57 protein-coding genes and 2 tRNA genes (1 of these 59 cut by a window edge) are annotated in these 56,438 nt (G+C 71.0%); 40 read left to right on the forward strand and 19 right to left on the reverse strand.

Annotated elements, in window-relative coordinates; translation table 11 throughout:
- Together FFT09_RS18715 and FFT09_RS18720 are read left to right on the forward strand one after the other, a co-directional pair.
- Positions 1–610: the 3' portion of an SDR family oxidoreductase gene (locus FFT09_RS18715; RefSeq protein ID WP_138383482.1), read on the forward strand. 146 nt of this gene lie to the left of the window's left edge; the window shows 610 of its 756 coding nt (coding positions 147–756); the start codon falls outside the window, past its left edge; its stop codon occupies positions 608–610.
- 12 nt (positions 611–622) lie between these two features.
- Positions 623–1,285, forward strand: coding sequence for a histidine phosphatase family protein (locus tag FFT09_RS18720; RefSeq protein WP_138383483.1), 663 nt, complete (start codon positions 623–625; stop codon positions 1,283–1,285).
- Between the two features lie 12 nt (positions 1,286–1,297).
- Here FFT09_RS18720 and FFT09_RS18725 read toward each other — a convergent pair whose 3' ends face one another.
- Positions 1,298–1,933: a TetR/AcrR family transcriptional regulator gene (locus FFT09_RS18725; protein WP_024875752.1), complete on the reverse strand. Its 636-nt coding sequence runs from the start codon at positions 1,931–1,933 to the stop codon at positions 1,298–1,300.
- 241 nt (positions 1,934–2,174) lie between these two features.
- On the opposite strand from FFT09_RS18725, the gene FFT09_RS18730 reads away from it, so the two are divergent.
- Positions 2,175–2,978, forward strand: coding sequence for a siderophore-interacting protein (locus tag FFT09_RS18730; protein WP_138383484.1), 804 nt, complete (start codon positions 2,175–2,177; stop codon positions 2,976–2,978).
- A gap of 78 nt (positions 2,979–3,056) precedes the next feature.
- Here FFT09_RS18730 and FFT09_RS18735 read toward each other — a convergent pair whose 3' ends face one another.
- Complete coding sequence (locus FFT09_RS18735) at positions 3,057–3,431, reverse strand: SSI family serine proteinase inhibitor (RefSeq protein ID WP_024875750.1); 375 nt, start codon at positions 3,429–3,431, stop codon at positions 3,057–3,059.
- A 245-nt stretch (positions 3,432–3,676) separates the two neighbouring features.
- On the opposite strand from FFT09_RS18735, the gene hrcA reads away from it, so the two are divergent.
- From hrcA to FFT09_RS18815, 16 genes are all read left to right on the forward strand, one after another.
- Positions 3,677–4,702 carry a heat-inducible transcriptional repressor HrcA gene (gene hrcA / locus FFT09_RS18740; protein ID WP_081195460.1) on the forward strand — a complete coding sequence of 342 codons (1,026 nt, stop codon included), beginning with the start codon at positions 3,677–3,679 and terminating at the stop codon, positions 4,700–4,702.
- 34 nt (positions 4,703–4,736) lie between these two features.
- Positions 4,737–5,894: a molecular chaperone DnaJ gene (gene dnaJ, locus FFT09_RS18745; protein ID WP_024875748.1), complete on the forward strand. Its 1,158-nt coding sequence runs from the start codon at positions 4,737–4,739 to the stop codon at positions 5,892–5,894.
- Between the two features lie 9 nt (positions 5,895–5,903).
- Positions 5,904–6,674, forward strand: coding sequence for a 16S rRNA (uracil(1498)-N(3))-methyltransferase (locus tag FFT09_RS18750; protein WP_138383485.1), 771 nt, complete (start codon positions 5,904–5,906; stop codon positions 6,672–6,674).
- A gap of 285 nt (positions 6,675–6,959) precedes the next feature.
- On the forward strand, positions 6,960–7,343 hold the full coding sequence (locus tag FFT09_RS18755; RefSeq protein WP_037334634.1) for an HIT domain-containing protein: 384 nt from the start codon (positions 6,960–6,962) through the stop codon (positions 7,341–7,343).
- 113 nt (positions 7,344–7,456) lie between these two features.
- Positions 7,457–8,506, forward strand: a complete 1,050-nt coding sequence (locus FFT09_RS18760; protein WP_024875746.1) for a PhoH family protein — start codon at positions 7,457–7,459, stop codon at positions 8,504–8,506.
- The gene (gene ybeY, locus FFT09_RS18765; protein WP_024875745.1) at positions 8,503–9,054 is read left to right on the forward strand and encodes an rRNA maturation RNase YbeY; all 552 of its coding nucleotides are present in this window, start codon (positions 8,503–8,505) and stop codon (positions 9,052–9,054) included. Before FFT09_RS18760 ends, ybeY begins: the two co-directional genes overlap by 4 nt.
- Positions 9,051–10,397 (forward strand): hemolysin family protein, encoded by a 1,347-nt coding sequence (locus tag FFT09_RS18770; RefSeq protein ID WP_138383486.1) that lies wholly within the window; start codon positions 9,051–9,053, stop codon positions 10,395–10,397. The genes ybeY and FFT09_RS18770 overlap by 4 nt, the downstream gene beginning before the upstream one ends.
- Positions 10,390–10,725, forward strand: coding sequence for a hypothetical protein (locus FFT09_RS18775; protein ID WP_024875743.1), 336 nt, complete (start codon positions 10,390–10,392; stop codon positions 10,723–10,725). The genes FFT09_RS18770 and FFT09_RS18775 overlap by 8 nt, the downstream gene beginning before the upstream one ends.
- Positions 10,722–11,624 carry a GTPase Era gene (gene era, locus FFT09_RS18780; protein WP_081195167.1) on the forward strand — a complete coding sequence of 301 codons (903 nt, stop codon included), beginning with the start codon at positions 10,722–10,724 and terminating at the stop codon, positions 11,622–11,624. Before FFT09_RS18775 ends, era begins: the two co-directional genes overlap by 4 nt.
- A gap of 74 nt (positions 11,625–11,698) precedes the next feature.
- Positions 11,699–12,550: a DNA repair protein RecO gene (gene recO / locus FFT09_RS18785; RefSeq protein ID WP_024875741.1), complete on the forward strand. Its 852-nt coding sequence runs from the start codon at positions 11,699–11,701 to the stop codon at positions 12,548–12,550.
- A complete protein-coding gene (locus FFT09_RS18790) occupies positions 12,495–13,313 on the forward strand; it encodes an isoprenyl transferase (protein ID WP_024875740.1) in 819 nt (272 codons plus the stop codon). Before recO ends, FFT09_RS18790 begins: the two co-directional genes overlap by 56 nt.
- Positions 13,310–13,720: a YbjN domain-containing protein gene (locus FFT09_RS18795; RefSeq protein ID WP_024875739.1), complete on the forward strand. Its 411-nt coding sequence runs from the start codon at positions 13,310–13,312 to the stop codon at positions 13,718–13,720. Before FFT09_RS18790 ends, FFT09_RS18795 begins: the two co-directional genes overlap by 4 nt.
- On the forward strand, positions 13,717–14,721 hold the full coding sequence (locus FFT09_RS18800; protein WP_138383487.1) for a permease: 1,005 nt from the start codon (positions 13,717–13,719) through the stop codon (positions 14,719–14,721). Before FFT09_RS18795 ends, FFT09_RS18800 begins: the two co-directional genes overlap by 4 nt.
- Positions 14,721–15,497 (forward strand): TIGR03943 family putative permease subunit, encoded by a 777-nt coding sequence (locus FFT09_RS18805; protein WP_138383488.1) that lies wholly within the window; start codon positions 14,721–14,723, stop codon positions 15,495–15,497. Before FFT09_RS18800 ends, FFT09_RS18805 begins: the two co-directional genes overlap by 1 nt.
- Positions 15,498–15,594: 97 nt before the next feature.
- On the forward strand, positions 15,595–16,014 hold the full coding sequence (locus tag FFT09_RS18810) for a hypothetical protein (protein WP_138383489.1): 420 nt from the start codon (positions 15,595–15,597) through the stop codon (positions 16,012–16,014).
- Complete coding sequence (locus tag FFT09_RS18815; RefSeq protein WP_138383490.1) at positions 16,011–16,343, forward strand: DUF5615 family PIN-like protein; 333 nt, start codon at positions 16,011–16,013, stop codon at positions 16,341–16,343. The genes FFT09_RS18810 and FFT09_RS18815 overlap by 4 nt, the downstream gene beginning before the upstream one ends.
- Before the next feature lie 8 nt (positions 16,344–16,351).
- Here FFT09_RS18815 and FFT09_RS18820 read toward each other — a convergent pair whose 3' ends face one another.
- Positions 16,352–16,777, reverse strand: a complete 426-nt coding sequence (locus FFT09_RS18820; RefSeq protein WP_024875735.1) for a Fur family transcriptional regulator — start codon at positions 16,775–16,777, stop codon at positions 16,352–16,354.
- Positions 16,774–17,181 (reverse strand): ArsR/SmtB family transcription factor, encoded by a 408-nt coding sequence (locus FFT09_RS18825; RefSeq protein ID WP_138383491.1) that lies wholly within the window; start codon positions 17,179–17,181, stop codon positions 16,774–16,776. Before FFT09_RS18825 ends, FFT09_RS18820 begins: the two co-directional genes overlap by 4 nt.
- Positions 17,182–17,296: 115 nt before the next feature.
- Between FFT09_RS18825 and FFT09_RS18830 the strand changes: the two genes are divergently transcribed.
- From FFT09_RS18830 to FFT09_RS18870, 9 genes are all read left to right on the forward strand, one after another.
- Positions 17,297–18,433, forward strand: coding sequence for a hypothetical protein (locus FFT09_RS18830; protein ID WP_244231415.1), 1,137 nt, complete (start codon positions 17,297–17,299; stop codon positions 18,431–18,433).
- Complete coding sequence (locus FFT09_RS18835) at positions 18,430–19,128, forward strand: class F sortase (RefSeq protein ID WP_138383492.1); 699 nt, start codon at positions 18,430–18,432, stop codon at positions 19,126–19,128. The genes FFT09_RS18830 and FFT09_RS18835 overlap by 4 nt, the downstream gene beginning before the upstream one ends.
- Before the next feature lie 96 nt (positions 19,129–19,224).
- Entirely contained in the window at positions 19,225–20,613 is a 1,389-nt protein-coding gene (locus FFT09_RS18840; protein WP_081195179.1) for a glycine--tRNA ligase, read from the forward strand.
- Positions 20,614–20,626: 13 nt separating this feature from the next.
- Positions 20,627–21,247 (forward strand): YdcF family protein, encoded by a 621-nt coding sequence (locus FFT09_RS18845; RefSeq protein ID WP_081195464.1) that lies wholly within the window; start codon positions 20,627–20,629, stop codon positions 21,245–21,247.
- Positions 21,248–21,394: 147 nt separating this feature from the next.
- Positions 21,395–22,693: a bifunctional o-acetylhomoserine/o-acetylserine sulfhydrylase gene (locus FFT09_RS18850; protein WP_081195181.1), complete on the forward strand. Its 1,299-nt coding sequence runs from the start codon at positions 21,395–21,397 to the stop codon at positions 22,691–22,693.
- On the forward strand, positions 22,690–23,829 hold the full coding sequence (gene metX / locus FFT09_RS18855; protein ID WP_138383493.1) for a homoserine O-acetyltransferase MetX: 1,140 nt from the start codon (positions 22,690–22,692) through the stop codon (positions 23,827–23,829). The genes FFT09_RS18850 and metX overlap by 4 nt, the downstream gene beginning before the upstream one ends.
- 169 nt (positions 23,830–23,998) lie before the next feature.
- Positions 23,999–25,270, forward strand: coding sequence for a deoxyguanosinetriphosphate triphosphohydrolase (locus FFT09_RS18860; protein WP_138383494.1), 1,272 nt, complete (start codon positions 23,999–24,001; stop codon positions 25,268–25,270).
- A gap of 25 nt (positions 25,271–25,295) precedes the next feature.
- Positions 25,296–26,414 (forward strand): serpin family protein, encoded by a 1,119-nt coding sequence (locus FFT09_RS18865; RefSeq protein WP_138383495.1) that lies wholly within the window; start codon positions 25,296–25,298, stop codon positions 26,412–26,414.
- On the forward strand, positions 26,411–28,213 hold the full coding sequence (locus FFT09_RS18870) for a glycosyl transferase (RefSeq protein WP_138383496.1): 1,803 nt from the start codon (positions 26,411–26,413) through the stop codon (positions 28,211–28,213). The genes FFT09_RS18865 and FFT09_RS18870 overlap by 4 nt, the downstream gene beginning before the upstream one ends.
- 2 nt (positions 28,214–28,215) lie before the next feature.
- Here FFT09_RS18870 and sigJ read toward each other — a convergent pair whose 3' ends face one another.
- Entirely contained in the window at positions 28,216–29,220 is a 1,005-nt protein-coding gene (sigJ, locus tag FFT09_RS18875; RefSeq protein ID WP_138383497.1) for an RNA polymerase sigma factor SigJ, read from the reverse strand.
- A 102-nt stretch (positions 29,221–29,322) separates the two neighbouring features.
- Here sigJ and dnaG point away from each other — a divergent pair, with 102 nt between their 5' ends.
- The 4 genes from dnaG (at position 29,323) to FFT09_RS18895 (ending at position 33,203) form a co-directional block, all read left to right on the forward strand.
- Entirely contained in the window at positions 29,323–31,224 is a 1,902-nt protein-coding gene (gene dnaG, locus FFT09_RS18880; RefSeq protein ID WP_244231416.1) for a DNA primase, read from the forward strand.
- 5 nt (positions 31,225–31,229) lie between these two features.
- Positions 31,230–31,760 carry a hypothetical protein gene (locus tag FFT09_RS18885; RefSeq protein WP_138383584.1) on the forward strand — a complete coding sequence of 177 codons (531 nt, stop codon included), beginning with the start codon at positions 31,230–31,232 and terminating at the stop codon, positions 31,758–31,760.
- A 127-nt stretch (positions 31,761–31,887) separates the two neighbouring features.
- Entirely contained in the window at positions 31,888–32,370 is a 483-nt protein-coding gene (locus FFT09_RS18890; RefSeq protein WP_138383585.1) for a hypothetical protein, read from the forward strand.
- 65 nt (positions 32,371–32,435) lie between these two features.
- On the forward strand, positions 32,436–33,203 hold the full coding sequence (locus tag FFT09_RS18895; RefSeq protein ID WP_138383499.1) for a trans-aconitate 2-methyltransferase: 768 nt from the start codon (positions 32,436–32,438) through the stop codon (positions 33,201–33,203).
- Positions 33,204–33,207: 4 nt separating this feature from the next.
- Here the strand turns inward: FFT09_RS18895 and FFT09_RS18900 are convergent, their stop codons facing one another.
- A complete protein-coding gene (locus FFT09_RS18900) occupies positions 33,208–33,465 on the reverse strand; it encodes a hypothetical protein (protein WP_081195197.1) in 258 nt (85 codons plus the stop codon).
- 164 nt (positions 33,466–33,629) lie between these two features.
- On the opposite strand from FFT09_RS18900, the gene FFT09_RS18905 reads away from it, so the two are divergent.
- Together FFT09_RS18905 and FFT09_RS18910 are read left to right on the forward strand one after the other, a co-directional pair.
- Positions 33,630–33,702: transfer RNA gene (locus FFT09_RS18905), tRNA-Asn, on the forward strand.
- A 164-nt stretch (positions 33,703–33,866) separates the two neighbouring features.
- Positions 33,867–34,442: a dihydrofolate reductase family protein gene (locus FFT09_RS18910; protein ID WP_138383500.1), complete on the forward strand. Its 576-nt coding sequence runs from the start codon at positions 33,867–33,869 to the stop codon at positions 34,440–34,442.
- Positions 34,443–34,551: 109 nt separating this feature from the next.
- On the opposite strand, the gene FFT09_RS18915 is transcribed toward FFT09_RS18910, so the two are convergent.
- Complete coding sequence (locus FFT09_RS18915) at positions 34,552–34,899, reverse strand: VOC family protein (protein WP_138383501.1); 348 nt, start codon at positions 34,897–34,899, stop codon at positions 34,552–34,554.
- A gap of 90 nt (positions 34,900–34,989) precedes the next feature.
- Between FFT09_RS18915 and FFT09_RS18920 the strand changes: the two genes are divergently transcribed.
- On the forward strand, positions 34,990–35,274 hold the full coding sequence (locus FFT09_RS18920; RefSeq protein WP_138383502.1) for a hypothetical protein: 285 nt from the start codon (positions 34,990–34,992) through the stop codon (positions 35,272–35,274).
- Between the two features lie 9 nt (positions 35,275–35,283).
- Here the strand turns inward: FFT09_RS18920 and FFT09_RS18925 are convergent, their stop codons facing one another.
- Positions 35,284–36,660 (reverse strand): FAD-binding oxidoreductase, encoded by a 1,377-nt coding sequence (locus FFT09_RS18925; protein WP_138383503.1) that lies wholly within the window; start codon positions 36,658–36,660, stop codon positions 35,284–35,286.
- Between the two features lie 62 nt (positions 36,661–36,722).
- Here FFT09_RS18925 and FFT09_RS18930 point away from each other — a divergent pair, with 62 nt between their 5' ends.
- Entirely contained in the window at positions 36,723–37,703 is a 981-nt protein-coding gene (locus tag FFT09_RS18930) for a helix-turn-helix transcriptional regulator (protein WP_244231417.1), read from the forward strand.
- 319 nt (positions 37,704–38,022) lie between these two features.
- Positions 38,023–39,735: a BCCT family transporter gene (locus tag FFT09_RS18935; RefSeq protein WP_081195211.1), complete on the forward strand. Its 1,713-nt coding sequence runs from the start codon at positions 38,023–38,025 to the stop codon at positions 39,733–39,735.
- A gap of 62 nt (positions 39,736–39,797) precedes the next feature.
- On the opposite strand, the gene FFT09_RS18940 is transcribed toward FFT09_RS18935, so the two are convergent.
- Both FFT09_RS18940 and FFT09_RS18945 read right to left on the reverse strand, forming a co-directional pair.
- Positions 39,798–40,640: a phosphatase PAP2 family protein gene (locus tag FFT09_RS18940; protein WP_138383504.1), complete on the reverse strand. Its 843-nt coding sequence runs from the start codon at positions 40,638–40,640 to the stop codon at positions 39,798–39,800.
- A gap of 141 nt (positions 40,641–40,781) precedes the next feature.
- Positions 40,782–41,408, reverse strand: a complete 627-nt coding sequence (locus tag FFT09_RS18945) for a DUF2267 domain-containing protein (RefSeq protein WP_081195215.1) — start codon at positions 41,406–41,408, stop codon at positions 40,782–40,784.
- 164 nt (positions 41,409–41,572) lie between these two features.
- On the opposite strand from FFT09_RS18945, the gene FFT09_RS18950 reads away from it, so the two are divergent.
- Positions 41,573–42,679, forward strand: a complete 1,107-nt coding sequence (locus FFT09_RS18950) for a CapA family protein (protein ID WP_081195216.1) — start codon at positions 41,573–41,575, stop codon at positions 42,677–42,679.
- Between the two features lie 40 nt (positions 42,680–42,719).
- Here FFT09_RS18950 and FFT09_RS18955 read toward each other — a convergent pair whose 3' ends face one another.
- The 6 genes from FFT09_RS18955 to FFT09_RS18980 are packed head-to-tail and all read right to left on the reverse strand — an operon-like array spanning position 42,720 to position 48,934.
- The gene (locus FFT09_RS18955; RefSeq protein ID WP_138383505.1) at positions 42,720–44,279 is read right to left on the reverse strand and encodes a serine/threonine-protein kinase; all 1,560 of its coding nucleotides are present in this window, start codon (positions 44,277–44,279) and stop codon (positions 42,720–42,722) included.
- A 30-nt stretch (positions 44,280–44,309) separates the two neighbouring features.
- Positions 44,310–45,167, reverse strand: coding sequence for a dihydrodipicolinate synthase family protein (locus FFT09_RS18960; RefSeq protein WP_138383506.1), 858 nt, complete (start codon positions 45,165–45,167; stop codon positions 44,310–44,312).
- A gap of 18 nt (positions 45,168–45,185) precedes the next feature.
- A complete protein-coding gene (locus tag FFT09_RS18965; RefSeq protein ID WP_081195222.1) occupies positions 45,186–46,706 on the reverse strand; it encodes a tripartite tricarboxylate transporter permease in 1,521 nt (506 codons plus the stop codon).
- Positions 46,703–47,239 carry a tripartite tricarboxylate transporter TctB family protein gene (locus FFT09_RS18970; protein WP_081195224.1) on the reverse strand — a complete coding sequence of 179 codons (537 nt, stop codon included), beginning with the start codon at positions 47,237–47,239 and terminating at the stop codon, positions 46,703–46,705. The genes FFT09_RS18965 and FFT09_RS18970 overlap by 4 nt, the downstream gene beginning before the upstream one ends.
- A complete protein-coding gene (locus tag FFT09_RS18975) occupies positions 47,239–48,201 on the reverse strand; it encodes a tripartite tricarboxylate transporter substrate binding protein (RefSeq protein ID WP_138383507.1) in 963 nt (320 codons plus the stop codon). Before FFT09_RS18975 ends, FFT09_RS18970 begins: the two co-directional genes overlap by 1 nt.
- Positions 48,202–48,235: 34 nt before the next feature.
- The gene (locus FFT09_RS18980) at positions 48,236–48,934 is read right to left on the reverse strand and encodes a GntR family transcriptional regulator (protein WP_024875704.1); all 699 of its coding nucleotides are present in this window, start codon (positions 48,932–48,934) and stop codon (positions 48,236–48,238) included.
- A 256-nt stretch (positions 48,935–49,190) separates the two neighbouring features.
- Here FFT09_RS18980 and FFT09_RS18985 point away from each other — a divergent pair, with 256 nt between their 5' ends.
- Both FFT09_RS18985 and FFT09_RS18990 read left to right on the forward strand, forming a co-directional pair.
- A complete protein-coding gene (locus FFT09_RS18985; protein ID WP_208544454.1) occupies positions 49,191–53,360 on the forward strand; it encodes an FG-GAP-like repeat-containing protein in 4,170 nt (1,389 codons plus the stop codon).
- A gap of 130 nt (positions 53,361–53,490) precedes the next feature.
- A tRNA-Ile gene (locus FFT09_RS18990) sits at positions 53,491–53,564 on the forward strand.
- Between the two features lie 25 nt (positions 53,565–53,589).
- Here FFT09_RS18990 and FFT09_RS23530 read toward each other — a convergent pair.
- From FFT09_RS23530 to FFT09_RS19010, 3 genes are all read right to left on the reverse strand, one after another.
- Positions 53,590–54,078, reverse strand: coding sequence for a transposase (locus FFT09_RS23530; RefSeq protein ID WP_425273066.1), 489 nt, complete (start codon positions 54,076–54,078; stop codon positions 53,590–53,592).
- A gap of 225 nt (positions 54,079–54,303) precedes the next feature.
- Complete coding sequence (locus tag FFT09_RS23535; RefSeq protein ID WP_425273069.1) at positions 54,304–54,825, reverse strand: DUF3558 domain-containing protein; 522 nt, start codon at positions 54,823–54,825, stop codon at positions 54,304–54,306.
- Positions 54,826–54,880: 55 nt separating this feature from the next.
- Positions 54,881–55,336, reverse strand: a complete 456-nt coding sequence (locus tag FFT09_RS19010) for a hypothetical protein (RefSeq protein WP_081195477.1) — start codon at positions 55,334–55,336, stop codon at positions 54,881–54,883.
- Positions 55,337–56,438 lie beyond the last annotated feature (1,102 nt).

Genomic DNA, 56,438 nt, shown 5'->3' on the forward strand with positions numbered 1-56,438 from the left:
CGCGCGCCATCCCGGAATCCGGGTGTCGGTCCGCGAGCTCGACGTCAACGATCACGACCGGGTGTTCACCGTCTTCGAGGAACTGAGCACGGAACTCGGCTCGCTCGATCGCGTCATCGTCAACGCCGGACTGGGCAAGGGACAGCCCGTCGGCACCGGTCACTTCACCGCCAACCTGCAGACCGTGCGGACCAACTTCGTCGCGGGCCTGGCCCAGTGTGAGGCGGCGGTCGCTCACTTCCGCGAGCGCGGCGCGGGGCACCTCGTGGTGGTGTCGTCGTTCAGCGCGCTGCGCGGACTGCCCCGCAACCTCACCTCCTACGCGGCGTCCAAGGCCGGCATCTCCGCGCTCGCCGACGGAATCCGCGCCGACCTGCTGGACACGCCCATCCGCGTCACCACACTGCTGCCCGGCTACATCGAGTCGGAGATGACGGGCCGGGCGTCAGGGCGCAAACCGCTGCTGGCCGGTGCCGACTCCGGGGCCCGCGCCCTGGTGAAGGCCATCGAGCGGGAACCGGCCCGCGCCTACGTCCCGTCCTGGCCGTGGACACCGCTGAGCGTGCTCATGCGCGTCCTGCCCATGCGGCTGTTGCGCCGGTTCAGCTGAGAGGACGACGCGATGGGGGCCATCTACTTCGTGCGCCACGGGCAGGCGTCGTTCGGCGCCGCCGACTACGACGTGCTCTCGGAACTGGGGCGTGCGCAGGCCGGGCACGCGGGACGAGAGCTGCGGCGCCGCGCCGTCGAGGCGACGCACGCGCGGTGCGGCACGCTGTCCCGGCAGCGGGCGACGGCCGAGCTGGCGCTGGCCGAAGCGGCACCCGGCCTGGCGGCGAGCGCCGACGTGCGCTGGAACGAGTACGACCACGTGGACATCGCCGCCCACCACGGCGGAGGCGCCGCGCAGAACAGCGCCGATCCGCGGGCCTACCAGCACGCGCTGGAGAACGCCCTGGCCGCCTGGATCGAGGCGGGTGCGGCGGGCGGGTGCGCGGAGACGTGGCCGGATTTCCTGGCGCGGGTGCGCGCGGCGCTGGCCGAGCTCGTGGCCGAGCTGGGCAAGGGCGAGCAGGCCGTGGTGTTCACCTCCGGCGGCGTGATCGCGACGCTCTGCGGTGACCTGCTCGGAGACGCCGCGGGCGGCCTGCTGTCGCTCAACCGCGTCGCGGTGAACGCCGGGGTGAGCAAGGTGGTGACCGGCCGTTCGGGCACCACGCTGCTGTCGTTCAACGAACACGGGCACTTCGACGGAGCGGCGGCCGGACTGCTGACCTACCGCTGACCTACCGTTGACCTAGCGCTGGCCACCGACCGGCGCGGCGGACAGCGTGGGCAGAAACTCGGTCAGCGACAGCAGGACGTGGCTGAGCAGGCCGTGGACCTGTTCGCGGTTCAGCGACTCGCGGACCAGCCACTCCCGGCCCGTGGCCTTGGCCAGCCCGCCGAACGCCCGGAGCGCGGCGTTCCACTCCTCCCAGCGCGGGTCGTCGGGGGAGAAGCCCATCGCCTCCAGCACGCGGTCGGAGGCGTTGCGGTCGGCGTCGTAGAGGATGCGCTCGACCTCGGGATCGCGGCCGATGCCCTCGGGGGCGATGGCGGCGAGCCACATCTTCTCCTGCTGGGAGATCATGTCGAGGAACCAGTCGACCGCGGCGGTGACACGGTCCTCGATGGGGCCGGGGGGCAGGCGCGCGAGCACGCCGTAGGGCACGTCGAGCGCTCGGCGCACCACCGCGAGGTAGAGCTCGCGTTTGGTGCCGAAGTAGTGGTTGATGAGTCCCCGTGCCACACCGGCCCGCGTGGCGATGTCCGAGGTGGACACGTCCGTGTACGGTCGCTCGCCGAACAGCTCCGCCGCGCAGCCGAAGATCTGCTTGCGGCGTTCGTCCGGCTCCAACCGTCTCCACTTCGGTGTGGATTCCGTCGTCATGCGCCGCAGTCTGGCACGGCGACCCGTGCTCTGCCGCCAAATCAGGCAGGTGACGGGCGCATGGCGGTGCGTTCCGCACGATCGGGTGATACGCGGGGCGGCATGCGGTGATCCCGCCGGTTGCGCTGGTGATCGTTGGCAATCGGGCAAGAACGGGACGACATGGTTCGCCGCGCTCTGGTCCGTTAGGGTGAGTTAGGTCAACCTAAGAACACGTCTCGTGACAGAAGCGGGGACAAGCATGGCGGACCGGAGCCGGAAGAACGCCGCACCCACCATCCGGGCGCGGGTCGCGCGCACCGAGCGCCTGACGCCGCACATGATCAGAGTGGTCTGCGGTGGCCCCGCTGTGTCGGACTTCCGGCACAACGGCTTCACCGACTGCTACGTCAAGGTGCTCTTTCCCGTGCCCGGGGTGCGCTATCCCGAGCCGTTCGACCTCGATGCCGTCAAGGAGTCGCTGCCGCGCGAGCAGTGGCCGCGCCTGCGTAGCTACACCGTCCGGCAGCACGACCCCGCGGCGGGAGAGCTGACACTCGACGTCGTGGTCCACGGTGACGTGGGCCTCGGCGGCCCGTGGGCGGCGGGAGCCCGGCCCGGCGACGAGGTGCTCCTGCGCGGACCCGGCGGGTCGTACGCACCGCGCGCCGACGTCGACCACCACCTGCTGGCCGGTGACGAGTCGGCGCTGCCGGCGATCGCGGCGTCGCTGGAGGCGCTGCCCGCCGGCGCGCGCGCCACCGTGTGCCTGCTCGTCCACGACCGTGCCGAGCACCAGGCGCTGCCCACGAAGGGCTCCGTGGATCTGCGGTGGCTGCACCGCGCGGAGGGCGACGACCTGGTCGCCGACGTGCGCTCCCTCGACCTCGGTGAGGGCACCGTGCAGGCGTTCGTCCACGGTGAGGCCGGTGCGGTGCGCGATCTGCGGGGGCATCTGCTGGCCGAACGCGGGCTCGACCGCGACCTGCTCTCGATTTCCGGCTACTGGCGGCGCGGGCGTACGGACGAGGTCTGGCGGGCGGAGAAGCGCACCTTCATGGAGTGAGCCGCGGCCGGGTGAACCCGCCACTGGGTCCACTGTGTCCGTAGCGGAGTCACCCGGCCGTGCGGCGTGATCCGGCGGTCAGAAGGCGAAAACGCCGCCCGAGTGGGCGTCGGCGACGCAGCGGTTGGAGTACTCCGTGGTGAACTCGACGGGCTCGCCGTGCCAGTGCCCGCGGGCCTGCGCCTCGACCGGCGAGTGGATCATCGTGCAGAGCTGGTTCTTCATCGGAAGGCGGCTGAAGTCCCCGTCGGCGCGCTCCAGTGCGGAGCACGCCGCGTCGACCTGCGGGTGGTTGCCCTGCGCGGGCCCGCACTGCAGGCGGACGGACGAGCTGGCTCCGCGCGTGTCGGTGAGGCTCAGCTCGAACGAGGACTGGGGAGCCGGGGCGGGGCCGCCGGTACACAGCGCCGCGACCGTGCAGGCGGCGAGGGAGGTGGAAGCGAACATGGGCATGTCTGGACTATCGGCCGACGCTCCGGCGGACCTGTTCACTGGATCGGCTGATCATCGTGACGGGCTCTCACTCGGACAGGTGAGTCGCGAGTCGGCGTCCGCTCACGGGTTGTGCTCAAGATCACTTCCGGTGGGGCGCGGGCGCTCCGTGCCTCCCGGCGCGGCCCCGTGTCGCGTGGGCGGTCGGATCACCGGCAGCCCGCACGTAAACTCGTCGTCAAGCAGGGCGACGAGAGGAGGTGCCGGTGGCCAGTGCGGATGAGCGTCGGTTCGAGGTCCTGCGCGCCATCGTGGCCGACTACGTGTCGAACCAGGAGCCGGTGGGGTCGAAGGCCCTCGTCGACCGGCACAACCTCGGGGTATCCAGCGCCACCGTGCGCAACGACATGGCGGCGCTGGAGGAGGACGGCTACATCACCCAGCCGCACACCTCGGCGGGACGGATTCCCACCGACAAGGGATACCGGCTGTTCGTCGACCGGCTCTCCCAGATCAAACCGCTGTCGGCCGCCGAACGGCGGGCGATCGTGCAGTTTCTTGAGGGCGCCGTCGACCTCGACGACGTGCTGCGGCGGTCGGTGCGGCTGCTGGCTCAGCTGACCCAGCAGGTCGCGGTCGTGCAGTACCCCACGCTGACCAACTCGACCGTGCGGCACGTCGAGGTCGTCGCGCTCACCTCGGCGCGGCTGCTCATCGTCCTGATCACCGACACCGGGCGGGTCGACCAGCGCTCGGTGGATCTCGGCGACGTCATCGGCGAGGAGTCGGTGGCGCGGCTGCGGGACGTGCTCAACGGCACGCTGTCCGGCCGCAGGCTGCCCGACGCGGCGGCGAAGGTCTCGGAGCTGCCGGAACAGGCGCCCCCCGAACTGCGCGACGTGTTGCTGCGGGTGTCCACGGCACTGGTGGAGTCGCTGGTGGAGCACCCCGAGGAACGGCTCGTGCTCGGCGGCACCCCCAACCTCACCCGCAACGTCGCGGACTTCCCCGGCTCGCTGCGCCAGGTGCTCGAAGCCCTGGAGGAACAGGTCGTCGTGCTGAAGCTGCTCGCCGCGGCGCGCAACCCCGGTGCCGTCACCGTGCGGATCGGGGAGGAAAATGAGGACGAGCAGATGCGGAGCACGTCGGTCGTGTCGATCGGATACGGCTCGAACGAGGTGCTGCTGGGGGGCATGGGCGTGGTCGGCCCCACCCGGATGGACTACCCCGGGACGATCGCGGCGGTGCGCGCGGTCGCCACGTACGTGGGTCGGATTCTGTCCGGCGACTAGACTCGTGCAGGCTTTCTAGGAGGACGGCAAGACGGTGGCCAAGGACTACTACGGCATCCTCGGCGTGTCGAAGAACGCGACCGACCAGGAGATCAAGCGCGCCTATCGCAAACTCGCGCGTGAACTGCACCCCGACGTCAACCCGTCCGAGGACGCGCAGCTCAAGTTCGGCGAGGTCACGAGCGCCTACGAGGTGCTCTCGGACCCGCAGAAGCGCAAGATCGTCGACCTCGGCGGCGACCCGCTGGACACCGGGGCCGGTGCCGGAGGGCGCGACCCGTTCTCCGGGTTCGGCGGCCTCGGCGACATCATGGACGCCTTCTTCGGCGCCGCCGCCGGTGGCGCACGGGGCAGGGGTCCGCGCAGCCGGGTGCAGCCGGGGTCGGACGCGCTGCTGCGACTCAAGCTGACGCTGGAGGAGTGCGCGACCGGGATCAACAAACAGATCACGGTCGACACCGCGATCCTGTGCGACGTCTGCCGGGGAGCCGGCACGGCGAACGGCGGTAGCGTCGTCACCTGCGACACCTGCGGTGGCCAGGGCGAGGTGCAGTCGGTCCAGCGGTCGTTCCTCGGCCAGGTCGTCACGGCGCGGCCGTGCCCGACGTGCCGCGGCTACGGCGAGGTCATCAGCGACCCGTGCCAGCAGTGCAGCGGCGACGGCCGCGTGCGCGCCCGGCGCGACGTCACGGCGAAGATCCCGCCCGGCGTCGGTGACGGGATGCGCATCCGGTTGTCGGGGCAGGGCGAGGTCGGTCCCGGTGGCGGTCCGGCGGGCGACCTGTACGTCGAGGTGGACGAGGCGCCGCACGAGGACTTCGAGCGGCAGGGCAACGACCTGCACTGCCGCATCCGCGTCCCGGTGACCACGGCCGCGCTCGGCGCGACCATCCCGATGGACACCCTCGTCGACGGCGAGACCGAGGTGGAGATCGAACCGGGAACCCAGCCGAACACCGAACTGGTGATGCCGGGTCTGGGCATGCCCCGGCTGCGGTCCTCGGGCCGGGTGGACGGCCGGGGCGACCTCCACGTCCACATCGACGTGGTGGTGCCCACCAAACTCGACGACGAGCAGACCGAACTGCTGCGCGAGTTCGCCACGCTGCGGGGTGAGGAGGCACCGACACTCGGTGGCAACGGCCACAAGCCGGGCGGTCTCTTCTCCAAGCTGCGCGCCAAGAGCCGCTGACAGCACACCGTGGGCGACACGACACCTCCCGTGTTCCTCGTCCCGTCGCTGCCCGACGTCTCCGACGCCTCAGACGCAGCCACCACGGTGCTCGACGGGGAGGAGGCACACCACGCGGTCACCGTGCGGCGGCTGCGTGCGGGTGAGCGGCTGGCGCTGAGCGACGGCCGGGGCACGCTGGCCGACTGCGTGGTGGCGGCGGTGCGGCCCGGTCGCAGGCCGGCCGTGGACGTGCGGATCGAGGCCGTGCACACCGTGTCGGCCCCACCGCTGCGGGTGACGGTGGCGCAGGCCCTGGCGAAGGGCGATCGCGGCGAGCTGGCGGTGGAACTGGCGACCGAGGCCGGTGCGGACGCGGTCGTGCCGTGGCGCGCCGCCCGCAGCGTGGCCCGCTGGGACGACGGCCCCCGTGGTGAGAAGGCGCTGGCGAAGTGGCGCGCCGCCGCGCGCGCCGCGGCCAAGCAGGCGCGCCGCGCATGGGTTCCCGACGTGCCGGAGCCGGTGACCACCTCGCAGCTCGCCGAGGTGCTGGGCCGGGCCGATCTCGCGCTCGTGCTCGACGGCGGCGCGTCCCGCGCGCTGCCGGAGGTTCCGCTCCCGGCCGAGGGCGAGATCGTGCTCGTCGTCGGCCCCGAGGGCGGGGTGTCGCCCGAGGAACGTGACGCCTTCGCGGAGGCGGGGGCGCGCGGTGTCCGGTTGGGACCGACGGTGTTGCGCACCTCCACGGCGGCGGCGGTCGCGCTGGGGGCGCTGGGTGCGCTGACCGGCCGGTGGCGATAGGCCGAACGGCGGTCGCGACTGGCGCGAGCGGCACAAAGCCCGGATTTTCTGGCGACTTCGGCCCCGTCGCGGCCTCGGCGCGCTCTACCCTGTGGCACAGCCTGCGCGGGTGTGCGACCGACGTGCGGGCGATGACCCGCCGGACGTCTCCCCCCTCGGTCCGGCGGAGCCGCGGTGGCGAGTGGAGCGACCCCCAGGCTGCACCGCCCCGCGGCGCCCCACCGGCCGCGTGGGTGATGATGGACGTCGAGAGACCACAGGCCGGCGTGGGACACAGGAGGTGCCGTGAGCGAGCGCAGCGACCAGGACGACTCCGAGGCGGGCGAGGGCGCCGCGACACTGTTCGAGCGGATCATCGCCAGGGAGCTTCCCGCCGAGATCGTCCACGAGACCGCGACCACGATCGCGTTCCGCGACATCAGTCCGCAGGCCGCGACACACGTGCTGGTGGTGCCCAAGACCCGCTACCGCGACGTGGCCGAGCTGGCCGCCGCCGATCCCGCGTTGCTGGCCGACGTCGTGGCCACGGCGGCGGAGGTCGCGGCGCGGGAGGGGCTGACGGACGGTTACCGCGTGGTGTTCAACACGGGCGCCGACGCAGGACAGACGGTGTTCCACGTCCACGCCCACGTCCTCGGCGGGGAACAGCTCGGCCGGTTCGGACGTTGAACCAAGCCCGCAGGTAAACTCACCTGCCCCGACAGGGCGGATGCCGCTAGCATTGACCTGTCAAGCCCGTCGTCGACCAGCACGGAACGTGCAGAAAGCAGGCCAGAGGCCACGTGGCCGGAACCGAACCGCTGCAACCCGCCAAAGCCACCGTCGCCCAGGAGCGCTCGGCGCAGTCGAAGTTCCCGATCCCTGACGCCGCGGCGCTCGTGTTGCTCGGCTCACGTGACGAGAACCTCCGTGTCGCGGAGGAACTGCTGGACGCCGATGTGCATGTCCGGGGCAACGAAGTCACCCTCTCCGGCGCACCCGGTGACGTGGCGTTCGCCGAGCGGGTCTTCGAGGAACTGGTGACGCTGGCCCAGCGGGGTCAGCAACTCAAGCCGGACACGGTGCGGCGGACGGTGACCATGCTGTCCTCCGGCGGCTCCGAGTCCCCCGCCGACGTGCTGAGCATGAACATCCTGTCGCGGCGCGGCAGGACGATCCGGCCGAAGACGCTGAACCAGAAGCGCTACGTGGACGCGATCGACCAGCACACGGTGGTGTTCGGCATCGGTCCCGCGGGGACGGGCAAGACCTACCTCGCGATGGCCAAGGCCGTGCAGGCGCTGCAGGGCAAGCAGGTCACCCGCATCATCCTGACGCGGCCGGCCGTGGAGGCGGGTGAGCGGCTGGGCTACCTGCCCGGAACGCTCTACGAGAAGATCGATCCGTATCTGCGCCCGCTCTACGACGCGCTGCACGACATGGTGGACCCGGAGTCGATCCCGCGGCTCATGCAGGCGGGCACCATCGAGATCGCCCCGCTCGCGTACATGCGCGGGCGCACGCTCAACGACGCGTTCATCATCCTCGACGAGGCCCAGAACACCACTCCCGAGCAGATGAAGATGTTCCTCACCCGGCTCGGGTTCGGGTCCAAGATCGTGGTGACCGGCGACATCACGCAGGTCGACCTGCCGACCGGCCAGCGCAGCGGGTTGCGCGTCGTGCGCGACATCTTGGAGGGCGTCGGCGACCTCAACTTCACCACGCTGACCAGTCACGACGTGGTGCGCCACCGGCTCGTGGGCGACATCGTGGACGCCTACGAGAAGTGGCAGGCCACGCAGGACAACCCCGGCGAATCCGACAAGGGCAACGGGCGGGGCGGCCGGTGAGCATCGAGATCGCCAACGAGTCCGGTGTCGACGTCGACGAGACCTCCATCGTGGCGGCGGCGCGGTTCGCGCTCGACCGCATGGAGGTCAGCCCGCTGGCGGAGCTGTCCGTGGTGCTGGTGACCCTGGACGTCATGGAGGAGCTGCACGAGCGCTGGATGGACCTTCCGGGGCCCACCGACGTGATGGCGTTTCCCATGGACGAGCTGGAGGCGGGCCGCAGGCCGGACGCGGTGGAGTCGTCTCCCGCGTTGCTGGGCGACATCGTGCTGTGCCCCGGGTTCGCGCGCGAGCAGGCGCGCAAGGCCGGGCATCCGCTGCTGGACGAACTGCACCTGCTGACCGTGCACGGGGTGCTGCACCTGCTCGGCTACGACCACGCGGAGGCCGAGGAGGAGCGGGAGATGTTCGCGTTGCAGAAGAGCATTCTCGCCGAGTTCCGGGACACCCTGGCCGCCGCGCTCCGGCAGGACGTGCAACGGACCAACGACGACCGGCTACTGGGCGCGGCGGGACTCGACAGAAGGCCTGACTCGGAGACATCGTGACTTCTTCGGCCACGCTGCTGGTCGTGGCGGTGCTGCTCGTGTTCCTGGGGGGCGTGTTCGCGGCGGCGGATGCGGCGATCTCCACGGCCTCGCTGGCGCGGGCCGAGGGCCTGGAACGACTGGGCAGGACCGGCTCGCGCCAACTGATCACGGTGATCGGCGAACGCAGCCGGCACATCAACCTGCTGTTGCTGTTGCGCATGGGGTGCGAGCTCACGGCGACGGTGCTGGTGACCGTGGTGGCGCTGCGCTGGATCGACCCCGACTGGCTGGCGGTGCTGATCACCGCGCTCGCCATGGCGGTGGTCAGCTACGTCGTCGTCGGAGTGGGGCCCCGCACGATCGGCAGGCAGCATCCGTACCGGGTGGGACTCGCCGTCGCCGGGCCCGTGCGGGTGCTGGGCACCGTGCTGGGGCCGCTGAGCAAGCTGCTGATCGTGGTCGGCAACGCGATCACGCCCGGCAAGGGGTTCCGCGAGGGGCCGTTCACCAGTGAGACCGAGCTGCGGGAGCTGGTGGACCTCGCGCAGGAGCGCGGCGTGGTGGGCACCGACGAGCGCGAGATGATCCACTCGGTCTTCGAGTTGGGGGACACGGTGGCCCGCGAGGTCATGGTGCCGCGCACGGAGATCGTGTGGATCGAGCGGAACAAGACCGTGCGGCAGGCGCTGGCCCTGTCGATCCGGACGGGCTTCACCCGGATTCCGGTGATCGACGAGTCCGTGGACGACATCGTCGGCGTGGTCAACCTCAAGGATCTCGTCCGCGCCTCCATCGCCGAGGGCGGCACCGGCCGCGAGGTGGCCGACCTGATGACGCCGGCCGACTTCGTGCCCGACTCCAAGCGGCTCGACAGCCTGCTCAAGCACATGCAGGTCTCCCGCCACCACCTCGCGATCGCCGTGGACGAGTACGGTGGCACGGCCGGTCTCGTGACCATCGAGGACGTCCTGGAGGAGATCGTCGGGGAGATTACCGACGAGTCCGACACCGACGAACGACCCCCGGTGGAGCACGTCGACGACCACGTGGTGCGGGTCTCCGCGCGGCTGGGCGTCGGTGACCTGGGCGAACTGTTCGGCGTGGACCTCTCCGAGCACGACGTGGAGACGGTCGGCGGGCTGCTCGCGCAGCGCCTGGGCCGGGTGCCGCTGCCCGGGGCCGAGGCCGAGATCGACGGCCTGCGGCTGCGCGCCGAGGGCGGCAAGGACCGGCGCGGGCGGATGCGGATCACCACCGTCGTGGTGCGGGCCGCGGACGGCCGCCGCATCGGGCCCGGCACCCCGCCCGCCGAGGGCCGGGACGACGAAGACGAGCGCGACAGGAGAGTGGAGCATGCCTGACCTCGACCCCGAGGACGAGAAGATCGTCATCCTCGCGCGTTCGGCGCGCGCGAGGACACAGGCGGCCGAGGGCGCGGCCGTGCGGGACACCGACGGCCGCACGTACGCGGCGACGACGGTGGAGCTGCCCTCGCTGCGGCTGACGGCGTTGCAGGCCGCGGTCGCGGCGGCCGTGTCCAGCGGCGCCGAGGGGCTTGAGGCGGCGGCCGTGGTCACGGACTTCCCGTTGGTGCAGGGCTGCTCGGTGCAGGCGGTCCGCGACCTCACGGAGAGCGCGCCGATCCTGCGGGCCGACCCGGCCGGCACCGTGCAGGAGACGCTGCGGTGAGTGAGAGCGAACATCGCTCGGGTTTCGCGTGCTTCGTCGGACGGCCGAACGCGGGCAAGTCCACCCTGACCAACGCGCTGGTGGGGTCCAAGGTCGCCATCACGTCGAGCAAGCCACAGACCACCCGGCACGCCATCCGCGGCATCGTCCACCGCGACGACGCGCAGCTCATCATCGTGGACACCCCGGGACTGCACCGGCCCCGCACGTTGCTGGGGGAGCGGCTCAACGACGTCGTGCGCGCCACGTGGTCGGAGGTCGACGTCGTCGGCTTCTGCGTGCCCGCGGACGAGAAGGTCGGTCCCGGTGACCGGTTCATCGCGCAGGAGCTGTCGAAGATCGCCCGGCGTACTCCGGTGCTGGGCATCGTGACGAAGACCGACCTCGTCGGCAAGGAGCAGGTCGCCAAGCAGTTGCTCGCGCTGCAGGACGTCATGGACTTCGCCGACCTCGTTCCCGTGTCGGCCGTCGAGTCCTACCAGGTGGACACGCTGGCCGACCTGCTGGTGACGCACCTTCCGGAAGGCCCGGAGCTGTACCCGGACGGCGACCTCACCGACGAACCCGAGCAGACGCTCGTGGCGGAACTGATCCGCGAGGCCGCGCTGGAGGGCGTGCGCGACGAGCTGCCCCACTCCATCGCGGTCACGATCGAGGAGATGTTCCCGCGTGAGGGCAGGGACGACCTCGTCGACATCTACGCGCACCTCTACGTCGAGCGCACCAGTCAGCGCGGGATCGTGCTCGGGCACCGGGGCGGCAGGCTCAAGGACGTGGGGGCGCGGGCGCGGCAGCAGATCGAGGCGCTGCTCGGCAGCAAGGTGTACCTCGACCTGCACGTCAAGGTGGCCAAGGACTGGCAGCGCGACCCGAGGCAACTCCGCAGGCTCGGTTTCTGACACCACCCCGCCACGCGCTGTGAGCGCCCGGCGGTTGCGCGGGCGACGGACCACCGTCGTGGGACGATGGAGTCGTGAGTCTGTATCGGGACACCGGCGTGGTGCTGCGGGTCCACAAGCTCGGTGAGGCCGACCGCATCATCACCCTGCTCACCCGCCGCCACGGCAAGGTTCGCGCCGTGGCCAAGGGGGTGCGGCGGACGACGTCCCGGTTCGGTGCGCGGCTGGAGCCGTTCGGCCATGTCGACGTCCAGCTCTACACGGGCCGCACGCTCGACGTCATCACCCAGGTCGAGACCGTGGACGCGTTCGCGCTCCCGCTCGTCGGCGACTACCAGCGCTACACCGCAGCCAGCGCCATCACCGAGACCGCGGACCGGCTCACGGCGGAGGAGGGCGAGCCGGTGCTGAAGCTGTACCTGCTGGCGGTCGGGGCGTTGCGGGCGCTCGCGGAGGGGCGCCGGGACGCCTCGTTCGTCCTCGACGCCTTCCTGCTGAGGTCCATGGCGTGGGCCGGGTGGGCTCCGGCGATCACCGAGTGCGCCCGGTGCGGGCAGCCGGGCCCGCACGGCGCGTTCAACGTCCAGGCTGGCGGGTCGCTGTGCCCCCGTTGCCGCGTTCCCGGCTCGGTCCACCCCGCACCCGAGGCGCTGGTGCTGCTCGCCGCGCTGCTGCACGGTGACTGGGAGACCGCCGAGCACACCACCCAGGGGGTGCGGCGCGATGTCAGCGGGCTCGTCGCCGCGCACCTGCAGTGGCATCTCGAACGCCAGCTGCGGTCGCTGCCGCTCGTGGAACGCCGTGCCCGTGAGGCGCCGATCGCCGACACGTTAGGGTCGGTGCCGGTGTCCGGCGAGACGGAGGTAACGAGTGCGGCGCAGGGGACGCGAAGCCGCGAAAGCGCACGAGGAGCTACGGGAGCCTGAACCGCACCCGTCCGGTGCGCGGCCGCCTGCCATCCCGCCCGAGCTGGTGCCGAACCACGTGGCGCTGGTGATGGACGGCAACGGCCGCTGGGCCAACCAGCGCGGGCTGCCACGGATCGAGGGACACAAGCGCGGCGAGGCCGTGATGATCGACGTGGCCAGCGGCGCCGTGGAACTCGGCGTCAAGTGGCTGTCGGTGTACGCGTTCTCGACCGAGAACTGGAAGCGCAGTCCCGACGAGGTCCGCTTCCTGATGGGCTTCAACCGCGACACGATCCGCAGGCAGGTGGACTACCTGGGCTCCATCGGGGTGCGCATCCGCTGGGCCGGGCGCACACCCCGGTTGTGGCGCAGTGTCATCAAGGAGTTGCAGGACGCGGAGGAGAAGACCCGCGACAACACGCTGCTGAACATGACGATGTGCGTCAACTACGGTGGGCGCGCCGAACTCGGCGACGCCGCACGGCGAATCGCCAGGCTCGCCGCCGAAGGCAAGATCAACCCGGACAAGGTGGACGATCGGATGCTCGCGAAGTATCTGTACCAGCCCGAGATGCCGGACGTGGACCTGTTCCTGCGCCCGTCGGGTGAGTTGCGCACGTCGAACTTCATGCTGTGGCAGTCCGCCTACGCCGAGTTCGTCTTCCAGGACACGCTCTTTCCCGACTTCGATCGCACGCAGCTGTGGCAGGCGTGCCTGGAGTACGCGAAACGCGATCGCCGGTTCGGGGCCGCGGTGGACGCGGCGGGTGGTCGGCCATGACGTCGGAGGCCGCTGACACCGCGGCACTGCTGACGTCGGCCCGGCACGCGCTGGAGCGCTACCTGGAGGTGCGGGTCGACGACGACGGCACGCTGACGTTCTCCCACGCCGACGTGCCGTGCGTGGTGCAGGCGATGCGGCTGGCCGAGGGGCTGTCCGTGCTGAGCCTGACCTGCGTGATCGCCTGGGATCTGCCCGACCAGCCCGAACTGGCCGCGACGGTGGCGGAGCGTGCGGGTCAGGGATTGTTCGGCACCCTGGGCATCGTCCACACCGAGCGGGGACTCGATCTCACGCTGCGCTACGCGTTCCCGGCGGACGGCCTCGACGAGGCCGCACTGGGCACGCTGCTGATGCTCGTGGTGTCCACGGCGTCCCAGGTTCGCTCCGAGCTGCTGGGGGCATGAGCGACGGCACCGCGGCGCCGGTCGAGCCGCGACGGCGGGGGCCGCTCACCTCGGTCGAGGTGCTGTGCGTGGTGCTGCTCGTGGCCATCGTCGGGCAGTCGTGGCTGGCGTCGGTGCTTGACGTTCCCGCGTTGCGGACCGCAGCCACGGTGTTCGTGGCGGTGTGCGTCCAGGCGCTGCCCTTCCTGGTGCTCGGTGTGCTCATCAGCGGTGCGCTCGCCGCGTTCGTGCCGGCGAAAGCACTGCGAGCGGTGTTGCCGCGCAGGCAGTCCGCCGCCGTCGGCGTGGCCGGTCTCTCGGGGATCGCGCTGCCGGGCTGTGAGTGCGCGTCGGTGCCGGTGGCCCGCCGCCTGATCGGGCAGGGCGTGGCACCCGCGGCGGCGTTGACGTTCCTGCTGGCCGCCCCGGCCGTGAACCCCGTCGTGCTCGTGGCGACGGCGGTGGCCTTCCCCGGTGAGCCCGGCATGGTGGTGGCGCGGTTCGTGGCCTCGCTGGCGACGTCGGTGTTCATGGGACTGCTGTGGTTGCGGTTCGGCAGGCTGGAGTGGATCGCCGAGCGGGTGCTGCGGCGGGTGCCCGAGACGGGCGGGAGCCGGTGGGCCACCTTCGCCGAGACCGCGCGTGCCGATCTCATCGACGCGGGCGGTTTCCTGGTGCTGGGCGCGCTGGTGTCGGCACTGCTCGGGGTACTGGTGCCGCCCTCGTGGTTCGGCGCGCTGTCCGACGACCTCGTGCTCGGTGTCCTGGTGATGGCCGTACTGGCGGTGGTGCTCTCGTTGTGCAGCGAGGCCGACGCGTTCGTGGCGGCCTCGCTGGCGCCCGTGCCGCTGCTGCCGAAGCTCGTGTTCCTCGTGGTGGGGCCCGCCGTGGATCTCAAGTTGTTCGCGTTGCAGGCGGGGACGTTCGGCAGGGCGTTCGCGTTGCGGTTCGCTCCCGCGACGTTCGTCGTCGCGGTGGGGTGCGCACTCGTGGCGGGTTCGCTGCTGCTGGGAGGGGACTGATGCGGCGCGAGACCCAGAACCTGCTGCTGGTGCTGCTCGGCGGGGCGCTGCTGAAGATCGCGCTCACTGGCGACTACCTCCGTTACGTCAAGCCGTCGCACCAGCCGTGGCTGTTCGGTGCGGCGGCGGTGCTGCTCGGGCTCGGGCTGGTGGCGATCGGCCGTGACATCGTGCGCGCCCGCGCGCACGCCCCGGCGTCCGGCGACGGGCCTCATGGCGAGCACCACGAGCACCACGAGCACCACGAGCACCACGAGCACAGTCACGACGCCCGGCCCGCGTGGCTGCTGCTGTTGCCGGTGCTGGCCGTCTTCCTCGTCGCACCGCCCGCACTCGGAGCGGACTCGGTGAGGCGCGACGCCGAGGCCGGAGTGGTGCAGGGCGGTCGCGAGCCGGCGTCGCCGTTCCCGCCGCTGCCGCGCGGGAAGGTGGTCCCGCTGTCGGTGACGGAGTTCGTCACCAGAGCGGGCTGGGACTCCGCGCACAGCCTGGCGGGGCGCACGGTGTCGCTCACGGGTTTCGTCGTCCACGGCGAGGGAGGCACGATGCTCGCGCGCCTGGTCATCGGCTGCTGCGCGGCGGACGCCTCGGCGGTCCGGGTGCGGCTGGCGGGACCCGCCGCGGCCGAGCTTCGAGACACTCCCGACGACACGTGGCTCACCGTCACCGGGACCGTGGTTCCCGGGACGGCCACGGCCGACACCGGATACCGTCCCCATCTCACGGTCCGCACGGCGCGGGAAGTCGCCGCACCTGCGGATCCGTACGAGTACTGAACCCGTGAACTGGTCTCGATCACTCGACCGGATGTACATTGACCATGGTGTAGCTCAACCGCGCTACGCTCGCACTACACGTCGGGAAGGGGCTGTCGTGGCATCCAGTACGTCATTCCGGATCAGCACGAAAGCGAAGGAAACGTTGGCGAAGCGAGCGCAACGCGAAGGAATCAGTGCGACCGCACTGCTCGAGCGACTCATCGTCGAAGGAGTGGACCAGCTTGATCATCCGGGGATCGTGTTCCGAGGCCCGGTGCATGACCGCCGAGCTGCCTTGGTCGCCGGGCCGGATGTGTGGGAGGTGATATCGCGGCTACAGGAACTACGGGGAGCTGAGGAAGAACGAATCGCAGTGCTCAGCGAAGAGACCGAGTTGCATCCCCGGGTAATCCGGATCGCCCTCGACTACGCGGTGGAGCACGTCGAGGAGATTCAGGGCCGGATCGAACGTAACCGGGAGTTGGCGGAGCGCAGTCGCCTTGCTTCGGAGCGGCGCGGGGAGCTCATCGCTTGAGCGCGTTCTTGATCGATGAGATGTTCCCGCCTGCCACAGTGCGCTTTCTCCGCGAGAACTTCGAGCGTGACGCGGTGCATGTGTTCGAGCGTGGGCTGCGTTCGGAGGCCGATTTCGTCGTGGCGGCTACGGCCCGGGCGGAAGGGCGTGCCGTGGTCACGGAGAATGTGGCTGACTTCGTGGGGGAACGTGATCTGGTGCTCGTCTTCGTGCTGAAAAGTCAGCTGCCGCAGGGATCCGGACTAGCCAAAGCACTCGCGGACTTGCTCGACAAGTGGGTCCGCGAGAACCCCACGCCGTACCAGGGGCCACACTGGCCCCGCGCCTGAGGTCGGCCCTACCTGGTCGCGGCGCAGGTCGCGCAGGTGCCGACGATCTCCACCGTGTGCCGGATGTCCGAGAACCCGTTGCCCGAGGCGATGCGCTCGGCCCAGCGTTCGACCGTGGGGCCCTCCACCTCGACGGTGTAGCCGCAGTGGCGGCACACCAAGTGGTGGTGATGATGGGCCGAGCACTGCCGGTAGACCGCCTCGCCGGAGTCGGTGCGCAGCACGTCGATCTCCCCGGCCTCGGACAGCGACTGCAGGGTGCGGTAGACGGTGGTCAGCCCGATGCCCTCGCCGCGCTTGCGCAGTTCGTCGTGCAGTTCCTGCGCCGAGCGGAAGTCATCCATCTCGGTGAGCAGATCCACCACGGCGGCACGCTGCCGGGTGGACCTGCGCCCCGGAACGGGGGCCCTGCTGTGGGTGTCGGTTGTGCTCATACCGGCTGCGCTTCCTCCTGCACGTGTGCGACGGCGTCGACCACGATGTGCGCCAGATGGTCGTCCACCAAGTGGTACACCACCTCGCGTCCCCGCCGTTCACCGTGTACCACCCCGGTCGCCTTCAGCACCCGAAGGTGTTGACTGATCAGTGGTTGCGTCACGTCGAGCGCCTCCACCAGTTCGTGGACGCAGCGCGGGGCGTGGTGCAGTTGGAGCACGATCGCGATGCGCACGGGCGCGGCCAGCGCCCGCAGAAGTTCACCCGCATCGGTGAGGGTCGCGGCCGGTGGCGGCGCGGTGACGGCCGGTGGCTGTCGCGTGGGGGAGTGCTCCTGTTGTTCGCCCAGGTCAGCGGGGTCGGGCGAGCCCGAACGCGCCGCTTCGGAACTCGCCGTCGCCATGTCGTTCTCCCGCTCTGATCATCCTGCGGTGTCCGGGGAATGCTCTAGCATTCTAGTGCTCATCCGCCAGCGATGATCCCGTGAGCGGGAAGGAGCCGACCGGCGAGGGGGAAGCGTGAGTGGTGTGGTGTCGACGCTGAGGGCCGCGACGGCGATGACCGTGCTGGCGCCCGTGTTCGTCCCGGCGCCCGCCGTGGCCGATCCGGCCGCAGTCGATCCCGACACGGGGCCGGTGGCGTATGCCAACGCCGCGTCGCTGGCCGTGACCGACGACGGCTACGGCGCGCGCGGTGGTTCCGTCATCAGCGAGACCCAGCGCTCCCCGGTCACGCCCGGGTCGTCCCGGTTGGGGCCCGCCAGGTCCGCGGTGCCCGGATCGGACGGCGAACGCGCCGCCGTGGGCCCGCACTACCGGCTGGCCATCGAAGGCCACGACGTCACGGCCACGCTGCGCGACCGGCGGGTGCCCGCGGCCGAGGCCCGTGCGGACTTCGTGCTGACCGACCGGGCGGCGGAGGCGGAGCCGGTGGTGCTGTCGTTCGAGTCCTCGGTGACGGCGGTCGAATGCTCGTCGGCCGAGGACGTCACAGCCGAAGCCACGGCGGCACGCCTGTCGATGCTCGATGCCGACGGTGACCTCACGCCGGTCGAACCGCCCCGGGCGGGCGACGAGGTGCGCAGGCGCGACCTCCCGTTCGGCCCACCCGGCGAGATCGCCGACGACGAGCGCGCCACGTCGGACATCACCGTCCGCCGGGTCGACGACTACGAGCAGCTGCTGCGGCAGGACCAGTGGCGCGACGGTGACGTCACCGCCGCGTCCGGCTGGCTCGTCGAGATCGACACGCACGTGTGGCGTGCGGACGGCGACGGGAGTGGCCTGCTCGACCTGCCGGGGCTCGGGCACGCCGGGGACACCGAAAACGCCGAGGATGCCGAGTCGGCGCCGGTGCGCACGATCGAGACGACTCTCGTGCTGGGCGGGGTGAGTTGCTCGGTTCCCTCCGGGTTCGTGCGCCACGGGGGCGGTGGAGCCGAACCCGGAGCGCCTGCGCCGTCGGTGCCCGTGACCATCCCGGCCGGTGCGGGCGCGCCCGTCGAGGCACGAAGCGCCGGCACCGACACCGGCACGGGTCCGTCCGGCGCGTCCGGAGCGTGGTGGGGAGCGGCGTTGCTGGGTGCCGGTGCCCTCTTCGGCGGTGCGGCACTGGTGCTGGCCCGGCGGGCGAGCTCGGTGCGCGGCGGGTCATGAGCGCGAACGGGGCCTCGCCGGTGTGGCTGCGGAGGGTGGCCACCCTGCTCGCGGTGTTCGCCGTGCTCGCGACCACGGCGGGTGTGGCGGTGCTGCGCAGTGGTGCGACATCCGAAGCGGGGCCGCCCTCGCCGGTAACCGAGTTTCGTGCGAGCGTTCCCGCCGAAGCGGGCGAACCGGCGGCCGAGCCCGACCCCGCTCCGACCTCGCGGCCCACGGGGCCCGCCGAGCCGCCCCCGGACACGCCTCAGCCTCCGGGCACCGTGCGGCTGGCCGACGGCGACACGGCGGGGCTCGTGCGCACGCGGCTCACCGGCGACGGCACGCTGCCGATCCCGCCGGGGACCGCGGATGTCGCCTGGTGGGGAGCGGAGGTCGGCGCCGAACGCGGTGTCTCCCTGCTCGCCGGGCATGTCGGCTGGCACGGCGCCGACGGCTCGTTCGCGGCGTTGTGGCGGCACCGGCCCGGCGACGAGGTCACCGTGCGCGACACGGCCGACCGGCCCTGGACCTACCGGGTGGCGGCGGTCCGGACGCTGCACAAGACCGACCTCGGCGCCCACGCCCCCGACCTGTTCCGCCAGGACGGCCCCCACCGGTTGGTGCTCGTCACCTGTGGGGGCGACTACCTCGGCGGCACGGACGGCTACTCCGACAACCTCGTCGTCACCGCCACGCCGGTGAGCACGCCCTGAGCCGGTCCATCCCCACCGGAGCCGCGCGGGGTCTCGCCGGATACGCTGTGGGTTCAGAGCAGAACAGCCCAAATCCGGATGCCTTCGGAGCGTGGAGTGCCCGCCAACAGCATTGAGACCGTCGTCAACCTGTGCAAACGTCGTGGCTTCGTCTTCCCCTCGGGGGAAATCTACGGCGGTACCCGGTCGGCGTGGGACTACGGACCGCTCGGCGTCGAGCTGAAGGACAACATCAAGCGCCAGTGGTGGAAAGCCATGGTGCAGAACCGCGAGGACGTCGTCGGTATCGACTCGTCGGTGATCCTCCCGCGCCAGGTGTGGGTGGCCTCGGGGCACGTGAACGCCTTCAACGACCCGCTCGTGGAGTGCCTGGCGTGCCATCGCCGGTTCCGCTCCGACCAGCTCGCCGAGGACTACGCCGAGCGTACGGGCACCGAGGTCGACGAGAGCGACCTGTCCGACGTGCCGTGCCCGAACTGCGGCAATCGCGGCCAGTACACCGAGCCGCGCGAGTTCAACATGATGCTCAAGACCCACCTCGGTCCGGTGGAGTCCGAGGAGGGGCTGCACTACCTGCGGCCCGAGACGGCGCAGGGCATCTTCGTCAACTTCCTCAACGTGCAGACGACGTCGCGCAAGAAGCCGCCGTTCGGCATCGGCCAGATCGGCAAGTCGTTCCGCAACGAGATCACCCCGGGCAACTTCATCTTCCGCACCCGCGAGTTCGAGCAGATGGAGATGGAGTACTTCGTCGAGCCCGGGGAGGACGAGACCTGGCACCAGTACTGGATCGACACCCGTACCGACTGGTACACCGACCTCGGGGTGCGGCGCGAGAACCTGCGGCACTACGAGCACCCCAAGGAGAAGCTGTCGCACTACGCGAAGCGCACGGTCGACATCGAGTACCGGTTCGGCTTCTCCTCGGGACAGGAGTGGGGTGAGCTGGAGGGCATCGCCAACCGCACCGACTTCGACCTCACCACGCACTCGAACCACTCCGGCGTGGATCTGTCGTACTTCGACCAGGCGTCGGGGCAGCGCTACCGGCCGTTCGTGATCGAACCCGCCGCCGGGGTGGGTCGTCCCATGATGGCGTTCCTGCTCGACGCCTACACCGAGGACGAGGTGCCCAACGCCAAGGGCGGGGTGGACAAGCGCACCGTGCTCAAGCTCGACCCGCGACTCGCGCCGTACAAGGTGGCGGTGCTGCCGTTGTCCCGGAACTCGGATCTGACGCCGAAGGCCCGTGACGTCGCGGCGATGCTGCGCAAACACTGGAACACGGACTTCGACGACGCGCAGTCGATCGGCAAGCGCTACCGCAGGCAGGAGGAGATCGGCACGCCGTTCTGCGTGACCGTCGACTTCGACACGCTGGACGACCACGCGGTGACGGTGCGCGAGCGCGACACGATGGCGCAGGAGCGTGTCGCGATCGACAAGCTCGAGTCCTACCTTGCCGCGCGGTTGGTCGGCTGCTGAGGTGGCCCCGTCGATGCGGAAGTGGCTGCGGCGGACCGTCGTCGGCGTCGTCCTCGTGGGGATGCTGGTGGTCGGCGGCACGGCGTTCCGGGTGTGGCACGTGGCGCGCGCCGACGAGCGCCCCACGGTGGACGCCATCGTGGTGCTCGGCGCCGCGCAGTACAACGGCACGCCCTCGGAGGTCTTCCAGGCCCGGCTCGACCACGCCAGGGAGCTGCACGAGCAGGGCGTCGCCGACGTTATCGTCACGACGGGGGGATCGCGTGAGGGTGATGCCTTCACCGAGGCGGAGGCCGGGGCGAACTGGCTGCGCGAGCGGGGGGTCGGTGACGAGTCGCTCGTGGTCGTGAGCGAGGGAAGCGACACGCTGCGATCGGTGCGGGCGGCGGCCGACCGGGTCCGCGAACGCGGTGGCAGCGAGGTCGTCGTCGTCAGCGATCCGTGGCACTCGCTGCGGTCGGCGATCATGGCGGAGGACGCCGGGTTGTCGGTGTGGACCTCGCCCACGCACTCCGGCCCCATCGTGCAGACCCGCACCACCCAGGCCCGCTACATCATGCGGGAGACCGCCGCGCTGCTCTACTACCGGTTGTCCAAGAACCCGGCCGACCAGATCGGCGGACTCGGTCTCTGACCGACAGTGACGTCACTCGAAGGTGTGACGTCACTGTCCCACCGTCTGGGAGTCGTTGGGACGGGCGCCGACACGTGATTAGCGTCGGTGGGGACGGTGGCCGCCCCGGCCAAGCCGTGTCCGACCGAGTGCGAAGGAGCGTGTGGGATGACCGACGGCTGGTCGTTCGAGACCAAGCAGATTCACGCGGGAGCGGAGCCCGATCCCGCGACCGGGGCCCGCGCCACGCCGATCTACCAGACCACCTCGTACGTCTTCCGCGACAGCCAGCACGGGGCCGACCTGTTCAGCCTCGCCGAGCCCGGCAACATCTACACGCGGATCATGAACCCGACCCAGGACGTCCTGGAGCAGCGCGTCGCCTCGCTGGAAGGCGGCGTGGCGGCGCTGGCGTTCGCGTCCGGCTCGGCCGCCACCACGGCGGCGGTGCTGAACCTGGCCGGCGCGGGTGACCACGTGGTGGCCAGCCCCGCCCTCTACGGCGGCACCTACAACCTGTTCAACTACACGCTGCCGAAGTTCGGGATCGAGGTCACCTTCCTGTCCGATCAGGACGATCTCGACGGCTGGCGTGCCGCAGCGCGGCCGAACACCAAGCTGTTCTTCGCCGAGGCGCTGGCCAATCCCGGCAGCAACGTGCTCGACATCCGTGGCGTGGCCGACGTCGCGCACGACGTCGGCGTGCCGCTGGTGGTGGACAACACCATCCCGACGCCCTACCTCCTGCGGCCCCTCGACCACGGAGCCGACGTGGTCGTCCACTCCGCGACCAAGTACCTGGGCGGGCACGGCACGACCGTGGCCGGGGTGCTCGTGGACGGGGGCACGTTCGACTTCGGTGCGCACCCGGAACGCTTCCCCGGTTTCACCGAGCCCGACCCCAGCTACAACGGGCTCAGGTACTGGGAGGCGCTGGGCCCGGGTGCCTTCGCCGCGAAGGCCCGCGTGCAACTGCTGCGCGACACGGGCGCGGCCATCGCCCCGCTGAACAGCTTCCTCATCCTGCAGGGCATCGAGACCCTGTCGCTGCGCATGGAGCGGCACGTCGCCAACGCGACCGCGCTGGCCGAGTGGCTGGAGCAGCGGGACGAGGTGGAGACCGTCTACTACGCGGGCCTGCCGTCGAGCCCGCACCACGCGGCGGCGCGGAAGTACCTGCCGCGCGGCGCCGGGGCGGTGTTGTCGTTCGACCTGCGTGGTGGGGTGGCCGCTGGCCGGGCGTTCGTCGACGGCACGAGCCTGCACAGCCAGCTCGCGAACATCGGCGACGTGCGCAGCCTGATCGTGCATCCGGCCAGCACGACGCACAGCCAGCTCAACCCGGACGAGCAGCGGGCCAGCGGTGTGACGCCCGGCCTGGTGCGCCTGGCGGTGGGGCTGGAGGGCCTGGAGGACCTCAAGGCCGACCTCGAATCCGGGTTCAGGGCGGCGAAGGCCGCTCAGTGACCTCACCGGGCAGTACCGGTCTCCCGCCCGCCACCGGTGCGTGGCAGGCGGGAGACCCGGTGGGCAGGCGGCAGTGGTTGCGCCCCGACGGCGCGGTGCGGCTGGAGTCGGGCGCGCTGCTGCCCGAGGTCGTGCTCGCCTACGAGACGTGGGGCACGCTGGCCGCCGACGGGTCGAACGCGGTGCTGATCGAGCACGCGCTCACCGGCGACTCCCATGCCGCCGGCGAGGTGGAGCCCGGTCATCCCAGCCCCGGCTGGTGGGACGGGCTGATCGGGCCCGGCCGCGCCCTCGACACCGACGAGTTGTTCGTCGTGGTGTCCAACGTGCTGGGTGGCTGCCAGGGTTCGACGGGACCGGCGTCGCTCGCGCCCGACGGCGGGCACTGGGGGAGCCGGTTCCCCCGGGTGACGATCCGCGACCAGGTGTCGGTGGAGGTGGCGCTCGCCGACGCGCTCGGCATCGAGCGGTGGGCCGCGGTGCTCGGCGGGTCGATGGGGGGCATGCGCGCGCTGGAGTGGGCGGTGATGCGCCCCGAGCGCGTGCGTGCGCTGCTGGTGTTCGCGAGCCCGGCCGCGGCGTCGGCCGACCAGATCGCCTGGGCGTCTCCGCAGCTCCACGCGATCCTCGCCGACGCGAACTGGCGGGGCGGCGACTACCACGCGGCAGGGCCCGGCGAGGGCCCGCACCGGGGGCTGGGGGTGGCGCGCCGCATCGCCCACGCCACCTATCGCAGTGAGCTGGAACTGGACCGGCGATTCGGCCGCAGGCCGCAGGACGGGGAGGACCCCGCCTCGGGCGGCCGGTTCGCCGTCGAGTCCTATCTCGATCACCACGCCGACAAGCTGGTTCGCCGGTTCGACGCCGCCAGCTACGTCTGGCTGACCCGCTCGATGAACGGTCACGACGTCGGCCGCGACCGGGGCGGTGTCGCCGAGGCACTCGCGCGGGTGCGGGCCCGCACGATCGCGGTCGGTGTGGACTCGGACCGGCTCTACCCGCCGGCTCAGGTGCGCGCCCTCGCCGACGGCATCCCGGGAGCCCGCTACGCCGAACTGGCGTCGCCGTACGGGCACGACTCGTTCCTCATCGAGACCGAGCAGGTCGCCGCCCTGGTCAAGGACCTGCTGAAGTGAGTCGTCGAACGTGAGCAGCCGTGTCCGCAGCCTACGTAGCCGTGTTCGCAATCCGCGTAGCCGCGCAGGTCGGCTCTCTTGACAGCGGCGCCGGGCTGGTCACCGTAGTCCGGCTCCTCGCAAGCTGAGCACGCGGTCATCGTCGGAGCGCGCCGTAAGCTTGCACGGCATGGGCTACACCTCGCACGACCTCCAGCGGCGCTTCGCCGAACGGCCCAAGGGGTCCGCGCTGCCCGGCGCGCACGGTGACGGGAGGACGCCGTTCGCGCGCGACCGGGCGCGGGTGCTGCATTCCGCCGCGTTGCGCACCCTCGCCGGGAAGACGCAGGTGGTGGGCCCCGGTGAGGGCGCTGAGGTCAGCGGCGTCCCGCGTACGCGGCTCACGCACTCGTTGGAGGTCGCCCAGATCAGCCGGGGGATCGCCACCGATCTCGGCGCGGACGCCGATCTCTGTGACACCGCGGGACTCGCCCACGACATCGGTCATCCGCCGTTCGGCCACAACGGGGAGGCCGCGCTCGACGAGGCGGCGCGGGCCTGCGGAGGCTTCGAGGGCAACGCGCAGACGTTGCGCATCCTGACGCGGCTGGAGCCGAAGGTGCTGGGGGAGTGCGGCGAGCCGTACGGGCTGAACCTCACGCGTGCCGGGCTCGACGCGGCGATGAAGTACCCGTGGCCCCGGCGCGACGGGCAGCGCAAGTTCGGCGTCTACGCCGACGACCTGGCCGCGTTCACCTGGGTGCGCGAGGGCGCGCCGGAGGGCCGCGTGTGCCTGGAGGCGCAGATCATGGACTGGGCCGACGACGTCGCGTACTCGGTCCACGACGTCGAGGACGGCGTGCTCGCGGGGCGGATCTCGCTGCCGGTACTCACCGAGCGCGCGGAGCGGGAGGCGCTGGCCGCGCTGGCGGCCGAACACTTCTGCACGCTGCCCGTGGCGACGGTCGAGGGCGCCGCCGTCGCGTTGCTCTCGCTGCCCGCGCTGGCCGAGCTGGTGCGCAGGCCCTACGACGGCTCGCCCGGCGCGCAGGCGGCGCTCAAGTCGCTGACGAGTGAACTGGTGGGCCGGTTCGTGTCGGCGGCGGTCACCGGTACCCGCGCCGAGTACGGAGACGGGCCGCTGACCCGCTACGCCGCGAGCCTGGCCGTGCCCGACCAGGTGGCCGCCGAGGTGGCGCTGCTGAAGGCGCTCGCCCTCCGCTACGTGATGAGCGACCGGCGGCGGCGCGCGGTGCAGGAAGGGCAGCGAAGGTTGCTGGCCGAGCTGGTGGAGGTGCTGCCGCTGCGGGCACCCGACGTGCTCGACGCCGGTTTCCGCCCCGCGTGGCTGGCGGCGGCCGATGACGCCGCCCGGCTGCGGGTGGTGGTCGACCAGATCGCCTCGCTCACGGACGCCCAGGCACGGGCCTGGCATTCCTGGCATCGGGGCCGTCCTGCCTGAGGCGATCACACGGTAACGTCGGGGAATGCCCGCTTCCCACGCCGTCCAGGCTCACCTGGGCTTCGCTCTCGCCGTGCACCGGGCCCTCGCCACGCCCGGTCAGAACAACTGCTTCTCGCCGTACTCGCTGGCCAGCGCGTTGGGGCTGGTCACAAGGGCGGCTCGGGGCGACACGGCCGCCGAACCGGCGACGCTGCTGTCCGGTTCTCCGGAGGGCGCGGCCGAGCAGGCCGAGCTGCTTCGTGACTCGGCCGTGCTGGAGCCGCCGGGGCCCGGGGAACAGGCCCCGGAGTTCGCGGTGTCGAACACGTTGTGGGTGTGGCGCGAGCTGGAGGTGAAGCCGGGTTTCGTCGCGGAGTTGCGCGCGTGGCCGTCCGGCGGGATGGCAACGGCGCCGTTCGTGGCGGACCCCGAGGCGGCCCGGAGCGCGATCAACCGGGACGTCGCCGACACGACACGGGAGCTGATCCCGGAGCTGCTGCCACCGGGCGCGGTCGGGGGCGACACCGTGGCCGCGCTGGTCAACGCGCTGTACCTGCGGGCCGGCTGGACGACGGCGTTTCGCGAGTCCGACACCGAGGACGGCGACTTCCACAGCCCGGCGGGCACCGCCCGCGTGCCGATGATGCGGCAGGCCGAACGACTCGGCCACGCGGCCCACGCGGGCTGGCAACTCGTGGATCTGCCCGCCGCCGGTGGCCTCGCCGTCTCGGTGTTGCTGCCCGACCGGCCGCTGGCCGAGGCCGAGCCCGAGCTGACCGCCGAGACGGTGGCCGAGCTGCTGGCCGCGCGACGCGAGGCGATGGTCCGGGTGAGCCTGCCGAGGCTGTCGCTGGACGTGCGGGCCGAGCTCAAGGGTGTGCTGGGCTCGCTGGGCGTACACCGGATGTTCGAGCCCGGAGCCGACTTCGGCGAGCTGAGTGACGATCCGCGCCTGCTGGTCTCCGACGTTATGCACCAGTCGGTGCTGCGCGTCGACGAGAGCGGCCTGGAGGGCGCGGCGGCCACCGCGGTGATGATGCGCCTGGTGTCGGCCCCGGCGGGCGAGCCCGTGACCGTGACGGTCGACCGCCCGTTCCTGCTGCTCGTGCGCCACCGCACCACGGGTGCGGTCTACTTCCTGGCGAGGGTTGTCGAGCCGTGAGTGCGCCGACCCGGCTGCCCGCCCGTCGCGAGGTGGCCGAGCGGCTGGTTACGGCACGGCGGCGGCTGCCGTGGACCCGGTTCGCCGACGCGGCCGTGTACGCGGGCTTCGTGCTGGCCGCGTTCCTGCTCTACCGGCCGCTCTGGGAGAACCTGGGCAGTGGCTACCTGGCGCACAGCGGCCAGGACCAGAACATGTGGGAGTGGTTCTTCGCGGTCACCGCCCACTCGGTGCTGAACTTCGAGAACCCGCTGTTCACCACGCTGCAGAACCATCCGCTGGGCGTGAACCTCATGGCCAACACGGCCATGTTCGGCGTCGGCGTGCCGCTCACCCCGGTCACCGTCCTGTTCGGACCGACGGTCACCTGGGCGATCGCGCTCACCGGCGGGCTCGCGGGCACCGCGGCGGCCTGGTACTGGGTGCTGTCGCGGCACCTGGTGCTCACGCGCGCGGGCGCGGCGGTGGGAGCGGCGTTCGCGGGGTTCGCGCCGCCGATCATCTCCCACGCCAACGCCCACCCGAACTTCGTGGCCCTGTTCGTCCTGCCGTTCGTGGTGCTGTGCCTGCTCAAGCTCGCCCGAGGCGAGCGCGTGGTGCGCACCGGCGTCGTCCTTGGGCTGTTGGTGTCCTACCAGGTCATGCTGGGCGAGGAGGCGCTGCTCATCGCGGCCGTCACGATGGCCGTGTTCGCGCTCGCCTACGCCGTGTCGCGCCCTGTGCAGGCGTGGGCGATGGCGAGGCCACTGGCCCGGGGCATCGGGGTGGGCGCGGCGGTGTCGGTGGCGCTGGTGGCCGTGCCGCTGTGGTGGCAGTTCTTCGGCCCGCAGAGCTATCCCGGTCTCGAACACGGCCTGCGTGGCAACGACGTCGCCGCGTTCACCGCGTTCGCCACCGAGTCGGTGGCGGGCAGCGAGGACAGCGCGGTGGAGCTGTCGATGAACCGCACCGAGGAGAACGCGTTCTTCGGCTGGCCGCTCGTCGTGCTGCTCCTGGTGCTCACGATCGCGCTGTGGCGGGACGTCGTGTCGCGGGCACTGGCGGTGACCATGCTGGTGCTCGCGTGGATCTCGATGGGTGCGCTGCTCATCGTCCACGGCGAGGGCACGTCGATCCCCGGACCGTGGATGCTGCTGTTCGACCTGCCGTTGCTCGACTCGGTGCTGGAGTCCCGGTTCGCGCTGGGCTGTGTCCCGGTGATCGGGATACTGCTGGCGCGGGCCACCGACCGGGTGCTGCACCTGCGGGTGCGTGCCGACTGGCGCTGGACGGCGGGCATCGTGTGGTTCAGCGTTCTCGTGATCGCTCTCCTGCCGATCGCGCCCACGGAGCTGCGGGTCGGGCAGCGGGGAGACACGCCCGCGTACTTCGCCGACGGCGGCTGGCGGCACCTCGTGGACGACGGATCGGTCGTCGTCGCACCGCTGCCGAATCCGGGCGACGCCGACGCGCTGCACTGGCAGGTCGAGGCGGGCCTGGAGTTCCCGCTGGCCGGCGGCTACTTCGTGGGCCCCAACCCGGACGGGGACGGCATGTACGGGCCGGTGCGGCGGCCCACCGCCGCGCTGCTGGACGGGGTGGCCGCCACCGGCGTCGTGCCCGAGGTCACGGAGGCCGACCGGTCGGACGCGCTGGCCGACCTCCGGTTCTGGCGGGCCGACGTCGTGGTGCTGCCCATCGGCGAGACGGCGTATCCGAGGGAACTGCGGGACACGATCGCCACCCTGCTGGGACACCCGGGGCGGGTCACCGCCGACGTGTGGGTGTGGGACGTGCGCGCGCTGACCGGGCCCCGCTGACGTCAGCGCGGCGGCGGTGTCAGCGACGTCGGAGACCCCAGTGACCTCAGCGACCCCAGCGATCTCAGCTTGTCGGGGTTGACGACGTCGTAGACGGCCACCACCAAGCCGTCGCGGACCGCGATCGTCTGCACGTGTTCGTCCACGTCGCGGTAGTCGCCGTCACCCCGGGACGACGGCACGTGCAGCCCGAGGTCGCCGTTGACCAGGACCGGGTGCGCGGCGTCGAACGCCTCCGGCCGGTACCGCCGCAGCAGTCCCACGAGCAGGCGGCTGATTTTGTCGGCTCCGACGACGACCTGGCGGGCGGTCTGAGCCTTGCCGCCGGAGTCGCCGACGAACCGGGCCTCGGGATGCAGCAGTGCCACCACAGCGGGCACGTCTCCGGTGAGGACGGCCGCGAGAAACCGTTCCAGGATGCGCCGTTGCTCGTCCTGGGCGGCGCGCGGCGGCGGTGCCGCGTCGGCGACTGCCCTGCGGGCGCGCGAGGCGTACTGGCGCGCCGCGGCCTGCGAGCACCCCAGGATGTCCGCGATCTCGTCGAATGGCAGCGCGAAGGCGTCGTGCAGCACGAACGCCACCCGCTGCTGCGGGGTGAGGGTGTCGAGCACCACCATCGCCGCCAGCCGCACGGCGTCGTCGCGCACCACGATGTCCAGCGGGTCGTCGGCCCGCGACGGCCCGCCCGGGCCCAGCGGGGTGACGATCGGTTCCGGCAGCCACTGCCCGACGTAGTGCTCGCGGCGTGCCGCCGCCGACCGCAACCGGTCCAGGCACACCCGGCCGACCACCGTCGTACACCAGGCCCGCACGTCGCGCACGGCGGCGCGTTGCCCGTCGCCCAGCCCGGCCCAGCGCAGCCACGTCTCCTGGGCGGCGTCCTCCGCGTCCGCGAGTGACCCGGTGAGGCGGTAGGCGACGGCGATCAGGTGCGGGCGCAGCGCGGTGACGGGGTCGGTGGGGCCGTCCTCGTCACCGCCGCCGCTGTCGGGACTGCCGGAGCTCATGTGTGCAGTATGGTCCCGGCGCGGTGTCCGCCGCAGCCGGTCACGGGAGTGCCACCGCACTGCCCGCGCGGCCGCACCCGCCCGGTGTTCTACCCTGGGCCCGTGGCGGGACGGATCCGGGAGAGCGACATCGCGCAGGTGAGGGAACGGACCCGGATCGACGAGGTCGTCGGCGAGTACGTGGCCCTGCGGCGCGCGGGCGGCGGTGCGCTCAAGGGACTGTGCCCGTTCCACGAGGAGAAGACGCCCTCGTTCAACGTCCGCCCCACGCACGGCACGTTCCACTGCTTCGGCTGCGGTGAGGGCGGCGACGTCATCAAGTTCGTCATGCAGATCGAGCACCTGCCCTTCGTGGAGTCGGTGGAGCGGCTCGCCGACCGGGTGGGCCTGCACCTGACCTATGAGGGTGGCGGTGGCAGCGTGCGCCGCGACCGGGGCACCCGGTTGCGGCTCGTGGAGGCGCACAAGGCCGCGCAGGCGTTCTACGCCGAGCAGCTCGCGACCCCGGAGGCCGAGGCGGCCCGCACGTTCCTCACCGAACGGGGATTCGACCAGGCCGCGGCGGCGAAGTTCGGGTGCGGCTTCGCGCCCTCGGGCTGGGACCGGCTCACGAAGCACCTGCTGCGCGGTGGGTTCGAGCTGGAGGAGCTGTACAAGGCGCAGCTGTCCCGGGAGGGCAGGCACGGCCCGATGGACCGGTTCCACCGCAGGCTCGTGTGGCCGATCAGGGACCGGGGCGGCGACGTGGTGGGCTTCGGGGCGCGGCGGCTGTTCGACGACGATCCGATCCAGGCCAAGTACCTCAACACCAGCGAGAGCCCCGTCTACAAGAAGTCGCAGGTGCTGTTCGGGCTCGACCAGGCCAAGCGGGAGATCGCGCGGCGGCACCAGGTCGTGGTCGTCGAGGGCTACACCGATGTGATGGCCATGCACGAGTCCGGCGTGCCCACGGCGGTGGCGTCGTCGGGCACGGCGTTCGGTGAGGACCACATGCGGGTGCTGCGGCAGCTCATGATGGACGACGACATCTTCCGCGGCGAAGTGATCTTCACGTTCGACGGTGACGAGGCGGGCCAGAAGGCCGCGCTCAAGGCGTTCGAGGGCGAGCAGACGTTCGCCGGACAGACCTACATCGCGGTGGCACCCGACGGCATGGACCCCTGCGAACTCCGGCTGGCGAAGGGCGACACCGCCGTGCGCGACCTGGTGGCGCGCCGGATTCCGTTGTTCGAGTTCGCCATCCGCAGCCTGCTGTCCGAGTACGACCTGGAGTCGGTCGACGGTCAGGTGGCGGCGTTGCAACGCACGGTGCCGCTGGTAGCGCGCATCAAGGACAGGGCCAAACGCGACGGCTACGCCACCAAGCTGGCGTGGTGGGTCGGCTGGCAGGACGAGGCGATGGTCGTGAACCGCGTGCGCGAGGAGTCGGGGGCCCCGGCGAAGCCGTCCGGTACCCGTCGCGCGGCGGCGCGCAACGGCACCGGCTCCGGCGCGGCGAACGGCACGGGCACCGAGCGTCCCGACCCGCGCAATCCCGATCTGCGGGCCCAGCGCGAAGCGTTGAAGGCGGCGTTGCAGGAGCCGTCGCTCGCGGGACCCGAGTACGACGCGCTGCCCGAGGACGCCTTCCTGCACCCCGCCTACGTGGCCGTGCATCGCGCCGTGCTGAAGGCGGGCGGCACGAGCGGCGGCCTCGCCGGGCCGGCGCTCATCGAGACAGCCGCCCGGCACACCGACGACCCCACGGTCACGTCGCTGCTGTCGGAGTTGGCGGTGGAACCGTTGCAGGCCAAGGCGGACGCCGACGTGCGGTACGTGTCGAGCGTGCTCGCCGCCGTGCAGGAGAGCCTGGTCGGCAGGCAGATCGGCGATCTCAAGTCCCGGTTGCAGCGACTGTCCCCCGTGGACGCCGCCGACGACTACCGGGCGCTGTTCGGCGATCTCGTGGCGCTGGAGCAGTACCGCAAGGCGCTGCGGGAGCAGGCCATGGGTGGATGGGACTGATCACGGTGAACCTGGTGCGCAGGATCTTCGGCTCTCCGGTCCCCGAGGTGGTGCGCGACGCGCTGGCCGACGAGGAGCACGTGCTGGCCTTCGCGGCCACCGGCACGGGCGGGAATCTGGCGGTCACCGCGCTCGGGCTGTGGGTGCCGCACGGTGACGGTGTGCGCCGCATCGGCTGGGACGCGGTGAGCAAGGCAGTCTGGCGGGGCGACGCGCTCACGGTGACCGAAGCCGAATCCGCCGAGCACATCGGAGCCGCCGTCGTGCTGCGTGAGCTCGCGCCCGTGCGGTACGTCTTGCCGAAACCCGGACGCATCCCGCATCTCGTGCGGCAGCGGGTCGAGGGCTCCATCCGCTCCCGGTACCGCAAGGAGTTGCCGGGCGGCGCGGCGTGGTTCGTGGTGCGCAAGCTGCCCGGGACGGACGGCGTGGTGTTGCAGGTGCGGCCGGACCCGGGTACCGACCCCGAGGTGGTGCGCGCCATCGCGCAGGAGGCCGCGGCCGCACTCGCCGAGCGCCCCACGGCCGAGGACTGACAGCCCGGAGCGCCGGGTTCGCCTGCCGACGTACTCCGGCGGCACCGCCGTACGTCGGTGAGCGGCCCCGGTACGCGCGCCGAGGCCGACGACGTCACCGTGCCGCGCCCGTAGCGTCACCACGGTGATGAACAGCGAGATTTCCGGACGGTCGGCAACGCGAACGCGGGGGCGTGGCCTGGGCCTGTCGTGGCCGATGCTCTGCGGGCTGGCGGCGCTGGGCGTGCCCAGGGTGGTGGCGCACGATCTCGACCTCGTCGGGCCCGTGGTGAACTCCGTGCTCGTCTTCCTGCCGCCGCTGGTGTGGCTGGTTGTGGTCGTGGCGCGCTCGGTGCCCTCGCCGCTGCGGACCCTTGCGGCCGTCGGGCTGGTGTACGGCGTGCTCCTCGCGGCGACCCACCAGTTGTTGTGGCAGCGGGCGTTCGAGGGCGAGTCGCCCGTGCTCGGCGGCAACCTCGCCGGGGCGCTGCCACCGGAATGGGAGGCGGTGGTCGTGCGCGTGTTCGCCGGTGGCAGCAGCGTGGTGACCGGGGTCGCGGTGGGCGTGGTCACCGGTCTGGTGGCGTGGGGCGTGTCGGCGCTGCTGGGCCGGGCGGACCGCGAGCACTGAGGGATGGCGCCGCGCCCCCTGTCGCAGTACGTTCGTACTGTTTCGTCGGACGAGGGAGGCAGGCCGTGTGGGATCCGCAGGCGTACCTGAACTACGACGAGCTGCGGGCACGGCCGTTCCACGAGCTGCTGGCCAGGGTGCGGGCGAGACAGCCCCGCCGGGTCGTGGACGCCGGATGCGGGCCCGGCACGCTCACCGCCGAACTGCGACGGCGTTGGCCCGACGCGACGGTGGAGGCGTTCGACAGCTCGCCGGACATGGTGGCCGCCGCCCGCGACGCCGGAGTGGCGGCGCGGGTGCTCGACGTCACCGCCTGGGAACCCCGGCCCGACACCGACGTCGTGGTGGCCAACGCCGTACTGCAGTGGGTTCCGGAGCACCGTGAGCTGCTGGGCCGCTGGATCGGCGAGCTACCCCGCAGAGCATGGCTGGCGATGCAGGTCCCGGGCAACATGGCCGCCCCGTCCCACCGGGTGGTGCGTGAACTCGCCGCGAGCGAACGCTGGGCTCCGCTGCTGCGCGACGTACGGATGCGGGGCGCCGAGGCCGTGGGCGAACCGCGCGACTACGCCGACCTGCTCGCTGACGAGGGCTGCGCGGTGGATGCCTGGGAGACCACCTACCTGCACCGGCTCAGCGGGCCCGACCCGGTGCTGACCTGGATCACCGGAACCGCTCTGCGGCCCATCGTGGCCGCACTGGATCCGGCAGCGTGGAAGGACTTCCGCGCGGATCTCGCCCCGCTGTTGCGCGCGGCCTACCCGCCCCGAGCGGACGGCACGACCTGGTTCCCGTTCCGGCGGATCTTCGTGGTGGCGCGCACCGGCGGCTGAGAACTCACGTCCCATCCCGGCGGCCGGACCCCGCCGCGGCGTGCCCGTCGGGGCCGTGCGCGACCGGATGGTGCCGCCGGGTGAACGGCAACCGCTCGCCGAGCTTCTCCCCGACTTTCGCCCGCGCCACCCCGGCGGCCCCCTGCACGGCGGGATGGTCGGCGAGCGTGCGATACGTGCGCACGATCTGCTCGTAGCGGGCCCGGCCCGCCCGCGCCCCGAGCACGTAGCCCGCCGCGGCGCCCAGCAGGAACATCATCATCGAACCTCTCCTCGCCGACGGGTGAAACGAACGCCCGTCCATTGTCCCGCAGCGTGGCCCGCCACGCCGTGTGGTGAGGACCGGGGGGGTGGGTGCGCGGGGTGATCGAGGGTGAGCTAAAGTAGTCACCCGTCGGGCCGGAATGATCCGGTCGGACAGCGCGATCCCTCGTAGCTCAATTGGCAGAGCATTCGGCTGTTAACCGAAGGGTTGCTGGTTCGAGTCCAGCCGGGGGAGCCGTACTTACCCCAGGTCGATGACCTGGGGTTTTTTTGTGTTCATTTGGCCCGGCGCCGCCCCGCAGCCGGACCGGTCGAGTTTTTTCCGGCGCGGGTGTCGAATTCGGTGCTTCCCGGTCGATGCTCTGATGACAGAGCACCTCTACTCGACCAAGGAGCACCATGCGCACCCTGATCGCGACCGCGTTCGTTTCGCTCGACGGCGTCGTCGAGGCGCCCGGGGGAGAGCCGGGCCACCGTAGCTCGGGCTGGACCTTCACGTCCGTGGAGTTCGACGAGGCCGCCTACGAGATCAAGGACCGCGAACAGCAGGAGGCCACGGCCATGTTGCTGGGCCGGGTGAGCTACGAGGCGTTCGGGTCGGTGTGGCCGACCATGACCGAGGAGTTCGCTGGCTACAACGCGATGCCGAAGTACGTGGTGTCGAGGACGTTGAAGGAAGCGGACCTGGTGACGAACTGGGGTGACATCACCATCCTCCGTTCCCTCGACGACGTCGCCGCGCTCAAGGCGACCGAGGGCGGGCCGATCAGCGTTCACGGCAGCGCCGCCCTCAACCGCGACCTGTCCGATGCCGGCCTGATCGACCGCTACCACCTGCTCGTCTTCCCGGTGCTGCTCGGTGCGGGGAAGCGGCTGTTCAGCGACACCGACAAGGACCAGCAGACCCTCGCTCTCGTCGAGAGCGAGTCCTACGGCAACGGTATCCAGAAGTTGGTCTACGACGTCGTCCGTTGACTCGCACCTGCGTGCGGGAACTCGGTCCGGTGGTCACCGGTTTCGGCCGGAGCACCGGGCCTTCGGGTAGCCCCGGTAGCACCGCCGTCCGACTCGAGCGCGGCCCGGCTCAGGACGGCGGGGGCGCCGCGAGCGACAGGCTGTTGCCGTCCGGGTCGAGCACGACGACGTGCCGCACCCCGTTGTCGTAGGTCTCGACCGGCTCGTGGCGGATGTCGTGCTCCGCGAGGCGCGCGAGGATCGCGTCGAGCCCGTCCACCTCCAGGGTGAGCAGGGCGCCGCCCGCTCGGTCGGGCTGCTCGTCGACGAAGATCCATGCGGTGTCGCTGACGCGCCACAGCGCCTCACCGCCGATCACCTCGTCGGCCTCGCGCCCGAAGAGGGCGGCGAACCACGTGGGGGCGGTGTTCCGGTCGGTGACCGGAACACCGCAGTACAAGCGAGTCATCGATCCCATGCGAGGACCGTATCGCCCGGGTCTGTCACATCGGAGGCGTTCGGCGCGACCAGCAGGGTGAACGAAGGAAGGGGGCACACCGTGACGGACATGCCCTATCAGCAGCCGGGCGCGCAGCCCGCAGCGACACCCCACAAGCGGCGCAGGGTCTTCCGCTGGGTCTTCCTGGGAGTGCAGCTGCTCTTCCTGGCCTTGCTCATCATCGGAATCGTCGGGAACTCGGGCAGCTGTGAAGGACTGACCGGCCAGGAACTTGAGGTTTGCCAGGCGGGCACGGGGATCGGTACGACCATCGGAGTCGGCCTCATCATCGGACTGTGGGTGGCCGTGGACCTTATCCTGGCCCTGACCTGGCTGGTGTTCCGCAAGCGCTGACCGGGCTGCTCACCTTCCGAGCGGGAACGCGGGCCGGAGCAGGCGGTGGGGGTCGTGCCGTGCTCGTAGCCGCCGCAGCCGGCCGCGGTCGCCGGGGGAGAACGCGGTGTCGATGTCGTCCTCGGCCAGGTCGTCGAACGTGAAGTTGAGTGCCCTCCCGAGCGCCAGCGGCCGCCAGGAGGCGAGGATGTCGTGGTGTCGGGCCCGCGCTGCGGTCAGTTCGCCTGGACCGACCGGTGACACCGTGCCCACCGTGTAGGCGGCGTCGCGGTGCCCGACAGCGTTGGCCACGTCGGGCTGCCGGGCCAGCGCACCGCCGAGGTGCCGGAACCCGACCACACACGGCGGCCCGCTTCCGGGGGCCGAATCGGCGGTCGCGGCGGTGAGCGCGTCCGCGTCGAGGTCGCGCAGGAGCAGGCTCTCGCCTCGGTAGGCGTGCGGTCGGTCGGGTTCGGCGAACACCGCGCCCGACTCCGCATAGGGAATCTCGCGCACGGTGTCGAGCACGGGGCCGAGCGCGCGCAGCGGTTTCAGTAACGCGGCCCCGGCTGCCTGTGTGCCGAGAAAACTGATCTGGATCTGCCCGACGTGCCGCCCACGCAGCGGTTCCGGCGCTGTGGGCGAGTCCGGGAACGGCAGCAACGCCAGTGCCGATGTCAGCTCGTCCGGGAGAGCCGATGTCCACTCGTGCCACTGCCTCGCCAGCGAGGGAACGCGGTGCAGGTCGAAGAACAAACCGCCACCATAGAGGGTGGTGACAGGAACGAGATCGATCTCCATGCTGGTGACAACGCCGAAGTTGCTGCCGGCACCTCGCAGCGCCCAGAACAGGTCCGGTTCCGAGGTCGCGGTCACCTGGTGGGGTGTGCCGTCGGCGGTCACCAGGTCGAGCCGCCGGACGTGGTCGGCGGCGAAGCCGTAGCGGCGGGCCAGCAATCCGACGCCACCGCCCAGCGTGTAGGACACCGCGCCTACTCCGGGGAGACTTCCCGACAGCGGGGCGAGACCGTGCGGCGCGGCGGCATCGATGACGTGCTGCCAGGTGGCGCCCGCCTCGACCCAGGCGGTCCGGGCCGTGGGGTTCACGCGAACCGCCGTCAGCGCCGAAGTGTCGATCAGGATGCCCTCGCCGCGCAACGGGAAGGCGAGCCCGTGTCCGGTTGCCTGCACCGCGATGCGGGTGCCTTCGGCTGCGGCGAGCGCGACCGCGGCGCGAACGTCGTCGGTGTCGGCGGGGTGGACCACCAGCGCGGGTTCGTGGCAGCGCAGCGACTGAAACCCGTTGAGGGTGTCCCCGTAGTCACGGTTCGCAGGTTCGGTGACTGCACCACGGAGGTGGCGTGCCCATCGCGCGGCTGAGGTCGAGAGGTGCTGAGTGCCGGTCATACCGCGACGTTAGAGCGCGTTGAGGACAGAATCGCTCCGCAAAGTGGGGGTACCGTGTCCGGGTGGAACCCACCGAGCCGCGCCAGGACACGGCGGCCCGGTTGCTGCGCCTGCTGGGACTGTTGCAGAGCAGACCCGAGTGGGTGGGTACGGAGCTGGCGGGGCGGCTCGGCGTGACCACCCGCACCGTGCGGCGCGACATCGACCGGCTGCGCGGGCTCGACTACGTCATCGACAGCACCAGGGGCGCCGCTGGTGGCTACCGGCTGCGCGCGGGCAGGACTCTGCCGCCGCTGGCGCTGGATGACGACGAGGCGGTGGCAGTGGCGGCCGGGCTGGTGACGTCGGCGCTGGGCAGCATCACCGGCATCGAGGACCGGTCGATGCGAGCGCTGGTCAAACTGGAGCGGATGCTGCCCGCGCGGCTGCGGCGGCGGTTGTCGTCTGTCGTGAACGCGACGGAGACGGTCCCGCGGCACGCTACACCGCGTGTCGATCCCTCGGTGGTGGCCACACTCGCGTTGTGCTGCACCGAACGCGAGATCGCCACGTTCGAGTACCGGGACCGGGCGGGACGAACCAGTGGCCGCCGCACCGAGCCGCACAGTCTGGTCACCCTGGAGGGTCTGTGGTATCTGGTGGGGTTCGACGTGGACCGGGCGGGCTGGCGGACGTACCGGGTGGACCGCATAGGCGAGCCGAGCTCCACCCGACATCGATTCGCGCCGCGGGATCTTCCCGCGGCGGACCCCGCCGAGTATCTGGTTCGGTCCCTGGCACGAGCGCCCTACCGCTACACCGCCGTGCTCCGGATCGGCATGTCGGCTGCCGCAGTGCGGGCGGGGCTGTTCCGTCCACTGCCAGGGCATGTCACCGAGGACGGTCCGGCTGGTTGCACGGTGCGGTTGAGTGCTGAGACGCCCGAACTGGTCGCTCAGTACGTGGCCTCGATCGCGGCGCTCGGCGCGGAACTCGATCTCGACGCGCCGGAGGCGGTGCGCAGCCGCGTGCGGGCCGTCGGGGCGCTGTTGCGTTCCGTCTGACAACGCACACCTTGGGTGACGACAGGGCCCGGTAGGTTACGGTCGTGCCACAGTACCGAGTGTGACGAACTCGTAATAATCGCGCCTGCGCGCGGGAGTGCCGACGTCCGACGGCGGTTCACCCGGTTGGGGGTGCGGTGTTTCGCGGTCCACACCCGCAGGTCAGCGAGCGTTCAGTGCTCCGGCCCACGCTGAGGTTTCCGGAAACTGCCCCGGGGATATCTCTCCGCCCGACCACGGTGAGGTGGCTTCGCAGTGGTTTGACACCCCATCGGACCAGCGATAGCTTGCCGGGCCTGTACGGAGGGAGATCATCACTATGCTGGAGAAGCTGCAACGGGCTCTGGGGTTGAAGACGAACCCCGTGATCTTCTTCAGCTCGGCGCTGCTGGTCCTGGTGTTCGTCGTCGTGTCCATCGCGTTCACCGACCAGGTCGACACGGTCTTTCGGGCCGCGTCGGACTGGGCGATTACGAACCTTGGCTGGTTTTACATCCTGGGTGTGACGAGCTTCCTGGTGTTCTTGCTCTGGATCGCGTTCAGCCGTTACGGCCATGTGCGATTGGGCGGCAAGGACTCCCGGCCCGAATACAGCAACGTCAGCTGGTTCGGCATGCTCTTCGCCGCGGGTATCGGCACCATCCTGATGTTCTGGGGTGTGGCCGAGCCCGTCAACCACTTTGCGAACCCGCCGTTCAGCGGCGCGCACGACCAGGTCGCCGACGCGGCCGAGAGTGCGGGGAGTTCGCAGGAGTTCGCCGAGCAACTAAGGGAGATCCCAGTCGGTGCGGGAGACACCGCACCGCTGAGCGAGAACGCCGCCAACGAGGCGATCGGATTCTCGCTGTATCACTTCGGTTTCCACACGTGGGCCATCTTCGCGCTGCCCGCGCTGGCCTTCGCCTACTTCGCCTACAAGCGTGGCCTTCCGTTCCGGGTCAGCTCGATCTTCCACCCGCTGCTGGGTGACCGGATCAACGGCCCGATCGGCAAGACGATCGACATCGTGGCCGTGATCGGCACGCTGTTCGGTGTGGCCGTCTCGATCGGTCTCGGCACGCTGCAGATCAACAGCGGGTTGAACCAGCTGTTCGGGTTCGAGATCGGAGCCACTGCTCAGATCCTCATCATCGCCGTGGTCACCACGATCGCGACGATCTCGGTGGTGACGGGGCTGGACAAGGGCATCAAATGGCTGTCCAACATCAACATCTGGATGGCCGTCGGGCTGCTGCTGGTCGTTCTGATCGCGGGATCGACCGTGTTCCTGCTGCGCGGTGTCATCGAGAGCACCGGTAACTACCTCAGCATGCTGGTGCCGCTCTCGTTCTGGAACGACGCGCTGCCCGCGAACGACTGGGGCTGGCAGGGTAGCTGGACCGTCTTCTACTGGGCGTGGACGATCACGTGGGCGCCGTTCGTCGGCATCTTCGTGGCGCGCATCTCCAAGGGACGCACGGTGCGCGAGTTCGTGATGGGTGTGCTGGGCGCGCCCGTCGTGTTCTCCATTATCTGGTTCAGCATCTTCGGGATGTCGTCCATCAACCTCGAGTGGAGCAATCCCGGCTCGCTGGTCGGACCGGTGGTGCAGGAAGGCGATACGGCCGCGTCGCTGTTCGCGTTCCTGGAGAACTTCCCTGCCGCCGAGTTCCTCATGGCGCTCTCGGTGCTGATCGTGGTCATCTTCTTCACCACGTCGTCCGACTCGGCCTCGCTGGTCGTGGACATGCTGACGTCGGGTAACTCGGTCAACCCGCCCGTGCGTCAGCGCGTGTTCTGGGCGCTGCTGCAGGGCCTGGTCGCGGCCACGCTGATCGCGGCCACGGGTGAGGAAGCGCTAGCGGCACTCCAGCAAGTCATCACAGTGATCGGGTTGCCGTTCTTCCTGATCGCGTTCGTGATGATGTACTCGCTGGTCAAGGCGCTCAAACGGGACACATCGGACCTCGAACTGCTGCCCCGCCGGGCTCGGGCGATGCTCGAACGAGAACGGCGTGAGCGGGACAAGGAAGCCGAGGTGGAACCGAGCTAGTACCGCGCGTCAGCGACGGTGAGGTGGCCGCGACCCGACGGGGGTCGCGGCCACCCGTCGTTTCAGCCCTGACCGCGCTGGTCGTCGAGGGACTCCGGTGGCCAGTGCGGTGCGGGTGGCAGCGGCCGGGTCGGCGCGGTGTCGGCGGCCGGCACGGCGGAGAGCACGGTGGTGACCTCGCCGTCGGTGTCCGGGGCGGAATCCGCGACCGTGGGGCGGGCCACACCGGGGCCCAGCAGCGGGTGCGGGCGGAAGCGCTGGACGAACAGTGTCACGCGGTGGACACCGAGGGCGCTCGCCACACCGACCACGAGCAAACCGAGGAAGAACCCGGCGGCGACGTCGTGCGGGTAGTGGACTCCGACCACGACGCGGGAGAAGGCCACGAGCGCGCCAAGCACCAGCGCCACGGCACCCAACGCACCGCGCCGGCACACGAACACCGCCATCGCGGCGGCTCCGGCGATGGTGGAGTGGTTACTCGGGAACGACCAGTCGCCGAGCTCGGGACACGACGCGATCGGCACGGCGCCCGGCACCGCGCTGCACGGCCGCTCCTGCTCGATGATCAGCTTGGCGACCTCGCTCGTCGCGTAGGCGGCGACCACGGCGGCCGACGTCAGCAGCGAGAGCCCCATCGCGCGGGCGGAACCGCGGCGGGCTTGCCACCACCCGGCCACCATGAGCAGTCCGAGCAGGACCACCCCGGCCTCGGTGAAGAACACGGCGAAGCCCTGGAGCCAGCCCGGGGCGGCACCGGCGGCGTCGAGCACGGTGCGGTAGAGGTCGGTGGAGATGTCGGGCACGCCCATGGCGGCCCCGGTCACCTGCTCCGCCTGTCCGCCGGGTGCGGTCGTGTCCAGCGTGGCGACGGTCGGGGTGGTTCCGGTGGCGGAAAGGGGCATGCTGGCGACTCCTGGGTGATCGGGGATCGACACAGTGTAGTGACGAGCCCGCGATGCCCCGGCGCAGCCCGCAGCCCCGGCCCCCCGGCGTTCCGGCGCCGGTCGGGTGGGGGACCACACCCAGCCCGGACGGCACTCCGGTCAGGACAGGCCCTGCTGCGGGAGCAACATGTCGTCGGCCGCGTCCAGGGATTCGGGGTCGCGGCCCGCCGCGCGCTCGGTGCGGTCGGCGAGGTCACGGCTGAGTTCCGACACCGCGCCGACCAGGAAGTCCACCTTGCGGCGCAGGGCGCGCAGCTCGGCGGTGCCGCCCTCCGCGCCGCCGGAAGCGTCCCACCCCGGTTGCGGTCCGGGGGAGAACAGCTCGCGCAGCTCCTTCGGCAGGTGGGCGAGCGCGTGGTCGAGGGAGCCGGGCGACAGCAGTTCGCGCATCCCCTCCGACACGCCGCGCACGGCCGGCCGCACGTCCGTGCGCCGGACTGTGGCCTCGGCGGCGATGCGGTCCACGCAGTCGTCGTCGCTGTAGCGGACGGGGACCCGGCTCGGTACCCACCCGTCGTAGAAGGTGCCGCGCAGCAGTTCGGGCAGCTGCGCCGAGAAGTGGGCGGCGGCTTCCACGGTGAGCCGGTCGCGCAGCGTGTGCAGCCAGGCCCGCAGCACGCGGTAGGTGTACCGGCGGTCGCGGGTGCCCAGCGCCTCCCCGATCGTGGCGAGCCATTCGTGCGCCGTGTTCCCTGCCCGGGCGAGTGGGTCGCTGTGGTGTGTCATGTCGTCCTCCCACGTCGGAACCCGGGCGCGCCCGCCCCCGGGCACTCGGCCGCCAGTGTCGGCGCCGCGCCGCCGGGGAGCACAGGGTCCAACGGCTCAACCGGCGCGCTGCTTTCCCGCCGCCTCCGGCGCCGCCCATGATGGACACCGGAGAGGGCGAGACGATGACGGCGATCAAGCTTTTCCTCGCGGGCGACGTGATGCCGGGGCGGGGGATCGACCAGATCCTGCCCCACCCCGGAGACCACCGGCTGCGCGAGGCGGTGGTGCGCGACGCCCGCTGGTACGTCCGCGCCGCCGAACAGCGCAACGGCCCGCTGTCGCGCCCCGTGCCCTTCACCTGGCCGTGGGGCAGCGCGCTGCGGTCGATCGAGAGCGCCGACGCGCGGATCGTCAACCTGGAGACCAGCGTGACCCGGGCGCCGTGGTTCGCCCCCGGCAAGGCCGTTCACTACCGGATGACCCCGGAGAACCTGCCCATGCTGCTCAGCGCGCAGCTCGACGTCTGCGGGCTCGCGAACAACCACGTGCTCGACTTCGGGCGCGGTGGGCTCACCGACACGCTCGACGCGCTGTCCTCGGCCGGGCTGCGGACGGTGGGCGCGGGACGCGACGCGGCCGCGGCTGCGGAACCGGCGGTGCTGCGCGCCGGTCCCGCCCGGCTCGTCGTGTTCGCGGCGGCGGCCTCGTCGAGTGGCGTGCCGGAGCAGTGGGCCGCCGGTGCCGCCCGGCCAGGGGTGCGGTGGTTGCCCACGGTGTCGGCCGAGAGCGCCACGGGCCTCGCCGACGAGGTGGTCGCGTCGAAACGTCCCGGCGACGTCGTGGTGGTGTCCCTGCACTGGGGCGCCAACTGGGGTTACGGCGTGAGCGCCGATCAGGTCGCGTTCGCGCACCGGCTCGTGGACGCCGGGGCCGACGTGATCCACGGGCATTCCTCCCACCACCCGAGGCCCATCGAGGTGTATCGGGGGAGGCTCGTGCTCTACGGCTGCGGCGACCTCGTCAACGACTACGAGGGCATCAGCGGGTTCGAGCGGTATCGCGGCGACCTGCGCCTGCTCTACCTGCCCACGGTGGACGCCGAGACCGGGGCGTTGCTGGCCCTGCGGGTGGTTCCCCTCCAGTCACGCAGGCTGCGGTTGCAGCGGGCCGGATCGGCCGACGCGCGGTGGCTGGAATCCGTGCTGAGCAAGATCAGCCGCCCGTTCGGCGCCCGGCTCGACTCCGGTGACGGCGAGCTGCGCCTGTCCTGGCGTTCCCACACACGGTGATCGTCCGGTCGGGGTGGGGCGCTTGGCCACGGACGCGGTGTCAGTCGTCGGACCGGCCCCGCTCGCCGCGCCCCTTGTCCTTGTCCTTCTCCTTGCCCTTCTCCCCGCCTTTGCCCGGACCCTTGTCCTTCTTCTCCTTCTTCCCGTTCTCGGGGGGAGGTTCCTGGGTCTCGGTGTGCAGCACGGTGTCGGACACGATCACGACCTCGCCGTCGTGGCGGCCGACACCGTGCTGGTGAAAGCGGGTCACCGTCGCCCCGGAGCGCCGCGTGAGCCGGATGCCGACGTGGACGGTGTCCTGCCCGGTGACGCGCGCGGGCGAGATGACGTTCACCGAGCGCACCCCGCCCCAGTCGTCGGCGAAGCCCCGCTCACCCTGCGCGCGCAGCGCGGGGCCCAGCAGCGCGTACGCGGCGCCGGTGTCGCCGGGCAGGTGTCCGTAGTAGTCCTCGACGACGCCGGTCAGCTCCGCCGCGCCGAGCGCGGCGCTGCTCGACCTGGCGGGTGTTGGGGGAGGTACGGCGTCCGCCCGCCGGGTGTCGCCGTCCGAGACGAGTGCGACGGCCACGGCGGCCGTCGCGACCACGGCGAGCCCGCCGCCCGCCGCCAGAAGTACACCCCGGCGGGAGCGGCGTGGGCGGCCTTCCGGCCCGGGCGCCGCCGCCAGGTCCAGCCGCGTCCCGCCGAGCGGCGCGCCCGCTCCGACGGCGGGCAGCGGTTGTGTCAGCTCCTCGGGAGCGGGCTCCAGGGACGGGGCCTGTCCTCGCGCCACGGCCCGCAACGCGTCCCGGACCGTGGCGGCGCCGGGTCGCCCGGCCGGATCGGCGACCAGCACACGCGACAGCACCGGCGCGAGTGGCCCCGCGCGGCGCGCCTGCGGCACGGTGCCCGCCGCCACGCGATACAGCACCCCCAGCGCGTTCTCCTCGGCCGTCGGGTGCTCACTGCCGAACGGGGGCGTGCCCTCCACGAGCGCGAACAGCAGCGAACCGAGCGAGAACACGTCGGAGGTCGGCGTCGGCGGCCCGCCGCGCGCCACTTCCGGCGCCAGATACGCGGGAGTGCCCGCCACGACACCGGTCTGGGTCACGGTCACGTCGCCACCGGCGTGCGCGATGCCGAAGTCGACGAGCTTCGCGGTGCCGTCCGCTCCGATGAGGACGTTCGCGGGCTTGACGTCGCGATGCACGATGCCCGCGTCGTGCGCGGCGGCCAGCGCCGAGGCCACCTGCGCTCCCAGCGTGGCGGCGGCGGGCGGTGCCAGCGGGCCTTCGGTGGCGAGCAGGTCGGCGAGGCTTCGCGAGGGGAAGTACTCCATCACCAGCACCGGCAGCCCGTCGTGTTCCACCACGTCGTGCACGGTGACGGCATGCGGATGGTGCAGGCGCGCCGCGATGCGCCCCTCGCGTCGTGCGCGCTCCCGGGCCTGTGCGGCGCCGGTGGCGTCCGACCCGGGCGGCAGCAGCAACCGTTTCACGGCCACCTGCCGCCCGAGCCGCTCGTCCACGGCCTGCCACACGGTGCCCATCGCCCCGCTGCCGACCTCGCGCCGCAGCCGGTACCGGCCGGCCAGCACTGTTCCCTCACCCGCGTTGGTCACCCGGTCAGGGTAGGCGGCAGCGGGACAGCGTCAGCGGAACCGGGCCACAGCCCCGGCGATCTCCGCGCGCAGGTCGTCCGCGACCGAAGGCAGCGGCATGCGGCAGGCCCACTCGCCCCCGGTGCGGGCAGCCAGCGCCGCCTTGAGCCGGGAGACGCTCGGCCCGGTCAGCTCCACCAGCCGGGCCACGTCCTCCTGCACCGCGCGGGCCCGGCCGGTGTCGCCCTCGGCGAGTGCCCTGGCCAGCGCCGCGAACGTCTGCGGGAACGCCGACGACACCCCGGACACGACGCCGGTGCCACCCTGGTCGACCACCCACGGCAGCCTGCCGTCGTCCCCGGAGAACAGCTCCTGGCCGTCGCCGAGCGCGGCGGCGTACTCGGGCAGCCGGGCCGCCGCGCCGCCCGAGAGTTTCACCCCGGCCATGCCCGGCAGCCGCATCACCTCGCGCAGGAGCACCGGCGGCACCTCCATCCCGGTGCGTTCCGGGAACACGTAGGCGTAGACGGCGGCCTCCGGGTGGGCCTCGGTGAGCGCGCGGAAGAAGCCGACCACGCCGTCGGCGTCGGAGGGCAGGTAGTACGGCGACAGCAGGGCGAACCGGGAGATGCCCTCGGCGGCCGTCGCGTCGGCGAGGCGCAGCACCTGGCGGCTGCTCGCGTGGCCGACGTGGGCGATGACCCGCTCGGGGCCGAGCAGCGCGGCCGCCCGGCGGAACACGTCGAGCCGCTCGCTGTCGTCCAGCGCGGGGAACTCGCCGGTCGTCCCGGCGATCAACACCCCGTCCGCGTGGTCGCTCAGCGACCGCAACGCGGCCTCGTACTCGGCGACGTCCACCGAGCCGTCCCGGGTGAACGGCACGGGCACGGCACTGATGATCTGCGGCATGGGCGGAGGTTCCTTTCGTCAGCGGGAGTCTGCGGGCGACTGGTCGGCCTCGGTGGCCCGCGACCGCGCGCGGCGGGCCGACCGGGCCCTCGCGATCAGCGGGGTCACCAGCCCGAGCACGGCCAGCCCGAGCAGGATCGCGGAGACCGGCTGGGTCACCAGCGTCGAAGGGCCGTCGATGAGCAGGGCGCGCCGCAGGTTCGACTCGGCCAGCGGGCCGAGCAGCAGCCCGAGCACCATCGGACCTGCGGGGAATCCGGTGCGTTTCATGACCACACCCACGACCCCGGCCACGAGCATGACCCACACGGTGTAGATGTCGTTGGTGGTGGCGTAGGTGCCGACCAGGCAGAACAGCAGCACCCCGGTCCACAGGTAGTGGTGGGGCAGATCCAGCAGGCGCACCATGCCCTTCGTGCGGACCAGGCTGATCGCGAGGGAGAGCACCGTCGCGATGATCATGATGGCCGCGATGGTGATCACGAGGTCCGGGCTGTCGGTGAACAGCGAGGGGCCCGGCTGGAGACCCCAGATGACCATGGAGCCGAGCATCACCGCCATCACCGAGTCGCCCGGGATGCCGAGCGCCATCGTGGTGGTCAGCGACCCGCCCAGGGTGGCGCTGGACGCCGTGTCGGCGGCGGCCAGCCCTTCCAGCGAGCCCTTGCCGAACTTCTCGGGGCGCTTCGACATCCGCTTGGCGCGGTCCCAGCCGATGAGGCCCGCGATGTCACCTCCGGCGGCGGGCAGCGCGCCGACCACCGTGCCCACCGCGCTGCTGACCGCGAAGGGGCGGCCCAGCTGCCGGATCTCGGCGCGAGTCGGCCGCGAGCGGCCGAGCGACGAGACCGGCCGCGCGGTGCTCGCGCGGTGGGTGAGGAGCTGGTCGAACAACTCGGCGATGCCGAACAGTCCGATGATCACGGCGATGAACGGCAGGCCGGAGCTGAGGTCGTCCATGCCGAAGACGAACCGCTCGTCGCCGGTGATCGGATCGCGGCCCACCGTGCCGATGACCAGCCCCGCCACACCGGACAGCAGGCCCTTGAGCAGCGACTTCGACGACACCGACACCATGACGGTGAGACCGAAGATCACCAGCGCGAACATCTCGGCAGGCCCGAACTCCAGGGCGAGCTGCGCGATCGGGCGGGCGGCGAAGAGGAACACCACCATCGAGACGAGGATGCCGCCCGTGGTCACCAGCGCCGAGAGCACCAGCGCCAGCCCGGCCCTGCCCTGCTTGGCCAGGGGATAGCCGTCGAGCGTGGTGGCGATCGAGGCCGGAGTGCCCGGTGTGTTGACCAGAATCGACGGGATGCGGTCACCGAAGTTGGCGCCGACGTAGATCGTCAGCAGCACCGCGAGGCCCTGCTCGGGCTCCAGGGTCAGCGTGAAGCCCGACGCGAGCGCGACCGCCATCGTGCCGGTGATCCCGGGAAACGCGCCGACCAGCGTGCCGATCGCGAGACCGAGCAGCAGGCAGACTCCGACGGTGGGGTCGAGCAGGACGCCGAGGCCGTCCGCGATGGTGTTCACAGGGGCACCTTCAACAACGTCTGGAACAGCAGGTAGACCAGTCCGCACAGCACGAGCGGGTAGAGCACCAGCGGCTTCCACCCCCGGCCGCCGAACACGTACGTCGTGGCACACAGGAAGACCGGCGCGGTCGGGAGGAACCCGGCCACCGGCCACAGCGCGACGAAGACCACGGCGAGCGCCACCGTGGCTCCCAGCCGCAGGCGGCCCTCGCGGGTGGGGGACTCGATGCCCTCGCGGGCGGCGGGCGGGCGCACCAGCGCCACGACCAGCAACACCACGGCGAGGGCGAGGCCCAGCAGGCCCAGCAGCTCGGGCCACCAGCGCGGGTCGATGCCGCCGGTCTCCCTGCGCACCTCGATCGCCCGCGCCAGCAGCACCACCGCGCCCGTGGCGCCGACCGCGACCACGGCGGAGGCGATCTCCAGCGCGCGCGAGCGTGGCGCCGCCGTGTCACCGCCTTCCGCCGTGGTCCCGGTCGTCCCGGCGGCGTCGGTGTCCTGTTCGGACGCCGGTGTCGCGGGTCGGTCCATCAGCGCGCTCCGCCGAGGATCTGCCCGAAGCGCTCGTACTCGGAGTTGACGAACTCGGTGAACTCGTCGGCGTTCTTGTAGACCGGGAGGTTGCCGGGCTTGGAGATCGTGTCGACGAAGCTGTCGGACTGGGCCGCCTGCTTGATCGAGGACTCCAGCGTCGAGCGCACGTCGTCCGGCAGGCCCTCGGGGGCGTAGACGCCGCCCCAGCCGCCGAACTCCAGGTCGAAGCCCGCTTCGGCCGCCGTGGGCACGTCCGGCATGTCGGGGTGGCGCTCGTCGTGGAACACGGCCAGCGGGCGCAGCTGGCCCTCCTGGTAGGCGCTCATCGCCTCGCCCGCACCGGCGACGGCCGCGTCGACCTGGCCGCCCACGGCCGCGGTGATGGCGGGCGCACCGCCGTCGAACGGCACGGACGTCAGCTGCGCTCCGGATTCCTGCGCCAGCCCGAACGCGGTGGCCTCCCAGATGGAGCCCGCGCCCGCGTTCGCCACCGACAGCTCGTTCTGCTTGCCCGCCGACACGAAGTCCTCCAGCGTCTGGTGCGGGCTGTCGGCGGGCACCACGAGCACGCCGGGCGCGAGCATGATCTGGCCGAGGAAGTCGTAGTCGGCCGGGTCCACGTCGAAGTCCTGGTGGCCCAGCATGGAGATCTCCACGGGTGAGAACCCGATCGTGTAGCCGTCGGGCTCCTGGTCGGCGACGTACTGCATCGCGGTGGACCCGGACGCTCCCGGCCGGTTCTCCACGACGATCGACACGCCGAGGTCCTGCTCCAGCTCGTCGGCGAGCGCGCGGGAGCTCAGGTCGGAGCCGCCGCCCGCGGCGGCCTGGACGATGAACGTGATGTCGTCCTCGGGGAAGGCGTCGCCGCCCTGCGCCCCGCCGCCGCCGGAACAGGCGGACAGGGTGAGCGCCGCGGTGGTGGCGAGGCCACCGACGAGAAATGCGGTCCGGGACATGGACAACTCCTTTGTTGTGGTTGAGCGTCGTCGCTCAGGTCGTGATCTGGTCCAGGAATCGGGAGTAGGCGGCGTGCATGCGGCGCCGGGAACCCTCGATGTGCTCGGCGAGCAGTTCCAGCGCCCGCGAGTCCGTCGCGACGATCGCGTCGAGCAGTTCGACGTGATCGCGGTACGTGGGGCCGAGGTCGCGGTCCTCGGCGTTGGTGACCGACAGCATGTCGGCGAAGGTGGGCCGGTACTGCTGCCAGACGTTGTCGAGCCTGCGGTTGCCGCAGAGCCGGTGGAACGACGAGTGGAAGTCGAGGTCGCCCTCGGCGAACTCGGCCGGGTCGTGTTCCGCCGCCGCGGCCTCCATCCGGGCCAGTTGCTGCCGGGCCTCGGTGAAGTCGCGGGCCCCGCCACGCAGGCACAGCCGCACCGCGTGCGACTCCAGCAGTGCCCGCAGGTCGTAGAGCTCGTCGATGTCGTCGGCGGTGAGCCCGATGACGAACACCCCGCGCCGGCGCGACTCCACCAGCCCCTCGACCTCCAGCTGCCGCAGTGCGTCGCGCACCGGCCCCCGGCTGACGTCGAACGTCTTCGACAGCTGCGATTCCACCAGGTGTGTGCCGGGCCGAAGCTTGCCGACGATGATCATCCGCCGCAGGTAGTCGACCACGTGCCGACCCAGCGCGGGGGCTGGTCGCGCCGTCGCGACGAAGCTCTGCCATCCGGCACTCGCTGTGCTCACGCTCGGGTCGATCCCTTCGGAAATCGATTACTCGGTCAACGGTTAACCGTCAACCTAAGCTGCGGGCGGCTCGGTACGCAAGACCCGGTTTTCACAAATGGGATCTTGCGGCGGTAATCGATTTCTGTCACAGTCCCACTGCCGCCGGGCAGCACGACGCCACGGTCGGCGATCACGGCTTCTCTTTCCGCCCGGTGCGGCTTCCTCCTCGCCCGGGCCGTCACGCACAGCGACCGGCAGACACAAAGGAGTGCTCGTGTCGAGATCACGAGGGCGCCCGAGAACGACCGCGCTCACCACACTGACCGCCACCACGGCCCTGGCCCTCACCGGCCTCGCGCCCGCGACGGCGCAGGCCGCGCCGGCCACGCCGGACCTTCCCCCGCCACCGCCGGGCCTGGAACGCCTCGACTACCACCGCGACGACCTCACCGTGGACCTCGGCGTGGGCCTGTGGGCCTGGCCGCTGCCGATGGACGTCGACGGCGACGGCGTCCACGACCTGCTGGTGAACTCGCCCGACAAGCCCTACAACGGGCTGTGGTACTTCCACAACACCGGCACCAACGACGAGCCGCTGTTCGCCGAGCCGGAGCGCGTCGGCAACGGCAGGCAGAACACCCATCTGTCCGTTGTGGACGGCGAGCCCGTGGTCACCACGCCGGGGCAGCGCTATCCCGACGTCACGGAGAGTGGATTCGCGGCACCGGTCTCGCTCGGTTTCGACGGCACCGTGCACGAGCCCGACCTCCCCGATGGACGACTGCGGGGCGACCAGTGGTACCTCGTGGACTTCACCGGCGACGGCGACCTCGACATCGTCGCCGGGATCGGCGACTGGAGCGAGTACGGCTGGGACGCGGCCTACGACGACGAGGGCAACTGGACCAACGGCCCGCTGCACGGCTACGTCTACCTCATCGAGAACGAGGGCACCACCGAGCAGCCCGTCTACGCCGACCCGGTGAAGGTCGAGGCGGGTGACGAGCCGATCGACGTCTACGGTGCTCCCACCCCCGTGGTGGCCGACTTCGACGGCGACGGCGCGCTCGACATCGTCACCGGCGAGTTCCTGGACACGCCGCACTTCTTCGGCAACGTCGGCACCCGCACCGAGCCCGAGTACGCGGAGGGCAGGCCCCTGCCGCTGGCCGGAGGCGGCGAGCTGCGGCTCGACCTGCAAATGATCATCGTGACGACCGTGGACTGGAACACCGACGGCCACCCGGACCTCGTCATCGGCGAGGAGGACGGCCGCGTGGCGCTCGTCGAGAACACCGGAACCGTCAGCGACGACGGCCTTCCCGTGTTCGAGCCGCCGCGCTACTTCCAGCAGCGGGCCGGATCGGTCAAGGTCGGCGCGCTCACCACGCCCAGCTCGGTGGACTGGAACGGCGACGGGCGCGAGGACCTGATCGCCGGTGACACCGCGGGCAGGCTGAACTTCGTGGAGAACCTCGGTGGTGACACCACCACACCGTCCTGGGCGCCGCCGGTGCGGCTGCGGGCGGGCGGCGAGGAGATCCGCCACCAGGCCGGGGAGAACGGCTCGATCCAGGGTCCCGCCGAAGCCAAGTGGGGCTACACCGCCCCCGTCGCCGCCGACTGGAACCACGACGGACTGCCCGACCTGCTCGTCAACGACATCTGGGGCAAGGTCGTCTGGTACGAGAACGTCGGCACCCGCACCGAGCCCGCACTCGCGGCAGCACAGCCGATCGAGGTGGCCTGGGAGGGCGACGCGCCCGCCCCGGCGTGGAACTGGTGGGAGCCCGAGGGCGACGAGCTGGTGACCCAGTGGCGGACGACGCCGTTCGCCATCGACCTCGACCAGGACGGGCTCCAGGACCTGGTGTCGCTGGACCACGAGGGCTACCTGGCGTTCTTCGAGCGGGTCGAAACCGACGACGGGCTCCGCCTGCTGCCGGGCGAGCGCATCTTCGTCGGTGAGGCGGGATCGTCCCGGTTCGAGGGTGGCAACGGCGACGTGGTCGACGCCCCCAAGGGGCCGTTGCAGCTCAACAGCTCCGAGAACGGGCAGAGCGGGCGCCGCAAGTTCACGATGGTGGACTGGACCCAGGACGGCAAGCTCGACATCGTCATCAACGGCACCAACGCGCAGCTGCTGGAGAACGTCGGCACGGACGACGAGCCGTGGCTGTTCCGGCTGGCGGGCGACATCGCGAACGGTCAGCTCGCCGGGCACACGACCTCGCCGACCGTCGTCAACTGGGACGGCGACGACACCCCCGACCTGCTGATCGGCGCGGAGGACGGCCGCTTCTACCACCAGCCGTGGAACCACGACGCCCAGCTTCCCGAGCGGCGGCCCGACGCACCGGAGAACCCGGGCGAGCTCATCGGCGCGTGGTCGCTGGACGAGGGCAGCGGGCACGTCGCCGCCGACCGTTCCGGCCACGGCAACCACGGCATCGTGGACGGCGCGCGCTGGGTCGACGGGCACCGGGGCAGCGGTCTGCGTTTCGACGCGTTCAACGACTACGTCGACCTGAGCTACCAGCTCGGCCCGCACCTCGACGGCGCGCGGGGTATCACCGTCAGCGGCTGGGTGCGGCCCGACTCATTGGACAACGGCACTCAGCGGATCTTCGGCACCCGCATCAACGGCGGCACGGCCGGGGTCGAGGTGACGTTCCAGAACACGCGCGGCCAGGCACGCATCGCCGTCGCGGGCCGCAGCGAGTCACCCGGCGACGGCTACCGCAAGCACGTGTTCGACACCCCCTCGATCAAGGCAGGGCAGTGGCACCACGTCGCCGCGGTCATGGACTACGAGGCCGACGCCGTCCGCCTCTACGTCGACGGGGTCGCGCGGTCGGCCCCCGATCCGGACAAGCGCTTCGGCAGCGACCACTACCGCTACGCGGGTGCCACCCAGCCGGACTCGCTGGGGCGCAGCCCCGACGGCGGTGCCTACTACCGGGGCAGCCTCGACGACGTCAGCGTCCACCGGGTGGCGCTGGACCAGCGCAGGGTCATCGTCGACATGCTGACCGCGGAGGTCGACCGCTACCGCACCGACGGAGAGCTGGGCCCGATCGGCACCCCGCTGGCTCGACACCTGGACAACGCGCGCCGGCACCTTGACGCGGGCCGTACCGCCGAGGCACGGGAGCGGATCGCCACCGCGCACGGCCAGCTGGCCGACGGGGCCGGGAATCCTGCCGCGCAGATCCGCGAGCGGCTGCTGCCGGTGTTCGAGGAGTACCTGCTCCGCGCCGACCCACCCGCCGCGACCGCCTGCGACGACGGGGCGGAAGGGGACTGGACCGGATCGTGGCGGTCGGCCCCCGCCGCGCCCCGCGACTCGAACTCCGCCGCCGAAGCGGGGTTCGAGGACGAGACCCTGCGCATGGTCGCCCGCGCCGCCGCCGGCGGGTGCGACGTGCGGGTCCGGCTGTCGAACGAGTTCGGTGACCAGCCCGTCACCTTCGGCCCGGTGACGGTGGCCGAGCACGCGGGTGACGGCCACCTCGCGCCCGGAACCGCGCGGCCCGTCACGTTCGGCGGCGAGAGCTCGGTGTCGGTCCCTCCGGGTGAGGAAGCGGTGTCCGACCCGGTCGGGATGGCAGTGGGCGATCGCACGGAGCTCGCCGTCAGCCTCCACGTCGACGGCCCGACCGGGCCTGCCACGACCCACAACCTGCGACGCGAGACCGGCTACGTCGCCGACGGCGAGCACACCGGTGACGAGCGCGCGGACGCCTTCGCCGCGCTGGGCCGGTCGTGGATGTACCTGTCGGGGATCGACGTGCGGCGGCCCGACGGTGGTGCGGTCGTGGTGACCGGCGACTCGCTCACCGACGGACTCGGGTCCACGGTCGGAGCCGAACACACCTGGCCCGACGAACTCGCGGACCGGCTGCTGCTGACCGGCAGCGACGTCAGCGTGCTCAACCGGGGCGTGTCGGCGAGCAGGTTGCTGGCCGACGCCGCCCCGTCCGAGCCGGACCCGATGTCGATCCCGGGCGGCCTGACCAGGCTCGACCGCGACGTCGACGACGCGGGCGTGGACACGGTGATCCTGTATCTCGGGATCAACGACATCATCCAGGGCGAGCGCGCGGGCGAGCCGGTGACGGCCGGAGAGCTGATCGACGGCTACGAGCGCTACCTCGACCGGGCCCGCGCCCACGGAGCCCGAGTCCTCGGCGCGACCCTGACGCCGTACGGGTCGTCGATCAACTGGACCGAGTCCGGCGAACGGGTCCGGCAGGAGGTCAACGACTGGATCCGCGGCAGCGGCGCGTTCGACGCGGTGGTGGACCTCGACGCCGCCGTCCGCGACGCGGACGACCCGCGGCGCATCGATCCCCGCTACGACTACCGCGACGGGCTCCACTTCAACGACCTCGGCCACGCCGCCATGGCCGACGCGGTGAAGCTCGACGCCCTGGCTGGATAGGCGGTGTGGTGTGCCCGGCCGGGAACGACGCCCCGGCCGGGCACACCGGTGTCAGCGGGCAGTGTGCAGCATCCGGCCCCAGGCCGCGCCGTGGCGCGCTATAGTGCAACCGCTGGGGTACACCCAGCCGGGGCCGGTAGCTCAGTCGGTTAGAGCAGGGGACTCATAATCCCTTGGCCGCGGGTTCGAGCCCCGCCCGGCCCACCTGTGTGACCTGGGACAACGAAGCTCAAGCTCTGCGTTCTGCTGCGGAGCTTTTTGCCGTACGCCCCAGCGCGCAGCCCGCGTGGATCTCGGCGCGCTTGAGCGACTTCTGGTCGGCGGGGGAGGGGATGTCGGTCGAGATCGACCGGGCTCGCCCGTGTCTGGGCCCCCCTTTCGCGCGCACGTGCGAGGCATCTACGCAGGCCCGGGACCAGTCGATCACGGTCGCCGCGTTCAGCTCGGCCAGCAGAACCTCGTGCAGCCGGTCGAACACCCCGGCTTGTTGCCAGTCCCGCAACCGCCGCCAACACGTCATGCCCGAGCCGAACCCCAGCTCCTGCGGCAGATTCTCCAACCCGATCCCGGTGTAGAGCACGAAAGATGTCCCTGCAACACAGCCCGGTCCGGCAACGGCTTGGGCCCTGTCCGACCGGCCGGACGCGCCGTCAACAACGGCTCGATCCGAGCCCACAACCCTTCCGCGACCAACCACGGCGCACCACACCAAGATCATCTCAGCCCGAGATCACCAATGTGTTAGGGACTCTAAAGAGCTCTACCGCCGCCAGGATAACGGCCACACCGACTCCGACCCTGCCCTCTGCGCCCATCGCCTTCCGCCGACTCGAACTCGGCTTCGATCGAAACCGCCGTAGCCCAGACCTACGAACCTGCCGGGCTACGGCGGGTGCGGCACCAGGTGAGGCCCCGGTTGCGGCAGATTACTCAGACGAGCATCCTACGGAACCGCAGGTAGCCGTGGCTCCATCACGCGAGCAACATCCTCGGCGATCGGGCAAGATTCTTCCGTACTAGACAGGCCATTAACCGTCACGTCGACACGAGACTGCGCGTCAATCTCGATCCCGACTGTGCAGTCGCCATAACGCGGATTCTCCACTCGAGCTGCCGTCCGACCATCAATATTGAGGTTCTTAATTCCCGCACCCACGTCATTCATTGAGTCAACGTTCTGGGAGTCTCGAACGTTGAGCGCAACAACGAATCCGTCAACGCCCCCTTCGTTGCTGAGCTGCCAGGAACAACTACGAGCGCTGCCTAGGTCTTTGTACTCACCATCTTCGAAAGCACCGTATTCATCGAGGTCGCCAACCGAAAGCAAGTCGCACGGCTCCAGTTCTCTACTGCGCGGAACAGAGTTTCCATCCGATGCAGGCGCACTAGATGTAACCTCAGGCGTGGACTCTGGAGGTTCGGCAACCCCCGGAGTCTCACTGCTACAACCGGAGAGTACGCCCATTGACACCAGGACTGCCAAGGCTGCACCAGATCGCGATTTCGGGTTCACCAGCTATTCAGCTCCCCACTCCTTTGAATGAACTACTTGCTTCGTCCTCTTGTGCTTGGTATTGATTAGAAGCAAACAGCAACGCGTCACGACTCTTCTCTAGAACTTCCCGAAGTTGTTGGACAGCTGACCGAGCTGACCGGTCGCCATTCGCTGCGTCCCACATGTGTTGAGCAACGCGCTTGCCATAGTCGTGGTCACCGAGCGGCGGAGCCTGATCAAAAGCTGTAAGTTCCTGCTCTATACCGTCGATGTCATTGAGGAACTCCTCCAACGTTCTGATGATCGGGTCGGCCGCTTCTTTCGTGACCCTGAAACCGCCGGACTTCGCCGACGCGACCAGCTCATTCGCCGAGCGGCTCACGTTCTTCATCGCCTCGGCGCTCATCGAGCCACCCGAACCGAACATCGCGCCGCCCACAGTCGCACCGGCGCCCTGATTCACGTCTCTGAGCTCGGTCATCACGTACCCCCACAAGCCGTCGTCGCGGAACCGTTCGACTTCGGAGGGTACCGACCCCACCACCAGTCTGGAGTGAGATGACCGAACACCGCGCCTCAGCCCGCCAGGGCACGAACCCGCAGACCACGCAGGTAGCTGACGTCCAGCACCAGCCACTCCCATAGCAAGCACCAACAGCAACCCCGCCCCGCACCCGGCACACAAGCAAGCCATAAACACCGAAACCGAAGCGCTCTACCACCGCCAGGACAACGGCCACGCCGACGCCGACCCCTGCCCTCCGCTACTCGAACTCGGTTTCACGATCGCCGAACACGCTGGCATGAACTGCCATGCCAGCAAACCGCCGTAGCACGGATATACGACCTGCCAGACTACAGCGACGCGACGACGGACTAAGCCGGGTCGTTCTCGATCTACTCCCACCGCACCGCCGCGTTCAGCACACTGTTGATAATCGAATGGATCTGCCGCACGGTCGAAGCCGCTATCGGCTTGCACCGGTGTACTGCGCTGCGACGCAGTCGTGTTAACCGTCGGCCTTGTGCTTCTCGACGAACGGCTTCCCGCCGCAGGGTGGGCGACCGCTGGGCGAACTGCGCCCGGCGACGCGGCGGGCACCACGCCTGCGCAGTGTTCGTTTGTGGCGTTCATGAGGTCAGGGGTTCGTTTCCCAGGGTGTGCCTGTGCTGCGATAGGTCATGCGGCGGGGTCAGTCAGCGGGCTGGCCGCTGAGTAATTCCCGTACCTTCTCGACTGCCGGATGCGATTCGCCGTACGCATTGAGCAGGTCGGTCAGCAGTGCCTCGAAGGTCTCGCGCGCCTCATTCAACTGCCCTGTCCGAGTTGCCAGGTGCCGATCTGCTGCCGGAGCTCGAGCGCGCGGGAATCCCGCGGTCCGCATACGCGAATCTCGTCGGCCAGTAGTTCTCGCGCCGCGTCCAGAGCGGTGCTCGTGTGGCCTAGTCGGGCGTGACAGGTGATGAACTGGTTGCGACATCGGAGCACGAGCTCGGCGTCACGCCCTTCGGGCCAAGCACCAGATGGTCGACTTCGTGGCCAAGCGGACGGACTTTGCGCGTCGTACAGATCATGATCAGGA

It is taken from the genome of Saccharomonospora piscinae, from assembly GCF_005862235.1.
Lineage (GTDB): Bacteria > Actinomycetota > Actinomycetes > Mycobacteriales > Pseudonocardiaceae > Saccharomonospora > Saccharomonospora piscinae.

Coding starts and splice junctions, on each gene's coding strand:
- FFT09_RS18720 (WP_138383483.1), top strand. CDS start 623: ATGGGGGCCATCTACTTCGTGCGCCACGGGCAGGCGTCGTTCGGCGCC.
- FFT09_RS18725 (WP_024875752.1), bottom strand. CDS start 1,933: ATGACGACGGAATCCACACCGAAGTGGAGACGGTTGGAGCCGGACGAA.
- FFT09_RS18730 (WP_138383484.1), top strand. CDS start 2,175: ATGGCGGACCGGAGCCGGAAGAACGCCGCACCCACCATCCGGGCGCGG.
- FFT09_RS18735 (WP_024875750.1), bottom strand. CDS start 3,431: ATGCCCATGTTCGCTTCCACCTCCCTCGCCGCCTGCACGGTCGCGGCG.
- FFT09_RS18775 (WP_024875743.1), top strand. CDS start 10,390: ATGCCTGACCTCGACCCCGAGGACGAGAAGATCGTCATCCTCGCGCGT.
- FFT09_RS18795 (WP_024875739.1), top strand. CDS start 13,310: ATGACGTCGGAGGCCGCTGACACCGCGGCACTGCTGACGTCGGCCCGG.
- FFT09_RS18800 (WP_138383487.1), top strand. CDS start 13,717: ATGAGCGACGGCACCGCGGCGCCGGTCGAGCCGCGACGGCGGGGGCCG.
- FFT09_RS18805 (WP_138383488.1), top strand. CDS start 14,721: ATGCGGCGCGAGACCCAGAACCTGCTGCTGGTGCTGCTCGGCGGGGCG.
- FFT09_RS18820 (WP_024875735.1), bottom strand. CDS start 16,777: ATGAGCACAACCGACACCCACAGCAGGGCCCCCGTTCCGGGGCGCAGG.
- FFT09_RS18825 (WP_138383491.1), bottom strand. CDS start 17,181: ATGGCGACGGCGAGTTCCGAAGCGGCGCGTTCGGGCTCGCCCGACCCC.
- FFT09_RS18835 (WP_138383492.1), top strand. CDS start 18,430: ATGAGCGCGAACGGGGCCTCGCCGGTGTGGCTGCGGAGGGTGGCCACC.
- FFT09_RS18845 (WP_081195464.1), top strand. CDS start 20,627: ATGCGGAAGTGGCTGCGGCGGACCGTCGTCGGCGTCGTCCTCGTGGGG.
- FFT09_RS18850 (WP_081195181.1), top strand. CDS start 21,395: ATGACCGACGGCTGGTCGTTCGAGACCAAGCAGATTCACGCGGGAGCG.
- FFT09_RS18860 (WP_138383494.1), top strand. CDS start 23,999: ATGGGCTACACCTCGCACGACCTCCAGCGGCGCTTCGCCGAACGGCCC.
- FFT09_RS18865 (WP_138383495.1), top strand. CDS start 25,296: ATGCCCGCTTCCCACGCCGTCCAGGCTCACCTGGGCTTCGCTCTCGCC.
- sigJ (WP_138383497.1), bottom strand. CDS start 29,220: ATGAGCTCCGGCAGTCCCGACAGCGGCGGCGGTGACGAGGACGGCCCC.
- FFT09_RS18890 (WP_138383585.1), top strand. CDS start 31,888: ATGAACAGCGAGATTTCCGGACGGTCGGCAACGCGAACGCGGGGGCGT.
- FFT09_RS18900 (WP_081195197.1), bottom strand. CDS start 33,465: ATGATGATGTTCCTGCTGGGCGCCGCGGCGGGCTACGTGCTCGGGGCG.
- FFT09_RS18910 (WP_138383500.1), top strand. CDS start 33,867: ATGCGCACCCTGATCGCGACCGCGTTCGTTTCGCTCGACGGCGTCGTC.
- FFT09_RS18915 (WP_138383501.1), bottom strand. CDS start 34,899: ATGGGATCGATGACTCGCTTGTACTGCGGTGTTCCGGTCACCGACCGG.
- FFT09_RS18920 (WP_138383502.1), top strand. CDS start 34,990: ATGCCCTATCAGCAGCCGGGCGCGCAGCCCGCAGCGACACCCCACAAG.
- FFT09_RS18925 (WP_138383503.1), bottom strand. CDS start 36,660: ATGACCGGCACTCAGCACCTCTCGACCTCAGCCGCGCGATGGGCACGC.
- FFT09_RS18935 (WP_081195211.1), top strand. CDS start 38,023: ATGCTGGAGAAGCTGCAACGGGCTCTGGGGTTGAAGACGAACCCCGTG.
- FFT09_RS18940 (WP_138383504.1), bottom strand. CDS start 40,640: ATGCCCCTTTCCGCCACCGGAACCACCCCGACCGTCGCCACGCTGGAC.
- FFT09_RS18945 (WP_081195215.1), bottom strand. CDS start 41,408: ATGACACACCACAGCGACCCACTCGCCCGGGCAGGGAACACGGCGCAC.
- FFT09_RS18950 (WP_081195216.1), top strand. CDS start 41,573: ATGACGGCGATCAAGCTTTTCCTCGCGGGCGACGTGATGCCGGGGCGG.
- FFT09_RS18960 (WP_138383506.1), bottom strand. CDS start 45,167: ATGCCGCAGATCATCAGTGCCGTGCCCGTGCCGTTCACCCGGGACGGC.
- FFT09_RS18970 (WP_081195224.1), bottom strand. CDS start 47,239: ATGGACCGACCCGCGACACCGGCGTCCGAACAGGACACCGACGCCGCC.
- FFT09_RS18975 (WP_138383507.1), bottom strand. CDS start 48,201: ATGTCCCGGACCGCATTTCTCGTCGGTGGCCTCGCCACCACCGCGGCG.
- FFT09_RS23530 (WP_425273066.1), bottom strand. CDS start 54,078: ATGATCTTGGTGTGGTGCGCCGTGGTTGGTCGCGGAAGGGTTGTGGGC.
- FFT09_RS23535 (WP_425273069.1), bottom strand. CDS start 54,825: ATGGGCGTACTCTCCGGTTGTAGCAGTGAGACTCCGGGGGTTGCCGAA.
- FFT09_RS19010 (WP_081195477.1), bottom strand. CDS start 55,336: ATGACCGAGCTCAGAGACGTGAATCAGGGCGCCGGTGCGACTGTGGGC.